We start from the raw sequence: 57671 nt of genomic DNA, 5'->3' as shown, positions 1-57671 counted from the left end.
AGGTTGCCATCGTTAGTCTCACTTTCTTTTAAGAAAATTCTGGATAGTGCAGGGTTGTTTTCATTAACTATTCCATGAGTCGCAAAATGCAGATATCTGTACTCTTTTAGGTTTTTTGATTTAACAATCTCTTCACTGGCATTAGCCTCCAGATATATTTCAGGTTTTATGCCCTTGCCCGATAAAATATTCTGCAGACTGGATATTTCCTGATTGGTGCCAGGAAGGTCCGCCAGCTGGGCAAACGTGACTGGGGCACAGAGAAATGCTGCTAGTTTTTGATTGTCTTTCCTAGGGTTTAAATGTTGTTGATAATATAGGGCGGAAGCATATTGATAGCTGATAGCGTAATCATTGATCAAGTAGTCCAATGATTTGTAATCCAATGGAGACCCTTTAGCTGACTTGGTTAGTAGCGCTTCAAAAGGTACAGTGCCTAGCCTTCCTGATGGAATTATGATGAGATGATCTACAGATTTGTGGATGGATCCGGGAAAAAGAATCTCATATAATTTATCCGCTGTAATTGCATAAACTTCATCTTCTTTGAAGTAGATACTGTTTCTTAACCCACTGAGATAACGGTCGAAGTTATCTGTTTGCTTTATATTGTATGTGTTGAACCTGGTTTTGCTGATTTGGTATACATACAACCTTTCAGTTCGATCTGCAATAAAATAACTTACAATAGCCTGATTCTCATTTAAGGTTTCCTGCAATTGTGCTACCGAGGGTATTGGGATATTGTATTTTAGGTTATAGTACTGTGGGTAGTTTTTCTCTAAGTCAGCAATAAATGCGTTGTAGTGCTGTTTAAGTTCAAAAAGCCTCTCTCTGTATTTCGTAGCAGTAGTTTCTTCAGGTTTCTGAGCAAGTTTTTGCTCATAGTAAGCAATTTCTGATTTCAGTTCATTTTCTTCAGTCAGTTTGCTGTCCGGAATATTTGCAAAAGATTTTGCCGAGGCATCAGAGATAGCCTCAAGGAGTACCGAAGACTTGCTCTTTTCTGAAAAGTAGAAGGATAGCTCATAGTATGGATCTTTCTTTACTGCAACATCTGCCATGTAGTAGCAGAGTCTTACGCCATTTTCATACAGTTGGGATGAAATTTCTCCTAGTTCTAACTTATCGGCTTCGTTGTTACTGATTTGTCTGATCTTGTCTACCAGTGTGTCGGCAACCTGCAAAGTAGTAAGGCTCAACCTTGCATCTTTAAACTTCAGCGTAAGGTTATGGTGTAAGTCCTCCAGGGCCTGAGCCTTATAGTAAAGCGAATTCAGTAGCGTGTTGGCATTGAAATAATCTTCAGTTGAAGGGTTTGTTTCCAGATCTTGATTGTTAAAACCGATTGAATTGGTAATTAGGGCCTGTTGGTAAAAGGAAAGAGCGGTCTCGAACTCGCCTTTGATATTATGGACGTTGCCAATGAGGTTAAATGTTCTGGCTATTTCAGGGTGCTTTGAACCATAGTGTTTTTGATAAACTTCCAGAGCTTCCTCATAATACCCTTTAGCAGCATCCAGATTCCCCATTAGCTGGAATGTCCTACCCAGGTTGGTATGGATGAAGCCTTCATTAGGGTGCCCGTTAGGGTGGAGTTTTTTCCAGATTGCTAAAGCTTCATTGAAGTAGTTTTGAGCATCTCCGAACAGTTCTATATTTCTGTATATGATGCCAATGTTCGCTTTCGCCTGAGCGACCTTCTGGTCATTTTCTCCATAGATTTCCTGATAGATAGTCAATGCCTTTTCGTAAGTTTCCAGAGCTTCATCAGGATCTGTAGAAACTAGTCCAAGATCATTATAAGAAGCCGCAAGCTTTTCATGCCCTGCGTCGTAAAGTTTAGTTCTTATGGCAAGGGCCTGGGCAATGTAATCTTTGGCGCTGGCACTGCTACCGGTATTCCAGTACACCAGGCCAAGGTTGTTCAGGCTGGCAGCCTGATCTTCGGAGTTACTTTTTGATAGCTTTAAGGCTGTCTCGAAATATTTTTGAGCTACATCATTGCGGCCCTTGCGCAGGTATACTTCGCCTAGCAGGTTGTTACATGTGGCATTGTCCGCAGTCTGTATTTGAACAGCTATTGCCGCAGCCTGTTCAAGGTCTCCTTTATCTAATAAAGTCCTTAAATTACTACAGTTATTTTGAGCAAATGCAGTATGCGATAAGGCCAGAGCAAGCGAAATAATAAGAAGTAGCTTAAGCATCTTAGAAACGGATTACGTAAGCAAGAGAAGCTACATCATCACGAGTAAGGCCGTCTGGGTTAACATCACGGTCTGTAAACTTATGACCTAAAAGTATCTTGGCTGTATGGTATACATTGAAATGATAGGCAACACCCAGGATTCCTGATAGCGCCATTCCGGTAGTACCATCGAGCTTCACCCTTTCTCCATTTTCGGTAATTTCATCTTTGGTTACTCTGAAGATAGGCAATACACCCAGCCTGATATCCAGGTTGGAAAAATGGAACGCTCTCTCTGCACGCACCATTACGTCGGTTCCTCTTTTTAGGTCACTGGCCAAGTGATGGCTGCGCAAATAGTTAGGGTCAGGGTACTCGTTCCACTGCTCATACTGAAAATCGTTTTGGTTGTTATGAGCAACAGGTATCTGGATTCCTGTGGCAAACATCCACTTTTTGCTAATGAAAGAAGCGCCCGCTACAATATCCCATGTACCAAGGCTGACCTGATAATACATAGGTAAATCGTGAGGTTGCCCGTCAGAGGTAAACTCTAATTTATCATCACCTTCAAGATCGGATTTGCCTGAAGGTATTTTTCCTCCTAAGGTAGCATTGATGTGATACTTTTCAGTGGATTTGAAGTTATGAGTAAAGCTGTAAGAGATATCTCCCAGACCAGATGTTTTTCCAAGGTTACCTTTAACCCATTGATAAGGGAATTTAACCTGGAATGAAGTGTTTTCGGTAATGCCAAAAGTGAAGTCAAGCGTGGTCACATTGATAATGGGAGAAAGCTTGGTTGTACCTCGGTATTGATTCAGTTCCAGAGCTCTTAACTTAAAGTTGATTTTTTTGGTGTAGACCTGCCCAGGACTCATAGCTCCCATAGTACAGAAACCGGCATCACTGCAGCCTTGGCCGTGTACCTGCATGAACGAACCCAGGCAAATTAAAATCAGTAGCAGCTTTTTCATTTCAAATAAAGTGTAGTTTAAATTAAAAAATTATCAAGAAAAGGACTACAATTTATTTGCAATATATTGCTAGCCCTCAGCTTTCAAACGTTTAAAATACTCGTCAGCAGCCTGTTTAACTTTTGGTGCTAATATCAGTGCCGATATTACTGTAGGTATGGACATCAGAGCAAAAGCTGAGTCTATCAAATTGATAATAGCAGTTAGAGATGAAACAGCGCCGAACAATATGGTTACTACGTAGATATAGTTGTAATAGTGGCTTCTCTCTGCACCAATTAAGAAACTCATGCATTTGGTTCCGTAGTAAGAGAATGAGAATAAGGAAGTTATGGAGAAAATTAAAATACAAATCATTAAAATATAATGTCCAAACCCGGGAAATGCTGACTCAAAAGCGTTAGCCGTTAATGTCACCCCGTTACTATCGGTCGTCTGCCAAACACCTGTGATTAATATCGCCAAGGCGGTGAGTGTACATACGATTATGGTGTCTATGAACGGCCCCAACATGGCTACCAGACCTTCTCGCACGGGCTCTATAGTTTTTGCTGCGCCATGAGCCATCGGTGCGGTTCCTATACCTGCTTCATTAGAAAATGCTGCTCTTCGGGCTCCTAAAACGATCAAGCCTCCCAGTGTTCCTCCGAGCATAGCATCACCATTATAGTTATCTGCTGTAAAGGCATTGGTGATGATCATACCGATATAGTGAGGCACATCGCTAATATTAATCAAAAGGATAACGACGACAGAGATGAAGTATAAAAGTACCATTATGGGTACCATTCTACCAGCTACTTTCCCTATTCGTTTTATTCCGCCGAATATTACAAGAGAAACAAAAATCAGCAATACAAAACCGATATAAAGGTCGGTATCCAAAAAGTGAAGTGGTCCGTATTTTATGGTTTTACCAGCGATACCATTGGGTCTTAATACAATATCCTGAATGGCTTGAGTGAGTTGATTGGCCTGGAAAATAGGCAGACAGCCAATAAGCCCAAAGATAGCAAACATTACGGCTAAAGGCTTCCAGTTCTTGCCAAGACCTTCCATAATCACGTACATTGGACCTCCTTGTATTTCTCCGGCTGAGTCTTTTCCCCTGTATAAGATAGATAGTGTACAGGTGAAAAATTTGGTGGCTATACCCACAAATGCACTTACCCACATCCAGAAAATAGCTCCGGGTCCACCCACAGCTATGGCTACAGCCACCCCGCTAATGTTTCCCATACCAACTGTGGCTGCCAGTGCAGTTGAAAGCGCCTCGTAATGGTTGATCTGGCCTGGGTCATCTGGATCATCATATTTTCCTCTCAGTACGTTTATAGCATGACCAAAGTATTTGAAGGGTATAAATCGGGAGTAGACAAGAAAAAATAAACCACCACCCATCAAAAGTACTAAAAGTGGCATTCCCCATATCCAATTGGCAAAGTTTACAATGATGCTTTCTAAATATTTCAAAGGCTGTCCTGTTTTTCTAAAGATCGCTAAGATATAAATTATTAGCGCTCATCGATGAAATTATTTACATATTTGCTAACTTCTGATTTATAGCTAATTAAAATGCTAACCTAAAATGATAATTATTTTTTCAGCTATTTTTTTACTCTTCATACAAACTCCTGTCTCTGTCACGACAATAGATAGCTTGGAAAAATCGATGGAATCGGCTTCAGGAAAGCAGAAAGTTTTTTTGCTTAACGAGCTATATAAACAGTATGTGAATAACGATGCTGCTAAAGCACTGAGCTATACCCAAAAGGCTTTGGCATTGGCAGAAGAGATTGAGGATGCCAGTGGCATTTCCTCTTCCTATAATAATATTGGGGTTGTATATAAAAATCGAGGTGAACTGGATAAGGCCCTTGAAAACTATATTCTGGCCTTAAGGATACAAGAGGAAAATAAATTTATTGATGCACTAGCCTATACCTATAGTAATATCGGGACGGTATATTCTTTAAAGAGGGAGTATGATAAAGCCCTGCAATATTTTTATAAAGCCAATGATCAGTTTGAAAGCATAGGACATAAGCTCAGAATAGTAGGTTCGTTGAACAATATCGGTAATGTCTTCGAAGCTCAGGGCTATTACGATGAAGCTCTGGAATATTATCTCCGCTCGCTGGCTATCTATGGGGAAATAGAGGATAACTCAAAAGCTTTTGTGCCCTTTAATAACATAGGCAACATTTATTTTAGAAAAGGAAAATATGAGGAAGCCAGAGCTTATTATGAAAGCTCTCTGGACCTGGAGCGCTTAAACAATGATCTCAATGGGCAGGCTAACGCTTTGCACAATATTGGTATGGTTGAAAAGGTTCTAGGTAAATACGATGGCGCATTGGAAATATTTAATGAGACATTGTCCATAGCTCAGGAGACAAACAATAAGCGGCTACTAGTGATCATTTACCAGTCGATTGCAGAAACCTACTTTTCGAAAGGTGATATGTTTCTTGCCTATAGTTTTTTACGATTGCATAACCATGCTAAAGATAGTCTTTATGACGAGGAGAGTAGCCAACGGATAGCGGAATTGGAAAGTGCCTATGAATTGGAAAAGAAGGAAAGCCAGATTCAGTCGTTGAAGATGGAAAGTCAGCTTCAGCAGTTAAGGATCAAGAATGATAAAATTATTATTACTTCGGGTATAGTGATTTTGGCTATTGGCGTGGGGCTGACACTTGTTATTCTGAATAAATACAAACAAATAAGAAGGAACAAAAAGCTTTTGGAGAAGCAGAATAATAAACTGGAGCATCAGAAACACATTATTGAGGAGAAAAATCAGAATATTACCGAGAGTATAGATTATGCCAAAAGTGTTCAGCGATCTCTGATGCAGTTTCAGGTATCGGCGGAAAAACTGGACCGATCATTTATTTTGTACAAGCCCAAAGACATAGTTAGTGGGGACTTCTTTTGGTATGCGGATATGGGAGATGTTGATATCATAGCCGCTGTTGACTGTACAGGGCATGGTGTGGCAGGAGCTTTTATGACTGTAATTGGTATGTCATCGTTGGAACAGATCATAAATAGGGATAAAACTTATGAACCGGGACAGATACTGATTCAACTTAATCAGTTGGTACGGAATGCTCTGAGACAGAGGGAGAAGTCTGATGCTGATCATGGCATGGATGTCGCACTTTGCAAGATAGACCACAAACGCAAAGAGGTGGTATATGCTGGTGCTAATCGGCCATTATATTATTTTCAGGATGGTGAGTTTAAGGAGATCAAGGGGACAAAACGGACGATAGGAGAGAAGACTGGACCTGATGAACAGCTCTTTGTAGACCATACTATTCAGCTATCCGGATATGAAAGCTTCTATCTTACCTCGGATGGGTACGCTGATCAGTTTGGAGGGGAGAAAGGTAAAAAATTTATGGTAGGTCGTTTTAAACAACTATTACGCGACATCCAGAGACTGAACATTGCTGATCAAAGACAGGAATTGAACCAGACCATCAAGGAATGGAAAAATGGCAACGAGCAAACCGATGATATTTTGGTCGTTGGGTTTAAGGTTTGATATACAGTTTCTAGAGTAGAGGGATACGTTTTAGAGTCAAGATATTTCTGTTTTTTTAAAGGCATATAGGGCAAGCTGTAGCTCCATATACAAAGTTTATTATTTTTCTTTGTGAGCATAAATAACCCCCAATGAATTGGGGGCATAGATGATAATTATCAACTTGATAGAGCTTAGACCGTAAGAGCTAGTCTGCCTTGAGAAACAGCCATCAGGTTACTCATTTGGTAAAGTATTCTGGCACCTACATTGGCGTCCCATTCATCTTCACCAGGAGATACTTCATTGAGGTCAAATCCTATAATTTTACGGCCTGATTTCACTACTTGCTTAAATAAATACATTACTTGATAGTATTCGAGGCCTCCAGGCACCGGTGTTCCTGTGTTAGGGCAAAGCTTCGGGTCAAGTCCATCAATATCAAAACTAATGTAGACATACTCTGGCAAGTGAGTGATAATGTTTTTGCAAATATTTTCCCAGGTATAACCTTCCAGTAAAGCAGATTTGAGGTCTTCATCATAAAAGGTTACTACTCGGCCATTGGATGCCTTAATATATTCTGCCTCTTCTTCACAAAAGTCGCGGATGCCAACCTGTATGAGCTTCGATATCTGCTGGATTTCCATAGCATTGTACATAATTGAGGCATGTGAGTATGTAAAGTCCTCGTAGGCCTTTCTCAGGTCTGCGTGTGCATCAATTTGCAGTATCCCGAAGTTGTCGTATTTCTCGCTAAGTGCAGAGATAAGTCCAAGGGGTGTGCTATGGTCACCACCAAGCAATCCCACCATTTTTCCCCGTTCCAGCTGTTTCATGGTCTGCGACTTGACATAAATATTTAGCTTTTCACAAATATTATTTACAGTGGCAGGAATTACTTTTAACTCATCGGATATCCAGTCCTCATTGTTTTCTTCAAGCCATTGTATATACCTTGCCGCGAGGTCGCGGTATTTTTCATTCTCTCTTTTAAATGCAGGTGAAATGGGTAGCATGCTGATACCTAGTTTCCAGGCATCAGGGATATCTTTTACAAAAAGGTCTACTTGGGCAGATGCTTCCAGTATTGCTTCCGGGCCATCAGCCGTCCCTGCGCTGTACGATACTGTTACTTCCCAGGGTACAGGGATGATGATCAGCTCAGCATTATCATTATTAAAAGGTAGTCCGAATAGATTTCCGGAAGTGCCCGGAGCATTGGGGTCGAACTTTGAGATTATCTCTTCTTTCTCAGTCATTTTATGGTTACTATCGAAAATTCAGGTGGCGAAATTAGTCAAAAATTGAGCAAATCCGGATACTCATAACTGACCATTTTTCCAGTTCCTTCAGAGATCATGTTCCATTGATCCAGTTCAAATTCGATACATACCACACCACATGTTGTCATATCTCCTATTTCTGATTTGGTCAGATACTCAGCAAGATAGCTGATGGCAGGGTTATGGCCGACCAATAATACAGTATTCCACTCATCTTTGAGTTGATTGATCACTTGAAGAAGGGTGCGCGTTGAAGCCTCATATATCTCAGGATTTAGGTGTATTTTAGAAGTGTCATACTTAAGTTGTTCAGCAATGAGAGAGGAGGTAGCTTGAGCTCTTGCCGCCGGGCTGCTGACAATAATATCGAATTGTATACCTTTGTTACTGAAATTAATGCCCATGCGGGTGGAGTTCTGAAGCCCGATGGAGTTAAGCTCCCGATCGATATCATTTTGCCCGGGTTGCTTATCAGAGGCCTTTGCATGGCGTGCAAGAAATAATTTTTTAGTCATAACTTTTCTAAAATAAGAGTTGTTAATTTGTCAACCTAACAAAGGTCTCACTAATTATTTAATTAGATCAAAAATTTTATTTTTAAAAATTTTAGTGATCTTTGAAATTCTCAAAACAGTTGAAATTTAACATATGCCAAAGAATTTAGTCATCGTTGAGTCTCCTGCAAAGGCGAAAACAATTGAAGGGTACCTGGGAAAGGATTACAAAGTTACATCGAGCTATGGTCACGTTCGTGACCTGCCAAAAGGAGATAAAGCTATTGACAAGGAGCATGGTTTTAAGCCTACTTACGAAATAACCTCTGATAAAAAGGAGGTGGTGAGAGAACTTAAAAAATTGGTTAAGGATGCAGAGACTATCTATCTTGCGAGTGATGATGACCGTGAAGGAGAAGCCATTTCATGGCATTTGAAAGAAGCTTTAAATCTTAACGATACCAATACAAGAAGGATCGTTTTTAGGGAAATTACCAAAAATGCGATCGAGAATGCTATTAAAAATCCTCGGGGAATTGATATAGATCTGGTTAATGCTCAGCAGGCACGTCGTGTGCTTGACAGGCTTGTAGGTTTTGAGCTTTCGCCAATCCTTTGGAAAAAGATAAAAACGGGACTTTCTGCCGGACGTGTGCAGTCAGTGGCTGTCAGACTCGTAGTTGAAAGAGAAAGAGAAGTTGATAAATTCGATCCTGTTAGCTCTTACAAGATAACAGCCACCTTTGATCTTGGTAATAAGAAGTTGCTAAGTGCAGAGCTCCCCAAGAAATTTGAAACTGAGGAAGATGCTATGCAGTTCCTTGAAGCATGTAAGGATGCAGAGTTTTCAATTGTAGATCTGCAAAAGAAGCCTTCTAAAAAGTCTCCTGCACCTCCTTTTACTACATCTACGCTACAGCAGGAAGCGAGTAGAAAGCTTGGCTTTTCTGTTTCACAAACAATGACCATTGCTCAGAAATTGTATGAAGCTGGTATTATCTCCTATATGAGGACGGATTCGGTTAATCTATCAGATGAAGCCGTTAATGGTGCTGTGGGAGAAATTAAAAAGGCATATGGTGAGAATTTTGTTAAGGTTAGAAAGTATAAAACCAAATCATCCGGAGCGCAAGAAGCTCACGAAGCCATCAGGCCCACTAACTTTGCTGTAACTAGCCCTGGTGTGGATAGAAACGGTGAGCGCTTGTACGAATTGATTTGGAAAAGGGCTATAGCTTCTCAAATGGCAGATGCCCAGATAGAAAAGACCACTGCTACTATAGGGATTTCCACTGTGCCACAACAGTTGATTGCTACTGGGGAGGTGGTGAAATTTGAAGGTTTCCTTTCTGTATATCTTGAATCTACCGATGATGACGATGAGGGAGAAGAACAAAAGGGAATGCTTCCGCCGCTTGAAATAGGACAACAGTTGACTTTGGATCTAATGAAGGCTCGCCAGGGCTTCACCAGACCCCCTGCTAGATACACGGAAGCCAGCTTGGTTAAGAAATTAGAGGAAATGGGCATAGGGCGTCCTTCAACTTATGCTCCTACTATTTCCACTATTCAAAAAAGAAACTATGTAATTAAAGAGAGTAGGGAAGGTACTGAAAGACAGTACGCTGTACTTGAACTTAAGAACAAGGAAATCACGCCTAAAACACTGACCGAGGTTGTAGGTACGGAAAAAAACAAGCTTTTCCCGACGAATATAGCCATGGTGGTGAATGACTTTCTTGTAGAGCATTTCCCGAATGTAACTAATTATAGCTTTACTGCTGAGGTTGAAAAGCTTTTTGATGAAGTTGCCCAAGGACTGAAGGAGTGGGATAAAATGATCAGTGATTTTTATTCAGAATTTCACTCCAAAGTAGAAACCACGGAAAATATTGAGCGGTCATCTGTACCTAAGTCTAAAGAACTGGGCATCGACCCTAAATCGGGTAAAAAAGTAATAGCCAGGCTCGGTAGGTTTGGTCCTATTGCTCAAATTGGTGGGGATGATGAAGAAGAAAAACCACAGTACGCAAGTCTGAGAAAAGGTCAATTCATAGAAAGTATAACACTTGAAGATGCGTTGGACTTGTTCAAGTTACCCAGGGAGATTGGAGAGTTTGAAGATAAGGTCATGCAGGCTGCCATTGGTAGGTTTGGTCCTTATATTAAGCATGATGGAAAATTTGTTTCTATCCCTAAAGGTGATGATCCATATAGCATAGAGGCTGATAGAGCCATAGAACTTATCAAGCAAAAACGAGAGGCTGATGCTAATAAGTTTATAAAATCCTTTGATGAGAATCCTGATGTACAGGTATTGAATGGCAGGTATGGCCCTTATATCAAGTTCGGGAAGAAAAATGTTAAGATTCCTAAGGGTAAAGAACCTAAAGAGCTTACCCTTGAAGAGTGTATAGAGTTGGCCGAAAAGACCCCAGCCAAAAAAGGAGGTCGAAAAAAGAAATAGTATTATGAAGAAGCTAGTTGTCCTGACCGGAGCAGGTATTAGTGCTGAAAGTGGTATAGCTACATTCAGAGATTCAAACGGCCTCTGGGAAGGGCACGATGTGATGGAAGTAGCTTCTCCACAAGGTTGGTCGAGAAACCCTGAACTGGTACTGAACTTCTATAACGAACGAAGAAAGGCCGCTTTAAAAGCAGAACCTAATGCAGGACATCTGACTTTAGCCAAGCTCGAAAAGGATTTTGATGTAACCGTGATCACACAAAATGTTGATAATCTTCATGAGAGAGCTGGCTCGTCGAAAGTGGTTCATCTTCATGGTCAGTTATTTCAAAGCCGCAGTACGGCTGACGAAAACCTGGTTTACGAGATGGATGGCTGGGAGCTTAAGTTGGGAGACCGATGTGAGAGGGGATCTCAGTTAAGGCCTAATATCGTTTGGTTTGGAGAGTTGGTGCCTATGATGGAAATCGCCGCTAAGGAAACCTATGAAGCCGATATATTTATGGTTGTAGGCACCTCTTTAGTTGTTTACCCAGCTGCTGGTTTGCTCAATATGGTGCCTGATCATGTGCCTAAGTTTGTCATAGACCCAAAACTTCCACAGGTTTCAAAAAGGCCGAACATTTACTTGTACGAGGAAAATGCCACTACAGGTGTTGAACAGGTACGTCAACGCTTACTTGCTGACTTTTGATGCCTGCTTGTTAAGGAACTTTCTGAACGATTTGGTGTCATAATTAGCCATGCCCACTTTCTTTGAAACGATTTTGCCGTCCTTTGATATCACATAGGTGGTAGGTATGGAAGGGGACCTAAATACATCAGGTACACGGCTTGCAGGAATATAAACAGGGAATGTGTATTCCTTTTTAGCAATAAACTTTTTTGGCTTTTCAGTATTTTTATCCATGGATAGCATTACAAATACTATATCCTCATGGTCAATTTTATTATATAGGTCTTGAATGCCGGGCATTTCTGCAATACAAGGTGGGCACCAGGTAGCCCAAAGGTTGAGAAAAATTACCTTCCCTTTGAAATCTTCAAGTTTAGCAGTTTGTCCATCCAGAGTTTGTATCATGAAGTCGAAGTCAGCTGTTTCAGGAGCTTCTAGCTCGGTATCCGCAGTTATGAGTCCGGTGCTTAATATAGCCCTTTGAGCCAGGGCAGCAACATCAGTATATAAGCCTGTGAAATATAAAAACAACCCTATTCCTAAAAATATACTCCACTCTCTTAATTGCTTTTTCATACTTGTTAAATTTGCAAAGAAAAATTGACCTCAAAATAAGTTTAAAAACCGAAAAATCAGTTCTTATAACGTAAATGTTTTGTCAGGAGGTTCCCTTTTTCTGTAAATTAAATGTCAGCCAATCGACCCATTCATCACTTTTTAAAATGTGAATAACTTTTACGGTAATGGGTCCGCAGGCTATTTCATAATTTTATATTTTTGTCGGCCTCAAAAAGTAATACGTATAAATAATTAGAATGGATAAGAATATTTCGATAGTAGCCAAAGAGCTGGGAATCAATGAGAAGCAGGCTGTTTCTGTAGTAGAGTTGCTGGATGAAGGTGCCACAGTACCATTTATTTCCAGATATAGGAAAGAGATGACGGGTAGCCTTGATGAAGTTGCCATTACTTCAATCAGAGACAGGATTACTCAGCTTAGAGACATGGATAAAAGGAGGGAGGCTATACTAAAGTCTATTGAAAAACAAGAAAAACTGACTCCTGAATTAGAAGCGTTAATTAATGCAGCTGAAACCCTGGCCGAGTTGGAAGATATTTACCTGCCTTATAAGCCTAAGAGAAAAACACGAGCTTCGGTGGCTAAGGAAAAGGGATTGGAGCCATTGGCAAAAGTGCTTTTTGAACAAGAGTCTGTTGATATAGAGAAACTTGTGACCGAATATATCGATGAAGAGAAGGGCGTGGGCAATGTGGAAGAAGCACTTCAGGGAGCCAGAGATATTATTGCTGAGTGGATGAATGAAGATCAGGATGCCAGAAAGAAGATGAGAGAGCTTTTCGAGAAAGAGGCTATGATCGTATCCAAAGTGATTAAAGGAAAAGAGGAAGACGGTCAGAAATATAAAGATTATTTTGAGTGGGAAGAGCCAATCTCAAAAACGCCATCACACCGTTTGTTGGCTATGAGAAGAGGAGAAAAGGAAATGATATTATCGTTGGATATTGCACCTGATGATATGGTAGCGGTGGACCTTTTGAACAGACAGTTCGTCAAGGCTGCTAATGTAGCATCAGAGCAGGTTAAGGAGGCAGCAGCTGATTGTTACAAAAGGTTGTTAAAACCTTCCATGGAGACAGAGATCAGAATCAATACTAAAAATAAGGCCGATGAAGAAGCTATTAGAGTTTTCGCCGATAACCTAAGGCAATTGCTTTTGGCAGCACCTTTGGGGCAGAAAAATGTATTGGCTCTGGACCCCGGTTTCAGAACAGGCTGTAAGGTAGTAGTACTTGATAAGCAGGGTAAACTGCTTCATAATGATGCTATATTCCCTAATGAACCGCAAAGAAAGGTAGCTGAATCAGGAGCGCTTATTAAATATCTTTGTGAAAAATATGAGGTGGAGGCTATAGCTATTGGAAATGGTACCGCCAGCCGTGAGACAGAGAGCTTTGTAAGAGGACTTGGGTTGCCAAAAAGCATTTTAGTGATTATGGTTAATGAAAGTGGAGCCTCTGTTTATTCTGCATCTGAGGTAGCTCGTAATGAGTTCCCTGACCATGATGTTACTGTTCGTGGAGCAGTCTCTATTGGAAGAAGGTTGATGGATCCGTTGGCTGAGTTGGTGAAAATTGATCCTAAATCTATCGGTGTAGGTCAGTATCAGCATGATGTGGATCAGAATGCATTAAAACACGGTTTGGATGATGTGGTTATGAGTTGTGTAAACTCAGTAGGGGTGGAGCTGAATACAGCGAGTAAGGAGTTACTTAGTTACGTTTCAGGCCTCGGCCCGAGCCTTGCGAAGACCATTGTTGAATATAGAAATGAAAACGGTCCGTTCAAGGACAGAAAATCATTGACCAAAGTTTCAAGGTTGGGTGATAAAGTTTTCGAACAGGCAGCAGGATTCCTTAGAATTCGTGGTGCTGAAAATCCTCTTGATAGTTCTGCAGTGCACCCTGAGAGTTATCACATTGTAGAGAAGATGGCTTCTGATCATGGATGCTCTGTTAAAGATCTGATCAGTGATATATCTCTTAGAAATAAGATTGATCTCAAAAAGTATGTGACGGATACAGTTGGTTTGCCTACGCTAAATGATATTATGCAAGAACTCACCAAGCCGGGCCGTGATCCAAGGGAAAGTTTTGAGGTGTTTAGTTTCCAGGATGGTGTTAATACCATGGGTGACCTGAAGGTGGGAATGAAGCTTCCAGGTATTGTTACTAACATTACCAATTTTGGGGCATTTGTTGATATAGGTGTTCACCAGGATGGACTGGTGCACGTTAGTCATTTATCTGATTCTTTCGTTAAAAATCCTGCAGAGGTAGTAAGTGTGCAGCAGAAGGTAACCGTTACCGTTATGGAAGTGGATACTCATAGGAAAAGGATTGGACTTTCAATGAAAAGTGATCCTTTTGGTAAAAATCCGGTGAAGCAAAAGAGCAAGCGGGAAGAGAAATTACCTCAGGGAGATTTGCAGGAGAAACTCAATAAGTTGAAGGGCCTATTTAATAGCTAATTTCTGCAAATACATTGAAAATTCACTAAATTGCTTTTTCTAAATGGTTGGTAATTTATGAAAAAAGCAATTTTACTTACAATAGCAGTTAGTATTTCCGTATGCTGTGTAAATGCACAGTCTGTCAAGTATAAAGACCTTTTCTTTCTGCTTGATACAAAGAAGTACGATGATGCCGAGCCTTTTCTCAGACAGTTTCTGAAGGAAGATAAGAATACTGAGCATCCCAATGCCAACTTTCAAATGGCGATGGTCTTTCAGGAAAAGGCAAAAAAAAATGATGTGCTTCGTGAAACGGACATGCTAACTGCTCATATAGATTCTGCTATAGTTTTCTATAGGAAAGCCCTCAATTACATCGATGAAAAAGAAGTAAAGCGGAATGATGAATATTATCTGGCCTATAAGCGTAGAGATATAAGAACAGGAAAGTTTGGTGTCAAGCTTTCTGATATTCAGTTTGATATAGAGAAGAAGGTTGAGGCTCTTAACGAGCAGAAAAACAGAGTTGCTGAGGTTGTGGGCTACTATAGTAAAATGGTTGAATCCTATGAGGCTGCTCAGAAGAAGTTTAAGGCTATTTTTGGTATTAACCCTACCCGTAAAGTCCTATACCTGAGAGCTGATGGTAACACTCTCAAAGACATGGATGGCCTGAAAGCTGACTATATACGTGCTGTAGAGAATTTTGATAAATATAAATCCAGTATGGGGAAAATACCCGGAGCTGGTTATGATCAATCACTTATAAAAAAGGAAATACTCGATTATAAAAAAGATGGACAAACCCCATCGGACTATCTGGCCGATATAATTAATTTCTGGGATTATGGAAGCTGGGCTGAGAGATCTGTTAAAATTATGAAAGATGAGATCTTTCCGCTAAGGGAGAAGGTAGTGGCTTATGATCGGAATCTTACAGCTCTTGAAGAAATACTTTTAAAGGATTCTTCCTCAGTCTCTGACGGCCTGTCAGAGTTGTCTCCAAAATTAATTTCTGATCAGCTTGCACAGTATGATCCAGAGCCTTTGCCTGTGGCGGTTTTTGCGCTTAGGAATTCAGATTTGAGGTATAAGTCTCTTTTGATTGATCATAAAGGCTATAAGGACTCTACAGATGTGCTATATCAGCTTGATGTTTTGAATAACAGTCTGAATGCATTAAATGCTATGGATAGCATTGTTAATGTATTAATTGGGAAGAACTTAATAGAAGAAAGTAAAAATTATCAATACTATATTGATACTCAATTTGAAGGTATTGAGTCGTTTCAATCCTTTGTTAAAAGTAGGCTTGATTATGCCATAGAGCAAAAGCGAACCAAAAACACTGAACTTGAAAATGTGATTGAACGCTCCCGTTGGTTAATAAATGGAAATGATTCAATTCCATTGTTCAAATTGGCAACTATTACCGATGGATATGCACCCCTTACTATTGAAGAGGAGACCACTACGGGTTTATACTTTTCTGATAAGACAGGTGTTCAGGGGTATTTTGCTAAGGTAGACAATACCAGGGTGCCTAAGATCAAGGTGAGGTTTGATCTGGATGAGGAACTTTTTAATAAAGGTAACATGGATAACATTAGTAGTAAGAGTATTGTGGACCAGTCCGGGCATATTTACTATGTGATGTTGTATGCTCCGCAACCAGAGCAAGAGATGTATACAGCTGTTATCAGTAAAATCTATAGCTCGGATGGACTTTCCTGGACAAAGACGGTGGACTTGGTTGCCCAGCCAAAGAGTTTGGGTTATGATATAAGCTCAGGAGATTTTATTGTAGAGTATGATTTGAACGGGCAAAGTGAAACTAGTAGTGCCGATGGAGAAACTCTTGCTACATCATTGGTGCTAGATAAAAAGGGGAATGTTAAAGAATAAAAAAAGCCTTGTTAAAACAAGGCTTATACATTTCCTGTAAGTTTTTTCCAATCCTGAAACCGAGTGTCAATTCTGGTTTTTATAGCCTCGTAATTTTCCCAGGTATCTTTTACATGATAAATTGATGGAAGCTTCTTAACTAGAACTTCATCATAATCATTTTTGTAAAGACCACCACCATAGTAATAGTAAGTAAACATATTGCCATGTTTGCTAAATAGTTCATATCCTAGATAGCCATCCCAGATCTCACTTAAAATTGTGCAGGATATTTCCTTACGTTTAAACCTGAAAATCTGCATCTCAGCCTCATCTTCGAAATATTCTGAGTAAAGAGCATTCTCAATTACCCATCCCAGGTACATTCCGATATGTACATATGCCTGCTCTATAGGCAATGAATCAGGAAAGTTTCCAAGGAAATGACTCTTGGCATTATCATAGATGGTTTTTTGTATGTGTGCTTTTTTGTCATTCGTCATGCGCAGAATGTTTATAGGTTTTAATCAGAATTGAAATATACTTAAATGAACTTTAATGAAAAAACATATATCCGAAAAGAATTGCTGCAACAATGCCGGCAAAATCTGCAATTAGGCCTGCGGTAATGGCGTAGCGTGTTTTTCTTATGTTTACAGAGCCGAAATAAACAGCCACTATATAAAAAGTTGTTTCTGTAGCTCCTCGTAAAATACTAGCCATTTTACCGGCAAAGGAGTCAACGCCATGCGTGTTGATGGTTTCTATCATCATACCTCTTGCAGCACCACCACTTAGAGGTTTCATAATAGCGGTAGGCAATGCCCTGACAAAATCTGTATCTGCGCCTGTTAGGGAAACCAAAAATTCTATACTTTCGATGAGATAGTTCATAGCTCCACTGGCTCTGAATACTCCAATGGCTACCAAAATGGCAATTAGGTAGGGGATGATCTTAATGGCTATTTGGAACCCTTCTTTTGCGCCATCAATGAAAGTTTCGTAGAGGTTAATACCTTTCCTTAAACCCAGTATAATAAAGCTGATGATAAGTGTAAAAATTATAAAGTTGCTGGCTACGGTAGAGGCTTCACCGATCTGTTCCTGAGGAAGTGACATAAAGTAATACACAATGCCAGCAATGATAAGTGTAAGGCCACCAAGGTAGGCGAGAATAACTCTGTCAAAAAGGTTGATTTTTTGATAAATAGAAACAGTGATCAGACCTATAATGGTAGAGCAGAATGTAGCTAATAATATAGGTATAAATACATCAGTAGGGTTAGTCGCACCTAATACAGAGCGATCAACCAGAATGGTAAGCGGAATAATGGATAGTCCAGATGTATTTAGTACCAGAAACATAATCTGTGCATTTGAAGCAGTTTCTTTATCTGGGTTTAGATTCTGCATTTCATTCATCGCCTTTAACCCCAGAGGCGTAGCCGCATTATCAAGCCCCAGTATGTTGGCTGAGAAATTCATAATGATAGAGCCGGTAGCAGGGTGGTCCCTTGGAATATCAGGAAAAAGTCGGACAAAGAAGGGACCAACAAGTCTTGAAAGGATATTAACCATTCCCCCTTTTTCTCCAATTTTCATCAACCCCAGCCATAGAGACATCACGCCGGTCAGGTAAAGTGATATTTCAAAGCCCGTTTTGGCCATATCGAATGTGGAATTTACTAATGCAGGAAAGACTTCATAGTCTTGTAGGAAGATCAACTTGCCAAGAGCTACAACAAAAGCAATTAGGAAAAAGCCGACCCATATATAGTTTAATACCATTCCAGAGTTTTCGGTTAAGCAAATGGCTGTAAAATTATTGACTCTGAGATGAAATCAAAGACCATAACGTAATATTTATTATAAAGATAGTTTGATTGAGCAAAGGGGGCAAGGATCATCCATTAAAGTAAATCTTATGGAGATTACATTTAAGTTCTTTCAACAGGATAGAGGAGGGTGAAAAGCCTTGCTGGAAGGAGTATTAATAGATAAGTAGGCAAAAAAGGGGCGTTTCAAAAGTCTCTTTTCCAAGTGCCTTTTGAAGCGGTCCCTTTTCCTATTGGAGGTTGATGAGGTTGAGTATGTGGCAAGCTGCTAATCCTGCCGTTTCAGTTCTTAATCTGCTGTTACCAAGACTTACCTTGGAAAAACCATTTTGAATGGCTAGCTCCAGCTCGTCTTTAGTAAAATCTCCTTCAGGTCCTATAAGTATGCAATAAGTACCTTCCGGGGATGCAGTTTGATAGAGTTTAGCCGGATTGCTAAAGTCTACATAAGCTATATACTTTTGCTCCTCCCTGGTTTTTGATATGAAATCAGGATATGACACCAGCTCATTAATTAGAGGCATGTAGGAACCTTGCGATTGCTTCATGGCACTGACTGCTTTTTTTTCCAGTCTTTCGGTTTTTAGTATACGTCGTTCAGAGTTTTTACATAGCATGAAGCTAACCTCCTGTATGCCTATTTCAACCGCTTTTTCAATGAACCATTCCATCCTGTCCAGGTTCTTGGTAGGGGCAATGGCTATATGAATATGAAAAGGAGGTTTGTCTTGGATAGTTGTGTCAATAATTTCAAAGACACATTCCTTTGGAGAAGCAGTGGTGATTTGTGCTTTGTAGATATTTCCTTTACCGTCGAGTATTTTTATAATATCACCCGTGCCATGTCGGAGTACCTTAACACAGTGACGCGACTCCTCCTGGTCAAGGTAATGTACTCCGGCTGGTATTTCTGGTTGATAAAAAAGTGCCATCAGGCGTATTTTGATTCGAGGTCTTTTACTAATGCTATATATTCATTTTTGGCATCTGTCGATGCTTTGCCTTTTATCTCTGCCCAGGCATCGTGCTTAGCAATAGCCTTAAAGTCAAATCCCCCGGGGCGGGTCTCATTATTATCTCCTTCAGTGGCCTGCTTGTAAAGGGCATATAACTTAAGAAGTTCCTCATTAGAAGGCCTTTTGGTTAACTCTTTAGATCTTTTTACCGCACTTTCAAATTCTTCTGGTGACATATTTTTTTTGTTAAACTGATTGTAAAATAAAAGAGGCTGAAAGTAGTATTCAGCCTCTTTGTATCAAAACTTATTGATGATTTTATCTCTTGTTCGGCTCTATATAAGGTCTTAAGTTTTCTCCTACATAGATCTGACGAGGTCTGCCAATAGGTTCGTGGTTTTCTCTCATCTCTTTCCATTGTGCGATCCATCCTGGGAGTCGGCCAAGAGCAAACATTACGGTGAACATATCTACAGGTATTCCAAGTGCTCTGTAAATAATACCAGAATAAAAGTCTACGTTAGGATATAACTTTCTTTCAATGAAGTATTCATCACTAAGTGCTACTTCTTCAAGTCCTTTGGCGATATCCAATATTGGGTCGTTAACACCTAATTTCTCAAGTACATCGTCAGCGGCTTTTTTGATGATCTTAGCTCTTGGGTCAAAGTTTTTGTAAACTCTGTGTCCGAAACCCATTAATCTGAATGGATCATCTTTATCTTTAGCTTTAGCCATCCATTTTTTTGTGTCTCCACCATCTTTCTTAATGTTTTCCAACATGTTGATTACAGCAGAATTAGCTCCACCATGAAGAGGTCCCCAAAGTGCATTGATACCCGCTGAAATGGAAGCGTAAAGGCTCGCCTGGGAAGAACCCACTACCCTAACTGTTGAGGTGGAACAGTTTTGCTCATGGTCTGCATGAAGGATCAGAAGTTTGTCTAACGCGCTGGAGATTACTGGATCTACCTCATATTTTTCTGCTGGCAACGCAAACATCATTTTAAGGAAGTTGCTGCAATAATCCAATTTATTGTCTGGGTAGTTAACAGGATGTCCAACTTCATTTTTATAAGCCCAAGCTGCAAACGTTGGCATTTTTGCCAAAATTCTTATTATACTTAGATTGACCTTATCGAAAGAACGGTTAGGATCCAGAGACTCAGGATAAAAAGCCGTTAGAGAGGTTACCAAAGAAGACAATACGCCCATTGGGTGGGCATTTGAAGGGAAGCCTTCTAGTATCTTCTTAATATCTTCATGAACTAAAGTATGAACTTTTATATCATTCTGAAAAACAGATAGCTGTTCAGCACTTGGTAGTTCACCATAAATTAATAAGTAAGCTACTTCAATAAAAGTTGATTTTTCTGCAAGCTCTTCAATAGAGTAGCCACGGTATCTTAAGATACCTTTTTCTCCATCTAGAAATGTGATGGCACTTTTGGTAGATCCTGTGTTTTTAAATCCAGGGTCAAGGGTGATCAATCCAGATTCACCTCTTAAGCTTCCAATGTCAATTCCTGTTTCATTTTCTGTTCCTTCAACCAGTGGTAGTTGATACGATGCATCTCCTATTTTAAGTTCTGCCGTTTTAGACATATTTTATTTTTTGGTTTATAGTTCCTGTACATTCAAAATCGACCGTGAAATTACCTAAAAAAAGGATCAAATAAAAGCCCTCTTTTGATCTAATTATTACCCAAAATCAGAGGCATTCCATCTTTTCCGCTTCCTATTATCACTACCTTGGAGTTAGGGGACTTGGATAAGTCCAATGTGGCTTCAATACCACGCATCTTTAACAATTCCGGGGTTAAACTGTTATTGATAATTTTATTGGCTACTGCCTCACCTTCTGCTGCTATACGCTTTCTTTCCGCTTCACTTTTTTCTTTGTCCAGTCTGAACTGGTAGGCAAGTGCCTCTTGTTCCTGTTTGAGTTTGTTTTCAATAGCTAATCTAATTTGCTCAGGAAGATTGATTGAACGTATAAGTAACGCTCTCATTTCACAATTATTTTCCTGCAGACTTTTTTCCGTTTCTGTTTTGATCATAGCCTCTACCTCACTTCTTTTGGTAGAATAGATCTCTTCAGCACTAAACCTTCCCATGACTTGTCTTACAGCTGACCTTACTTCAGGGATAACCAAAGTATTAATATAGCCGACCCCGAAGTTTTCATGAAGATGCCCTATTTGGTTATAGATTGGGTGAAACCTTAAAGTAACATCAACATTTATGCTTAGTCCGTTTTTATCAAGCACATCCATTTTCTCTTCAATGGATTTTTCTCTTACTTCGTATACATGTAGGTTGTTCCATGGGGCTTTCATACCAAAGCCCGGAGTAAGCACATGCTCTTTGTCAAGTCCACCTCCGAATTTGTAGAATATTACAGCCCTTTCGCCTGCATCTATAGTGTAAAAAATACTCGATGACAAGCCTATTAAAACTACGGCTGCAATAACTATTACTATAATAATGGGTAAAAATTTTCTATTGTCCATGCTATAAACTGTTTAAGTTAGCAAGTTGATAATTTAAACAGGTAAATCAAATCTTTACTTGCACACTTTTTTAACTTTATCAAAGTCTTCGTAATATCCGCGACTTCCTGCTTCCTGCCAGTCTTCACAAGCGCCAGTCATGTCACTTTTTTGAAACTTGCAATTACCTCTTTTTGAATAATAGGAACCATCATCAGGGTTAAGCTCTATGGCAGTGTTATAATCTTCCAAGGCTTTTTTTAGGTCGCCCTTTTGCTGATATGCCTGAGCTCGGAAGAAGTATCCATCTGCGTTGTGATAATTTTTTATGATTGATATATTATACATAAATATTGCAGAGTCAAGTTGGTTCAGCTTGGAATATATGTTACCCTTATAAAAGTAGTATCCGTAAAAATCAGGATTGATCTTTGTGAGTCTGTCAACTGCTTTCAGTGCTTTGTTGTAGCTCTCGCTTTCATAGAGTGCTGTGAAGCGGTAATATTGATATTTTTCTTCAAAGGGTTTAAGTTTGAGGGCCATGTCATAATCTTCAACAGCGCCAGAGAAATCACCCAGTTCGTATTTCATTTTTCCCTTTAAAATATAGGAGTAGGCAGTGGTATCTTTAGGGTTATGGATTATGTAGCGGGAAAAGCTATTAAGGGCTTCGTCCATCATCCCCATGTTTCTATAAGTGAACCCCCGGTACATCCATATTATCGGCAGGTCAGGATTAAGTGCAAAGGCCCGGTCAAAATCGTTTAGTGCTGATTCATATAGGCCCTCTTTAAAAAAGCATATTCCGCGATGAAAAAAAGCATCGGTATAAAGAGAATCTATTTCAATACATTTCGTTAAGTACTCAATGGCGGCCAGTCTGTCCATTGATATATTATAATAGCCCTTGGTAAAAAAATGTCTGGCACTATCCTGTGCTGTTGATATATTGAAAGTATACAAAAAAAAGAAAAGAAAAAGAAGTTTGGCAGGGGCAGGTTTGACCATGATTTAATTAACGTTTAACCATCTTTTTGGCGATCAAGCTGCAAAGTTAAAAAGAAAAATCTGAAGACCTGACAAAAGTCATTGATGGAATTATTCTAAATAGTTCTAAGTGGTTTCGATTTTTTTTTGTATCATGCGAAATTTCCTGAAAAGGGGCGTTATTGCGGTATATTTTACCACTTTTTGAAATAGGGTCAGTAAAAAAGCTGAAAAAAGTTATGATAAACAAAAAGTAAGGGGAACGAATTACCGTTTTAATTGTTATAAATGGTTGTATATCAAAAAAATAGCAAAGAAATACATATAGGATTATAGGAGAATGAGACAACTTAAGATCACACAATCTATTACCAATAGGGATAGCAGAACCCTTGAGAAGTACTTTAACGAAATTTCAAAAGATGAGCTTTTGACACCTGAAGAGGAGGTGGACTTGGCTCAGAGGATTAGAGAAGGGGATGAAGCTGCGTTGGAAAAGCTGGTGAAGGCGAATTTGAGATTCGTTGTATCTGTGGCAAAGCAATACCACTACTCAAATAAAATTCCTCTTAATGATTTGATTAATGAAGGAAACCTAGGCTTAGTAAAGGCAGCCAAAAGGTTTGATGAAAAGCGTGGGTTTAAATTTATATCATATGCAGTGTGGTGGATCAGACAGTCTATTATACAGGCCTTAGCTGAACACTCAAGAATAGTAAGGATACCATCTAATAAAATTGGAGCCCTTTCTAAAATAGATCAGGCATCTTCATTGCTGGAACAGCAGTTTGAGCGTGAACCAACCGATGAAGAATTGGCGGAGCTTTTGGATATGACTGTTGATGAAGTTAGAACTACTGTAAGGTCGCAAACTAAGCAGGTCTCAATTGATAAACCGTTTTCAGAAGACGAAGGAAGCTCTCTTCTGGATGTAATGGAAGATGAAGATAGTAATGAGGTTGAAAACATTGTTTACAGCGATTCTTTAAGAAGAGAAGTTAGCAGGTTATTGTCCACACTTACTGAAAGAGAGAGAATTGTGATCAGTCAGTATTTTGGGTTAAGCGAAAATACCAGCTTGTCTCTTGAAGATATTGGTGAGAACCTTGGTTTAACAAGAGAAAGAGTTAGACAGATAAAAGAAAAGGCTCTTAGAAAGTTATCCAAGAACCCTAAAAATGAGCTTCTAAAGCCTTATCTGGCTAGCTGATAATATTAAGTTACATACAATGAATGAGAAAAGGAGCATCTGTTAGGTGCTCCTTATGTCGTCCAGACGGTTTCTAGCCGTTTGAAGATCCCTTCTTAGTTTCATTTGCTTTTCTAGCGCATTCCTTTTATAGTTTTCAAATTCACCGTCTAGTCTTTCGTAGTCGTTAGATTTTTTACGCGCTATTCTATTATTATCTTTAAATTTGTAAAGTAAAATAGCCATGGCTATCAGTAATAAAGAGATAATTACTATGTTGATGAGTATATAGCTGTCTTTCAAAAAATCAATACCCATAACAGTAATATGTGTGCCTGCATGCTCTTTTTCTTGCAGTTGCGTGTCTTTTTCTTGGATTACTTCTTGCAGCTTTGTTAGCTCCTTTTTCTGGACCTCAATGAGTTGTTGAGCTTCGGAAAGGCGTTGTTCTTTGTTGCCAACAGAGTCTTGCACCGTTTTCCAAAATGCGTTTAATTCAGTTTCTTTAATTACCTTGTAAGTTTTGAAAGTCTCCGAATTATCTTTGAGCTGATTGAATTGTTCGTTCAGGCTTTGAGGCTGCTGTACTTCTTCCTGGCTCTCGGTATTTTGAGCTAAGGCCCCTTCTCCAGCCAGGCAAATAAGTAAAAATATTGTGGTTTTTTTCATAAAAGCACCGTTGATATAATTAAAAAAATAGAACACTAAACTAACTAACATTTTCTTTAAAGATCAATCAAATTTTGTTAATCAAAATAATTATCGTTAAATAACTAGTAACAGCGTTAAGTGACGCTAATGATATTTTTATGAAATTCTACTATATAAAACAAAGATGATTCAATAATGTTAATAAAGATTAAATAGTATTAATAAATTCAAATGACAACAAAACAGTATAAGCCTTACTTGTCTCATCCATGGCATGGGATACCGACTGGAGTTGATGCTCCTGAGATTGTTAATGCATTTATAGAAATGACTCCTGCTGATGGTGTTAAGTATGAGATCGACAAAGAATCCGGTTTTTTAAAGGTGGATCGTCCTCAGAAGTTTTCAAATATAGTACCTGCTTTATATGGTTTTGTGCCTCAGACCTATTGTGCGGAAAATGTGGCCCAGGTTTGTGAAATGCATACCGGCAGAAAGAATATTAAAGGAGACGGAGACCCTCTTGATATTTGCGTGCTCACTGAACGAAACATTGTACAGGGCTATATCCTTGTGCCGGCTATTCCTATCGGAGGTTTCAGAATGATTGATGGAGGGGAAGCAGATGATAAAATTATCGCTATTCTCAAAGGTGATGAGGTATATCAGGAGTGGAAGACACTTGAGGATTGTCCTGATTCACTTATCAATAGACTGAAACATTATTTTTTAACATATAAACAGATGCCTGGAGAGGAGCCTCAAAAAACGACGGAAATAGCTGAGATCTATGGTAAGGAAGAAGCTTATGAAGTGATTAGGAGTAGCCAGAAAGACTATGCGCTTCATTATCAGTAAATAAATGTTTTTTCGAACATAAATGAGATTGACTATGCATAACCTTAATGTTCAACATGATATCAATAATAAACTTTTTTTTGCCAAGGTAAAGGGTGGTATGGCTCAACTTACTTATGATCGCATTGGAGAAAAACGCCTTGATTTTAAAGAAACTCGTGTGCCCGAGCCTTCAAGGGGTATGGGGGTAGCTCGGCATTTAATTGAGTCTGCACTGGCTTATGCAAAAGAGAGGGATATTTCTGTGAAACCTAGTTGTCCGGTGGTACAAAATATAATAAGAAACTCTGATGCATATCAGCATTTAGAGGAGGAGTAACGATGCTGACGCTTATTCATATATAATTACAATGCATAAAACTTCAAATGTTTTTAAATTGGTATCAAACAAAAATTAACAAAATATATATTATGAAAAACCTTAAAATGCACTTATTAATTGGCGGCTTTGCGTTGTTAGCTGCATGTGGACCTTCAAATAAAGAAGATGCTGGAAAAGACCAGGAAGTAACAGCAGCTGAGACTGAAGAGCCAGCTGTTGAGGAGGAAGTTTTAAATACAGCTAAAGCGGTGATCTCAAGTGCTAGTGGTAGTTCATTAACAGGTGAAGCTACTTTTACTGATCTTGGTAACGGAGATGTGACCTTAAAACTGACTGTGGAAAATGCTACTCCGGGGGAGCATGCTCTCCATTTGCATGAAATCGGAGATTGCAGTGCGCCTGATGCAAAATCTGCCGGTGGTCATTGGAACCCTGCAAAGGTGAAACATGGAGAGAGAGCGGCTGATCAGCAATATCATGCTGGCGATATAGCCAACCTGGAAGTTGGTGAAGATGGAAAAGGTGAGCTTACTGCAACCGTTTCCGGATGGACAATTGGGGGACCTGATAGCACCAGTATTATCGACAAAGCGGTAGTTATACATGCTCAGGCCGATGACTTTACATCACAACCATCAGGTGCGGCAGGCAAACGTGTAGGCTGCGGTGTTATTCAAAAAGATTAAAGGTTATTTCATGAAATAAATAACTGCTAAACGGGCTGATTCTATTCAGCCGGTTTAGTTTGCAGATAGCTGAATATTATTACATTTCACCAGTTATTTAGATTTACTAAGCACTATTTTACGCGCAGCAATTTCCATTTTCATGTAGGTAAGTACCTTATTTACTCTCTCCTCAATCTCTTTGGTTGAAATATATTTGCTGGATTCTGGAAAACCCTTGAGGTGTTTTCTAATATCTATAATCATAATTTTGATGTTTAATAATTTCAAAAACTACTTACAATTAAGTAACGGAAACCAGCATCATTCGGTGCGCCGAAACAGCTAAAACTTGCGAGAAAATTTAGTAATTAAGATTTTTCTTTTTAAGAGATTCATTGTCAGATATTTTCTTTTCATAGTTTGACCAATATGCTTGAATCCGGCCTATAAATGCCGCCGGTTTTTCGTAATAACAGTTTTGTCCCTGAATGAATGCATGCCTTTGCATTTGATTTCGTTGCGATGTTATAATGGCCATTACCAGAGCTTTGTCTACAGGGTTTTCAAATACAACCAGATTGTCGCTGATTTGTTTTTGAACAATTGACAAATCATGGTCAAACCCCAGAAGATTCGACAAGTCATGCAACTCATCCTCCAATGACCCCATTATCCCTGGCCATATTCTGGATAAAGTATCTATCTGATACCTTAAATATTTTACTCTTTTCCTCCATTCGTGGAGGTCTTCGGTTGCCCGACTGGCTTTAGCAATTTTAAGGCTGATTTGACCTTTTTTGTAAACTCTTTTTAAACTTGGAGCTATCTGGTCAAAAGCCTTTACGCTTAAGTTCCAACGGTGTCCTTCTTTTAGTTTATTGTCTATTTGCGACTTAAGGTAACCAGGTATGTTATTTTTAACATAATTATTCTCCAGTTTCCGGCGTTCCTGTAGCTGATATTTAATAGGAGGACCGAACAAGTCGGTACTGAACTCTTTGGAATATTGTGACTGTAGTTGTTCCATGGTTTCAATAACAGCTGTCTTATCCCTGATCTCCGAAATTTGCCTGCCAAGATCTCTGTAGAAAATATTTTCTTTTTTATACTCACTCTTACCAATTTCGTCCTTAATTAATCTAAATATTGCCCTAAGTATTTTGAATGTCTTCCGCAGTTCGTGTATGATTTCATGTCGGTCAGAAGACTGGGTGCTATTGAGCATATTGTAAGCACGCTGGACTTGCTCTTTTACTAGACGAGTAATACCGGTGGAAAAATCTTCAGATCTTTTTAATTGCAAACTCATTGTTGAAAACAAGAAATACCATAGAACTCTTGATTCACTTAGTGGCAGATTTAAGCAGTTAACTTTACAGAGCCAATAAAACCTGGTCATAAATCACCATTTTGGCAGAGTAAATCAAAACTTCTCTTCCAAAAGTTACTTTTATCAATTCAAAAATGGAATTGATCTTGGTAAAAATAAATGATCAGGAGTGTTAATTCTTTTTTAAAACCTCTGAAAGCTTCTCTCCACCCTTAATGCCAAAATCGAGCGTGCGAATTGGGAATGGAATGGTAATGCCATTTTGGTCGTAGGCTTTTTTGAGGTTTTTAATACCATCGCTTTGCGCTTGCAGGAAATCTGGCTGACGTTTAAAATTCACCCAATATCTTATCACGAAGTTAATGGAGCTGTCCCCAAAGCCCTGGTAGAAAAACTCAACCTTTCTTCCTGACTGCAGGTAGGGTATCTTTTTGATGGCATTAATAGATATTTCCTCTACCTTGTCTAGGTCGTCTCCGTAAGAAATTCCGCATTCCAGATCTATCCTCCTGTTTCCATTTATAGTATAGTGTGTATAAAGGTTTTGAAATATCAGTCTGTTGGGGATAACCACATCCTGACCTTGTGGATCATAAATTATTGTAGCTCTTAAACCTATTTCCTTAACTGTCCCGAAAATGTCGTTTGATTTTATGATATCACCTACGTTGATAGGGCTTTGTACAGCCATGATTACTCCTGAAATTAGGTTTGACGCTGCATCCTGAAAGGCAAACCCCAAGGCTAGGCCTATTACACCGACTCCGGCAAGTACAGATGTTACCGTTTTGTCAAGATTAAGTACACCCAGGGCTATCATAAGTCCCACAATTACTATGATAAAAGAAGTAATGGACCGGATAAGTGTAATGACCGATTCGTTTTGCATAAGTCGGTGCAATACACGACTTAATATATTGCTTACTATTTTGGAAATGATGTATGCTACTATCACAACCAGAATAGCAATTACAAGGTTGGGTAGCATTACAATTAATGCTTCTAGCCAGCCCTTTAGTTTATCAAGTACTATTTCAGATGCGTTTGTAATCTCATTGAACATAAACAATCAAGTGTAGGTTAATACTTGCATTAAACTAGTAAAATTAATGGTGCAATTTGTTATATTCTATACAAAAGAAATGTTATGAGGGATAGAAGACATTATTTTGCCAGGATCAGGACTCAAATGGCTAATGAAAGGACATTGATGTCTTATTATAGAGGAGCATTGGCCTTGGTTGGAATTAGCGCCTTTATTTTTAAGTTTTTAGTTTCGTGGTTGTTTACAGCTCTCTCCTTAGTCTTTTTGACGTTGGGTATTGCTATGGCTGTTTATGGTACAATAAGGTATTTCAGGTTTAAGAAAAAAATATTGAGAAAGTGAGTGTATGACCTTTGAAATTGTCTTATTGCTAGCCATTGTATTAGGGGCTTTGGTGCTTTTTACCTCAGGGATCATATCTGTAGACCTTACAGCCTTGTTGGTTATGGTTTCGTTAATGGCAACGGGCATCCTGACTCCTGAAGAGGGTATTTCTGGTTTTAGCAATACAGCTACTACCACTGTGCTTGCTCTGCTCATTTTGAGTGAAGGGCTTAAAAATACGGGTGCTGTGGAGCTTTTAGGCGATAAAATGGTCAGGCTTACGGGGAAATATGAATGGGTCACTTTGATTGTGATCATGCTCATTTCTGCCTTTGCTTCGGCATTTGTAAATACCACTGCTGTGGTGGCTGTATTTATTCCTGTAATGTTTCGTATAGCTCGGTCATCTGGTATTCAAGTATCGGTTTTACTTGTGCCGCTTTCCTTTGCGGCCATGATAGGTGGAGCTTCTACTATGATAGGAACTTCTACCAACCTTTTAATCAACGCTCTTGGGCAAAGTTACGGGCTGGGTAAGCTTCGCATATTTGACCTTACCTTAATGGGAGGTATTCTTTTTCTTACGCTGATGCTTTATATGATTTTCATCGGACGGCACTGGCTGAAAAAAGAAAGCAGCCAGGAAGAAGTCATTGATGACGGTCATGGCCCGGCTAACTATTTAACTGAAATAATAATTCCCGAAGGTTCCGCACTGATTAATAAAAGCCTGAATGGAGGAGCCTTGGCCACGACGAGAGAGCTGAATGTGCTTAGGGTTATCAGAGGGAATAGTGGAGAGGCGTCGTTTTCACATATACATGTAGGGAAGTTGCAGAAGAATGATATTTTGGTAGTGAAGGCTAATATCAAAGAGTTGATTAAGTTGAGGAATAATCCCAATGTTAGAATAATCACCAACAATCGTTTAAGCTCTGTCTCTAATGATCAAGAGGAAGAAACTAATCTGTTTGAGGTCTTGGTGGTGCCTAACTCTAACCTTATTGATAGAAAAATCAAGGATGTTGATTTTTATCGGTTTTATGATGCATACCCTATGGCGGTGAGAAAAGGTGGTATTATTGGGGACCAGAAGTTAATGGAGCATAAAATAAGCCTGGGTGACATACTTTTAATGGATGGAGATAGTGAGCCTAAGACTTTCTATTCCAAAAACGATTGGATAACTATTCAAAGGATTGCCAAAGACGAAATTGAAAAGCACTTGTATCGAAAGGATAAACTGGCAGTTTCTGTAGCCATTCTCATGGGAGTGATACTACTTGCGGTTAGTAATATACTTCCTATACTCATCAGTGCCTGGATTGGTGTTACTTTAATGTTTCTGACACGGTGTATAACCCTGAAAAGGGCTTATCAAAATGTAGAGTGGAAGGTTGTTTTTCTTTTGGCTGGTATTATACCATTAGGGATAGCTTTGAATAAAACAGGGGCAGATGCTTTGATTGCTAACGGTTTTGTAGAGCTTACATCTGGTACATCCCCTACATTTGTTGTATCGGGGCTTTTTTTACTTACCACATTGCTTACAGGAGTTATATCAAATCAAGCTACTGCTGTGTTGCTGGTACCCATTGCCATAAGAATAGCTTCCGGATTAGAAATGCCGCCGGAACCTTTGGTTATAGCTATTCTTTTTGGTGCTAACACTAGTTTTTTGACACCCGTGGGGTACCAGACAAATGCAATGGTCTATGGACCTGGTAATTATAAGTTTACCGATTTTTTTAAAGTGGGAGGGCTGCTGTGCCTTATATTTTGGGCGTTGGCAACGTTTCTTATCCCACGACTCTATATGTAAAATGCTTTCCCTCTTGCGTAGGCCTTGTCAGGGTTGCAGACTTATAGTCCGAAGCTAAGCCTTACTGTTTTGTGAGTGTTTCACTCATTTGCTTAAACCCCTCTTTTGTTGCCGTAGATATGAATGTGCAACCTGTCTGTATAATTTAAATGATGATTTTTGCATTCATTAATCAGCCATTGCTGTTTTGCCTGAAGCTTTTCCGTCGAAGTGCCTTCTGGCATTAGATATACACGTTCGGGGCTTATGGCATATCTTGCAATAAGGTCCAGAATTTCGTCAAGATCATTGGAGCTACTGACTACAAACTTGAAAACTGCTTTTGCATTGCCTGAGAAGAATTTATAAACCTCTGGTTTTTCTCTCATTTTTAGTGGGTTGTTTGAGTTTTTCAATTTTGGGGAAACATTATATTGATCTATAAGGTTGTCGAATTGTTCTGAGGGCAAAATGGTACCATTTGTTTCTGTCTCAAAGCGATACGTTGGGCCATTTTTTCTTAGCAAGTGCATTAATTCCAAAAGCTCTGATTGTTGGAGAAGAGGCTCACCACCTGTTAGGACTATATTTTTGCAATTAATTTTGCTGAGTTCTTCTGCAATTTCATCTACTGAAAGCTGTACTATATATTCTGATTTAGAATACTTCTTATAACCTGGTTCAGCATCTTTTTCATGTTTGAACGGGGTGCCTATCCAGTTCCAGGTATAGTCAGTGTCACACCATGAGCAATGTAGGTTGCAAAGAGAAGTGCGAATAAAAATACTAGGACGTCCAATATTCTTTCCTTCTCCCTGAATTGTATAAAAAATTTCTGCCTTCTTGTTGAATTTTGCCAGCTTCATTAATTAAAATTTTGCTGCAAAAATAGTTAGATTATAATGAAGTTTCTTGTTGATTATTAAAAGATACGTAAATTTCGGTCCCATCATTAAATACATTAAGATAAACAGAAGCAGATGAATAGCCTTTACCCACTGAAATTTGAAACCATTTTTAAGGAAAAATTATGGGGCGGAGATAAGATTAAGACCATCCTGAAAAAAGACTTTAGTCCTCATGAAAATTGCGGAGAAACCTGGGAGTTATCAACCGTTAATGGGAATATCTCCAGAATAGCAAATGGAGAATTTAAAGGAGGTGCTTTAGATGAGTTGCTCGAAAAATTCCCTAATGAAATTATGGGGAAGCAGGTTGTTGCCCATTTTGGGAGTGAGTTTCCTTTACTCATAAAGTTTATTGATGCTCAGCAGGACCTTTCAGTTCAGGTGCATCCTAATGATGAACTGGCGAAGAGCAGGCATAACGGAATGGGTAAAACAGAAATGTGGTATATCATGCAGGCGGATGAAGGAGCTTCACTTATTGCAGGTTTTAACCGTCCGCTTAATAAAGAGTTATACAGTGAACACTTTAACAAGGGGACATTAAATGAAATTCTGAATAGAGTGGAGGTTGAGAAAGGCGATGTTTTTTATATTCCAGCAGGTCGTATCCATACAATTGGGAAAGGCATTTTGCTGGCAGAAATACAACAAACATCGGATCTTACTTACCGAATATACGACTTTGATAGGGTAGATGCCCAAGGTAACAAGAGAGAGTTGCATGTAGAGGAGGCACTGGATGCCTTAGATTATGACTTCCATGAAAACTATAAAACACTTTATAAACCCAGTCTTAACAAACGTACTGAATTGGTTAGGTCACCATACTTTACAACCAACAAGTATATGCTGACTGAGGGAAAGAACCTAGACTATTCAAATCTAGACTCTTTTGTGATATATATATGCACTGAAGGGAGTGGTATAATGAAATATGATGGAGGAGAGCAACAAGTAGTTCAAGGTGATGTGTTTTTAATTCCTGCAGTACTTAAAAAGATCAGTATGCAGCCTGAGCAAAGCTTGGAGTTGTTGGAGGTATATATTGATCAATAGGGTATGTGTTGTTCCAATATTTTTAAAAATTAAATGACATTGTTATTGAGTTATAGATATCAATTGATTAAATTTATACTACACGACTGAGATCATTATCTCTTAGTGTAAGGAGGCTGTACAGCGATTTATGACAATGTATGTTGTTGTAAATGCTAGCCAACCCAAAGGCGAGTTTAACTCGCCTTTGGGTTTTTAGAGCCCTTCCATTTATTGAGATGCTGTCCCAAATCAAAATGTAAATTTCACATCGAAGAGTACACTTCTTTTAGCTCGGTTCATAAAGCCCTCGGCTGGACAGTGTTCGCCTGTCATAGTCTTTGGGCAGTGAAAAACCAGGCATATTCCCCATAATACCATGGATGCTTACCCATCCGTACTTTTGAATTTGAGTTTGATTCACAAGAGAAACTACACTGGGAGCGTCAGATATTTTCTGAAAGGTCTTTGATGCGCTGCTTATTTCAATGTTTAGCAGTTCTTCGAGTGTCAGGTCAAAAAGGTCTGTTGTAGTTGTGTCTACCTGAGTGTAAGCGGCTGTTGAGTTTAGTAATAGGAAAATCAACACGCCATACTTTAGTAGTTTGTAAGTACATTTCATAGCCAACGATTTCAGATCATGAGTATAAGTATTCTTATAATTGAAAACTATTCCGATGGAGACAGGTAACATTTGTGGACTTACTGCGAATCTATTATCATATTATGGTTAAGCTTGGGATATTTATCAAAGTCAGGAAAGAAACCTCTAAAGTGTTTGATGAATTTCTATTTATCTCATTATCAATATAATAAATTACTGTTGATAATGAAGGGATTGATTTTAGGACAAAAGGAGAGGGAAATAGGGGTAGGGACACCGTGCTCAAAGGTTAGTGAAGGTATCAGCACGGTGTCCGGTAAGTTTGGTTATCTACAATTTAACTGATCTGATCCGTTGCTACCTTGTAGGTAGGATCTTCATAATAGTTAACCTCTATTATGGCAGACGCATTGTTCATAAGTGTTCTGCAGTCTTCACTTAAATGTCGGAGGTGTACCTTTTTGCCATTTCTGGCATATCTTTCAGTTACCTTATTGAGAGCTTCAATAGCGCTGTGATCGACAACCTTTGATTCCTTGAAGTCAATTACTACATGTTCGGGATCGTTAGCAACATCAAACTTTTCGTTAAAGGCTGTTACGGAACCGAAAAATAATGGACCGTAAATCTCATAGTGCTTATACCCGTGTTCATCTATGCTTTTTCTAGCTCTGATGCGTTTGGCATTTTCCCATGCAAAAGCTAAGGCAGAAATTACCACTCCCAATATTACTGCAACAGCAAGATTGTGAAATACAACGGTTACTCCTGCAACCAAAACCATAACAATTACATCGGTTAATGGTACTTTTCTAAATATTCTTAAGCTGGCCCATTCAAATGTGCCGATTGACACCATTACCATAAGCCCTACTAATGCAGCCATGGGTATTTGTTCTATTAGTGGAGCTCCGAACAGTATAAATAGCAATAAAAAGATAGCGGCTACAATTCCTGAAAGCCTGAAACGACCTCCAGAGCTGACGTTGATAATACTCTGCCCAATCATTGCACAGCCACCCATACCTCCAAAAAAACCTGTTGTTATATTGGCGATACCCTGAGCTATAGCCTCTTTATTACCACGACCTCTGGTTTCTGTCATTTCATCTACAACTGCAAGTGTTAAAAGACTCTCAATTAACCCTACAAGAGCCATTATTAAAGAGTAAGGGAATATTATCTTGATAGTTTCCCAATTGATAGATACTAATGGTAGGTGAAACTTTGGTAGTCCACCAGCTATTGATGCTATATCTCCAACAGTTTTGGTAGGAATGCCTGCAAATATTACAATAGCCGAAATACTCAGTATGGCTGCCAGGGATGAGGGGAAAGCTTTGGTGATTTTGGGTAAGAAGTGAATTATTGCCATGGTCACTAAAACCAACCCTAACATGATGTAAAGAGGTTCACCTTGTAGCCAATGTTCAACACCACTTGCATCCTTAATTTTAAATTGTGCCAATTGTGATAGAAATATTACAAGGGCAAGACCATTGAGAAAGCCGTAAATTACGGGTTGAGGGACAAGTCTGATAAACTTACCCATACGCAAAATGCCGATAACGATCTGGATGATCCCCATCAATACAACCGCAGCAAATAAATATTCTACTCCATGTCTAGCCACAAGGCTGACCACAACCACGGCAATTGCTCCTGTAGCTCCGGAAATCATTCCCGGACGGCCGCCTAGAAGCGAAGTGATTAAACCAATTATAAATGCAGTGTAAAGTCCTATTAATGGGCTTACATTGGCTATAATGGAAAATGCTACCGCTTCAGGAACAAGGGCGAGTGAAACTGTGAGGCCTGATAAAATTTCGTTCTTAGGATTAAAACCTTTGTTTTTTAATTGCTGAATAAACGTCATTATAGTAGTTGAAATAAATGCTTTTCAAATCATTGTTTGATGATGAACTAGTACTTGTATAAACAGAGTAAAATATTAAACCTGAGAGGATTGAATTTAAAAATCAAGGTGGAGTGAGGCTGGAATATAAAACGCTTGTCATAAAGAAGGCGCGAATTTAATGAAAAGTGTATTATTTACAAGGGTTTAAGGCTGTATTTTTTTTGGAATAATTTTTCGCATTGTGAACTGGGATAAAGAAATAAGTTCTGTGAAAACAAATTTGATTTCCTGATGTTTTCTTTTTTTTTCATCTTTTTTACAAAAAAAAGCACATTGCCTTTGTAAATCATTTTTGAGCTTTTATATTTTCGTCCGATTTAAATTAATAAGAGGATTGATAATGAAATATAAGAAGACTGAAAATTGATGAATTGTTTGAATAATCCTTCTGTAATAATCTGATTTATAGGGTATTTATGATCTTTCAATTCTTTAAATCTTTTTTTAGTTATGTTTTATAATTGAGATTATTTCTCAAATAAATTATATTATGTTTTTAAATTATAAATTTCCAATATATACTTGCAACAGACTTGAAAATGTTATTTCGTTTGCTTTTACTGGTGTTTTGAATGTTGAACTGCGAACGATAAGCGTTGGGTTGCTTACTGGAAAGAATGAATATACTTATTTAGATTGTTGGCATGCGTGTTATAATTAGGAAAATGGATCTCTTTATGTCAGGTTTAATTCAGTCGATAAGGCTGATATTGCTCATGGCAGGAGTAATGTTTTTATTTTCGGTAAGTGCAGTAGCTCAAGAAGGCTTAAAAGGAAAGTTAAATGATTTTGCAGACCAGTCTATTACCAATAAAGTTAGTGAAAAGGAACAAGAGGAAGTTGAAAAGTTAAGTACTGAGCTGAAAACAGTGCAGGCGCAAATGGATAGTGCAATAACCGAGAAGCAGATCAGGGATTCTGTATTCAGGGCCGAGCAGGAAATAGGTGGAGTGGCAGCTGATGGAGAGGCTAAAGTGATTGATACATTAGCCTTTGAGGAGAGGTTCTTCTCTGTTAAAAAGAAAACACCTTCTAACACCAGAAAAGAAGATGATTGGAGAAAAAAATACCTGTTTACTCATACCAATGTATATAAAAAAGTTCATGAGCTGGATAGTTCAAAACAGGTGTTTGGATGGCACCCTTTCTGGATGGGTACTGCCTACAAGAGCTACAATTTCTCATTATTGTCCACAATAGCATATTTTTCTTACGAACTTGACCCTGCTACTGGTGCATATAGAACTATTCATGACTGGAAAACTACTGCACTTGTAGACTCAGCAAAAAAATATAATTGTGATGTCTTGTTGAGTGTGACCAACTTTGGTAGAGCGAATAATGCAGCTTTCCTATCTAATCAAAAAGCGCAGGCAAATTTTATTAACACTCTGATATCATTACTAAAAGAGAGAGATGCTGATGGAGTAAATATTGACTTCGAGCAAATTCCCGGTAGTTCCAGGGCTGCATTTAATAACTTCATTATTGATCTTTCTTCCAGTTTGAAAACGGCAAGAAAGGACTATAGAATTACATTAGCTATTCCGGCTCTTGATTTTGATAATGTGTACGATATACCCCAGTTGAACCAGTATATTGATACTTATGTGGTGATGGGATATGAGTTTTACGGGGCAAATAGTAAGGTGGCGGGGCCAGTGGCTCCATTAGGTAGCGGTAACATATGGTGGCAATACAACCTTGAAAGTGCAGTCAATGAGTACTTGACTTTAGGTATCCCTAAATCCAAATTGCTATTAGGCTTGCCCTACTACGGCGCAGAGTGGGAAACTTATGATTTGAGGTTTCCATCAAAGGTTAAAAGGTTTGTTCGTTATCCCATGTTCCGAGATATAAGAAAGAATCATTATAACAGTGGTTGCTGTGAAGATGATGTCAGTAAAAGTAAGTTTTACGTTTATCGGGATAGCAATAATGATTACAGGCAAATATGGTATGAAGATAGTACTTCCCTTAGTAAGAAATATGACTGGGTTATTGAAAATGACCTTGGTGGTATCGGTATATGGGCTCTTGGTTATGACAATGGCTATACTGAGCTATGGGAGTTATTAGCAACAAAATTTGCATTAAGCGATAAAGAAGCTATCGCCGTAGCGAAAAGTAGGAGTCGCTATAGTTTCAGAAGATATTTAAGTCTCGCATTTAGAGTATTAAACAACCCATATATGCTCGTGAGAAACCCCAGACCATTGTTTAGCATTTTTGGAGCTATTTTCGGATTGAGTATGGGAGGATTTTTCCTGCTGTACAGGTATGGACACAGGCTAAAGAGAGTTTTTAAACTATTAATTAAATCCGGTATTACACTTTTAATAATTTTAGGGATAGCACTGATTTTTATCGCTTTGCAGTATATGGGGCTCAAAGAGGTTTCATATCTACTTGGAGGCTTTGTAATTGGGGTTATAATATTCCTGCTATTTAGCCATAGGTTCATTTCTGAAAAGAACCTACCGTAATTAACCTGAACCTAAAAACATAAGTTTATGATAGAATCTGTTTTCATGGCCATGTCCGAAAGACTTAACAGTTATTTCGCTAATAAGTTTTCGACTGGAGATGATTTTGTGATAGTGTCCAATCTGGTTAACCAGGATGGTAGTGCTGCATTAACAGAATCGGATAAGCTTATAATTACATTGGCTAATGTTCAGCAGGAAGCAGTCAATACAAGGCCCAATTCGGTGTCTTTATTGGAGGCCCCTATTAATATTAATATTCATACGTTGATCTCAGCATACTTTGTTGAAGACAACTATCAGGATTCATTTAAGTACTTGTCTGGTATAATAAGTTTCTTTCAGGCAAACAAGGTTTTTAATCACCAAAATACACCCGGATTGGATCCAGGTATTGATAAAATAACCTTTGAAATATCTAATCTGGATATACAGTCACTTAGTCAGTTGTGGGGTATTATAGGAGGTAAGTATTTACCATCAATTTTATATAAAGTACGTATGGTGCCTATTAAGGATGATAACTTCCTTGGTGATACCGCAGTTTTCTCAGGTCTTAGCAGCAATATTTTATAATTGAATGATAGAGATACAGTTCCAATATCGTCCGTTTGCTGAGTTAAAAGTTAAGCATAATTACTATGTGAAAAACTTAAATCGTGATGTGCGTTTTGTTCCAACAACACAAAGTGCAAGGCTTGCCGAGGCAATGGGGGTTTTAATAAAGAACTCCGAAAATGGCATATCTCTTTCATATGATGTTGTCAATTCGGATGGTTTGCTACATTATTTATTAAATAACGAGGATATAGAGTTCTCTTTTATACTCACAACAACTAATAGTTCTTTTGTCAATTTTACTGATATGGCAACAGAGAGTGTGGGGACTATATTCTACTTTAACACTCTCAACGCCCGAAAAATAAAGGATGATAACTACCTGCTTCATAAAGCTGAACATGTTTCAAAAGATGATAGGTTGCCTATTAAAAAAGGGGATTTTTATTATAATATAGAATCATCTAAAGAAGCACACCTTGAACTAAAGGATGAAGAGGGTAGAACCGTTATAGACCAGAAGGTGACAGGATTATCAAAATACCTTTTCCAGATGGGCAGACTGAAACAAGGCTGTTACACCGTTTGTGAAAATGGAAAAGAGAAAATGCGTTTTGCTTATGTTACACAGAAGTTAATGAGGCAAACAGGTATAGCTATGGTTACGGTTAGTCTGAAGGGCAAGGAGAAAAAGGAACTTATAGCGACACTAGAGAAAGGAGAGGTACTTCCTTCGAAGGAATTCACATTGCATTTTGATTCGAGGTCAACCTATTGGAAGTATTTTATTGTGTCAAAATACAAGTTGCCCCTAGAGAAATCGTCCATACATTCAGAGGGGCAGGATATTCCGTTTAAAGGGCCTGATAAAGTAAAATTGCCAAACGGGGATACAGCATACCTTTTTGAAGCGAGTACGCCACTGCCGCTTATAGAGGTTCCAAAATATAATTTAAAACTAAGCAAGAGTAAAAGAGCAGGGGGGAATGGTGAGGCTTATTTAAACAGGCTACCTACGCCGACTCCAGATTCCATAAAGCCGGAATCTAGGAGTGAGTCTTCAAAAGTATATTCTGAATTAATTGTGTATATATAAAAATTGAATAATCAACTAATTTAAATTAACAACTATGGCCCAAACACTTGCAACCCCTGGGGTTTACATTGACGAGAAGAGTTCTTTTCCCAATTCGACAGCCAGCATACCAACTGCTGTCCCTGCCTTTATTGGATATACGGAGAGAACTGTAAGGGATGGTCAGTCTCTAATTAACAAACCAGTAAGGATATCTTCGCTTGCAGAATTTCATAATATATTCGGCGGTGGTTTTCAGGCTCCTTTTACTATTCAGGCAGCATCTGGTGAGGAAGCTGATTTTGAAGTTGAAGGTAAAGGCTACCAGGTAGTACCTGAAAACAATTCACGCTTCATCTTTTATGATAGCATCAGATTGTTTTTTGCCAACGGTGGTAGCACTTGCTACATTATTTCTGTAGGATCTTATTATTCTAGCGTGGCTGGTGCCCCTTCTTCAGCACCGTCTGCTGCAGATAAAAACAAAAAAGGTGATGCAACACCAGCAACACCAGCAAAAGCTGCAGAAAGAAAGGTGAATGCAATTACTAAAAAGGCCCTTCAAGGCGGTATGGATGCTTTGATCAGCCAGGAAGAGCCAACTATACTTGTAATTCCTGAGGCTGTAATGCTTGAAGAAGCTGATTGCTACGGATTGCAGCAGCAAATGCTGATGCACTGCGGACTTAAAATCAAGAACAGATTTGCAGTTATTGATGTGTACAACGGATTCCAGTCAAGAACTTATGACAAGAACGACGTTGTCACCAGATTTAGAGAAGGTGTAGGAAGCAACTTCCTTGCTTATGGTGCAGCTTATTATCCATATGTTTACACTTCTATCGTTCAAAATGATGAGTTAAGCTTCAGAAATATTTCTAACCTTGATGTTTTGGAAGATGTACTTTCAAAAGAAGCTGATAGTGGAGATAGGAAGAAAGCTGAAGAGTTAAAAGCTGAGATCAAAAGATTATCACAGTCAGGAGTTGATGCTGAGAGCCTGAACCAGACTTTATCTGCCATTAGTCCTGCATACAAAAAGATCATGCAGAAAGTTAAGAGAATACTAAACATTCTTCCTCCAAGTGCTGGTATGGCTGGTCTTTACAGTGCTGTTGATGCAACAAGAGGTGTTTGGAAAGCTCCTGCTAACGTAAGCTATGGTTCTGCTATTTCACCTGCAGTAAACCTTACGCACGACGACCAGGAAGATCTTAATGTTACTCCTTCTGGAAAATCAGTGAATGCTATCAGATCATTTATTGGTGAAGGTACTTTAGTTTGGGGTGCCAGAACATTGGATGGAAACAGTGGAGATTGGAAATTTATAAACGTTAGAAGAACAGTAAGCTTTATTGAGCAATCAATTAAGTATGCTGCTAAGCCATATGTTTATGAGTCTAACTCGGCTAATACCTGGATTCTGATCAGAAGTATGATCAATTCATTCCTGAATAATTTATGGAAACAAGGAGGTTTGGTAGGTACTACTCCTGATGCTGCTTATGAAGTACAGATCGGTTTAGGCACTACTATGACCCCTGCAGATATTCTGGATGGAATCATGAGAATAACAGTTAAAGTTGCTGTATCTCGTCCTGCAGAATTCATCGTGATTACTTTCGAGCAGAAAATGCAAGATGCTTAATTGAATCTTTAGCAGAGTAATCATCTATAAATTAACTTTTTAAAACAGTATTAACTTAAAAATATTAGAATAATGGCAGAGAATTTATGGCCAATAACCAAATTTCATTTTACAGTTGAAGGAGCAAACTTCACTACTGGTTTTCAGGAGGTTTCAGGTTTGGAAATTTCATACGATCCGATCGATTACAGATCTGGAGATGATCCTACTTACTCAATGCAGAAAATTCCTGGATTGAAGAAATTTACTTCTATCACCTTGAAAAAAGGTGTGTTTCAGGATGATGATGCATTCTATGAGTGGATAAAGGATACATTAGCAAATCCTGATAGAAGAGAGACCCTTACTATCAACCTTTTGGATGAAGAAGGTACTCCTGTGAAAACATGGACAGTAGTCAATGCATTCCCAGTGAAATACCAAGGTCCGGATCTTAACGCTACAGATAACAACGTAGCTGTAGAGACTCTTGAGCTTGCTCACGAAGGAATAGAGATGTAATACACTAAATTAAGTCCGGAGCCAAGTCACAAAATGCTTGGCTCTGGATTTTTTATTGTTGAAGTTTGAAGGGAATGAAATGTTGGTTAAATCAACATTAAAAATAAAAATTTAAATGGCTGATAATCCATTAAGTAATCTTTTAGACCAACGACCTGTTACAGGGTTGCATTTTAGGGTTAGTCTTGCTGATATGGCAGGAGCGGCCAGCATGTTGGCGGGAGGAGTAGCAGGAACCAAGTTTAGTAAAGTTTCTGGGCTGAAAGTATATGCATCAATCAATGAAGAGAGCATCTCTAAATCAGATGGTCCGGAAACGTTTATTGAAGATATTCGGTATGATGATATCATTCTGGAAAGGGGGCTGACTTCTGATCCTACTCCCTTTATGCTATGGTGTATGCAGGTTTTTTCAGAGTTTGCCAGATCCAAAGGCGCTACAAGTGGTGCGGCAGCTACTGGGTCTTTAGCAGGCAATATGAAAGGATGGAGCGGGATGACTTCAGTAGTTAAAAATCTGGTAATTACACTTATGAATGAGAAAAGTATTCCTTTGATAGCATGGGGAATAAAAGATGCGGTGCCTATATCCTGGGATGTATCTCCTCTTGATGCTATGACAAATTCATATGTTACGGAAACTATTAAGCTTAGACATAAGGGCTTCGAAATACTCCCAATACCTGGGGCAGATATGATTTGATGAAGTATGGCAATTGAAATTAAGGAGCTGATTATAAAAATTAAAGTGAATGAAGCCGCCTCTCAGAAAAGAGAGATAATTAAAGAGCGGGAGATTCAACACTTAAGTAAAAAAATTATAGATGAATGCGTTGACCGCGTTCTGGATAAACTGAACAGAATAGAGACCAGTATAGAAAGGTAGCATGGCAAAACTAGAGATAAAATCATACAAGGACGAAAAACTTGGTACTGAACTTGGTTCAATGAAATTGATGTTCAATCCATCTACATTGTCATTATCCCATAGCATAGACTATCACGACGAGCCAGCACCGAACAGATCATCTCCTGAGGCCCGCTACAAAAAGACCGAGCCTGAAATTCTGAGTTTCGAAGTATTATTTGACGGAAGTGGAATTAGTCAGGAGTCAAAAGAAACTGTTAGCGAGAAAGTTGAGACTTTCAAGGAGTTAACATATTACTATATTGGAGATACTCACCAAACTCCTTTTGTAAACATTGTTTGGGGAGATATCAATTTTAAGGGCAGGTTAAAAAGCCTCGATATAAAACATACATTATTTGACACAGAAGGTAAAGTTTTAAGATCCTCTCTTTCTGTTTCATTTACCAATACTATGGACCTTGAAACAGAGGCCAAAGAAAGCGACAGGCAATCGCCAGACCTAACCCATGTCCGTTCTGTAAAGGCAGGAGACACATTACCACTTTTGTGCAATGAGATTTATGGCGATGCCAGCATGTATTTAAAAGTAGCAAGGATTAATGGCCTGACAGATTTCAGAAATTTACAACCAGGTACAGAAGTTACTTTTCCACCAATTAAATAGTATTTATTAAATGGCCCAATCTCTATCAAAGTTAACTTCAGGGTTAGTCACCTATTCCGTTTCAATAGACGGAAAAGAGATAAAAGCATCATACGCTGTGCTCTCTATACAGGTGTTTAAGGGAGTCAACCGCATATCGGTTGCTAAACTAGAGATACTTGATGGCGGGACGACATCTGAAGATGACTTCTCGGTAAGTAATTCCAAAAGCTTTGATCCGGGAAAGGAAATAGAAATAAAAGCCGGATATGATTCCAAGGAAGAGACCTTATTCAAGGGGATAATAATTAAACATAGTCTTAGGGTCTATAAAGGAAAATCATCATTACAGGTAGAGTGTCGTGATCTTGCCGTAAGTATGACCATAGGGCGCAAGAATGCTGTCTTTTTAGACAAAAAGGATAGTGACATTATATCCGAGATTATAGGAAACTATAAGGTTGGAAAAAAGATAGAAGCGACTAAATTTCAGCATGTCGAGGTCGTACAGCATTATGTAACGGACTGGGATTTTATGCTTATCCGTGCAGATATCAATGGCTTGATCGTCATTCCGGATGATGGAACACTGAACATTCAGGTACCTGATCTGGGAGGTTCACCTGTGGTAGAGGTGAAATATGGTTCGGATATGATCAGCTTTAGTGGAGACATTGATGCGAGATCTCAGGTATCCAGTATCAATGGTGTGTCATGGGATATGGCCAATCAAAAAGTTGCAACCTCTTCATCCAACTCAGCGAAAGATGTTCAACAAAGCAATCTCAAATCTTCTGACCTGGCCAAGGTAATTGGTTTGGATAAATATACACTGCAGTCTGCCGCAAATATTCCACTTGGGGTTTTGGATGCCTGGACAGCAGCAAAACATTTGAAAAGTAGCCTTTCTAAAATAAAAGCTACAGTGAAATTTCGTGGTGTGGCTACGGTTAAGCCGGGCACCATAATTGAAATAAGTGGGCTAAGTGAGCAATTCAATGGGAAGGCGTTTGTTGGAGCGGTTGAGCATAAAATAGAGGATAGCGATTGGATAACAGAGGTTCAACTTGGATTATCTTCCGAGTGGTATGCGGAGGAAACACCGAATATAGAAGCGCCGTCTGCTGCTGGGTTATTCCCACCCGTAAAAGGGCTTCAAACAGCCATTGTTAAGCAGATACATGAAGATAAGGATGGGCAGTACAGAGTGAAGGTAGCTTTACCTACATTGGAAAAAGATAACCTTACCATATGGGCCAGGTTAACAAACTTTTACTCTACCAAAGATGCAGGGTTGTTTTTCTATCCCGAAATAGAGGATGAGGTGATTGTAGGATTTTTAAATGAGGATCCTCAGAGTGCCATTATATTAGGGTCTGTTTATAGTTCACAGAACAAACCGGTTTATACTCCGGAGGAAAACAATTTTATTAAAGGACTTGTCACAAAAGGTCAGTTGAAAATAGAGTTTGACGATGAAAACAAAATAATGACCATCATTACTCCTGCCGAGAATAAGATTGTGCTGGATGACAAAGAGGAGATGATAACGGTCATGGATAAAAACTCCAATAAGTTAGAGATGTCACCTGATGGAATTACTATAGATAGCCCTAAGGATATTGTAGTTAAAGCAGGTGGTAACATTACGATGGAGGCAAAAAGTAATATTGAAATGAAGGCTACAGGTGATGTAAAGACTGAGGGGATGAACGTAACCAGCAAAGGAAAGACAAAATTTGCCGCTGAAGGTGCCATGGCTGAGGTGAAAGGCTCAGGCCAAACGGTAATCAAAGGCGGTGTGGTAATGATAAACTAAATAAAATAAGTAATGCCACCAGCAGCGAGATTAACAGACATGCATACTTGCCCTATGGTAACAGGAACTGTACCTCATGTAGGAGGACCGATATCAGGGCCAGGAGCCCCAACTGTATTGATTGGAGGTATGCCGGCAGCAGTTGTGGGAGATATGGCTACATGTACGGGACCTCCAGATACTATTGCCAAAGGATCAGGTACCGTATTGATCGGAGGAAAGCCGGCCGCCAGGATGGGAGATACCACTGCCCATGGAGGTTCAATTGTTTTAGGGTGTATGACAGTAATCATTGGAGGTTAGGTCAACGCCTAACTTTGAAAACCAACAATATTGAATGAAACATAAAAAGACATTTTTAGGAATAGGCTGGAAATTTCCCCCAACTTTTGATAAAAAGGCGGGAAGTGTAATACTTGTTTCTGAAGAAGAGGATATCCGGGAGAGCCTAAGAATACTTTTATCAACCAAAAAAGGAGAGCGTGTAATGCTTCCTGAGTTTGGTTGCGATATGAACCATATGGTTTTTGAGTCGATTGATAATAACCTGATCAGTGAAATGAAAAGGATTATATCACAAGCGATTCTCTACTTCGAACCTCGAATAATACTTGAGGATATTATTATTGATACGAGGAGTCAGCTGGATGGAATATTGGAAATCAATCTGGTCTATACCATTCGAAAAGTGAATAAACGAAGTAATATGGTCTATCCATTCTACATTCTCGAGGGTACCGATGTGCGATATGAGGCTAAGCGTTAACGCTTCTTAATAATTAGGCAGGTAAGGAATGGTCTTAATCCATAAGAACTGTTCCGTAAGCCATTGAAAAACTAACTTACATAAATGAAAAAGGTTGATACTAAGAGCATAAGGAGCGGGACTTCACAAGAAAACAGGTTTCTCAAAGCCTTAGATTTTGACTATGTTAAAATAGATGAGCGATCTTTTGAAGATCTGTTGGTTTTTGCCTATGGATTTTCAAAGCTTATCAATTTCTATAATCCACAAGGACAAGTTGATGGAGACTGGTCAGATTTTTTAAACGATGAGACTGTCATACTAGCCACTATCATTGACTCTAGCCCTACAGAAGTAGAGATCAGGTTCAAGAATAATTTGCAGAAAGCCAACTTATTCTTGAATAAGAAGAAAAAGCTGGTTTACCTCAAAAAATGTTTTGATGAAATTTATGGTATTGCGGCTCGTTTTGAAGCTTGGCTTGAAAAACTAAAGGCTGTTGAAAACTTTACAAATGAGGAAGTGGGCATTAGAAACGAAGTTATTAATGCTATTTCATCAAAGCTAAGTGGTGCCCTACGAAAACTTAAAGGCTATGATCAACTGGCTGAAGATAAAAGTGCTCTTGGGGTGGGAATGGAGCTGGATTACGGTATATTTTCAAATGTGTGGAACCTTGAAGGGCCGATTGAAGATGAACTTGCTGTAACAGGTAAAACTACTGTTGAGAAGGTTAAGAGCATAACGGAAGTTCTTGATCAGGTGTTTCAGGAGTTTTATGAGACACTTCTTTACCTTAAGATAAAGGCTCCGGAGTATCTGTCGCAATCTTTAAAGAGTGATAAGCACTACCCGGAAGTAGCCCTGTTTCTGGCGTTTTTAAAACTTTTTAAAATCGCACAGGGTGATATTAACAACCTAAACAAGAGACACTTGGAGTTTTATTATTCTCAGGTGTTAAAGCAACAGCCGAAGCCTGCTGTATATGATAAGGCTTACTTAAAATTCAGTTTATATGACACGGCCCTTTCGGCTGAAGTAAAGAAGGGGACGGAGTTTTTGGCTGGTATGGACGAGGAAGGTAATGACATTGTGTACAAAGCCGATCATAACCTTATCGTTAACAAAACGAAAATTGAAAAACTTAATACGGTCTATATCAACAATAATCCTTTAAATATTAAAGGTGTTAGGAAAGATCTATATAGCAATATCCTGTCATCCAGGATACCGTTGGAAAAGGAGGTAAGTGAGGATGAAAGTCAGCCAAGGTTAAAGACCTATGCTACTTTCGGAGAAAATCAGGAAACTAAAGGTGAAGATGAAAAAACCATGTCTACTGCCAACATAGGTTTTGCAGTGTCATCACCTAACCTTTTACTAAGTGAAGGTGACAGAGAAATTAGTCTTACATATTATTTTACTAATGACTCTTTTGCCAGGCTTCAGCAATACATTAAAGATATTGCATATGTAAATGAGGCTGATGAAAACGAAACTTTCATAAAGATATTTATGGAAGCCTTTTGTATTGATATTTCTACGGACAAAGGATGGCACAGAGTTGAGAATTACGTGGTTAAACGGAATCAGAGCAAGGGTACATTAACTCTCAGCTTTGACATAAAGAGTTCAGGACCTGCCATTGTAAATTTTAATAAGGACTTACATGAAGGCAAGTTTGATGGTAAAGCGCCGGTTATCAGGTTTGTACTCAACAGTGATGGCTATATATACCCATTTAGCCTTTTAAAGAGCCTCGTACTTGACCGGTTGGTTATTGATACCAATGTCAAAGGGATGAAGAACTTGATGCTTCACAACAACGTTGGTGAAATTAATGCAGACAACCCCTTTTATCCTTTCGGGCCTATTCCGAGTGTTGGCTCTTACTTGTTAATCGGTAGTAATGAGGTCTTTCAAAAATCTATCAACCATTTGAAAGTAAATATAGAATGGTATGACCTTCCAAGGGGTAACACTGGATTTAAAGAGTATTATGATCATTATGGGCTTGATTTGGACAACGCTTCATTTGAGGTAGATCTTTCGGTTTTAGATGGAGGAAGATGGTTCCCTATGGAAGCTTCTGAGCGCCAGAATTTCAAGTTATTCAGAACAGTGGATAATCCTGATGGAGAGGAACCAAAGCCAGAAGGACAACTTTCTGATAAAACATTTATTGATAATGTCGATATAGACATTGTAAGTCGTACGCCGAACTATTCCAAGATCAATGAGGGCCTCACCTATAATAATATGGTGCAGAGAGGATTCATTAAACTTGAGTTGACAGGGCCGCAGTTTGCCTTTGCGCATAGTGTTTACCCGACGGTACTGTCAAAAATGGCGACGAAGAATATTAAACGCTCGTTTCTGAAGAAAAAGGATCCGGATGAGGACGAGGTGCCAAATCCAGCTTATACGCCCTTAATCAAATCATTATCTTTGGATTATGGTTCATCGTCAGTTATTTCATTCGATCGTTCCAAGAAAAATGATGAAACGAACTCGGTAGGGTGTCTTTTCCATATTCATCCTTTCGGAGAGTGTCTGACATTCCCCGATAATTCCAAACAAAGTACAGCGTTGTTGCCGGTATACGACTTTGAAGGTTCACTTATTATTGGATTCTCAGGTTTGAAACCACCACAGACAGTAACCATGCTGTTTGAAATGCATGATGAGTACACAGTATCATCAGAGGAAGATCCGCCATTAATAGAGTGGAGTTATCTCATTAACAATGAGTGGGTTATGCTTAGGCCTTCAAGAATACTCAATGACCATACGCAAGGGTTCTTAAAAACCGGCATAATCAGTATTGAGTTGCCATCCGATCTTACAAATGGCAATACGATTTTAGACCCTAAACTTTTCTGGATAAGGGCGGTTGTGTATAAAAATATTGAGGTAGCTTCCAAGTTGGTGAGTGTAACAACTCAGGTACTTACAGCTACTTTCGAAGATGTAAATAATACGGCTGTAAAAGGGAAGCACCTGGATAAACCTTTACCCGCAGGTTCGATCATCAGGTCGATGAATAATATCGTTGGTATCCAGTCTGTAGAGCAACCGTTAAAATCTTTCAACGGACTTCCCCAAGAAAAACCACAAAAGTTTTACACCAGAATATCTGAGAGACTTCGCCATAAGAAAAGGGCTATTACAGCATGGGACTATGAAAGGCTGATCTTACAGAAATTCCATGACATATATAAAGTTACCTGCCTTCCAAATATGACCAGTAACAACCTGGATTCACCGGGAAGTGTGTTGATTGTCGTAACTCCATACAATACTGATATGGCTAATCCTAATGAGCCCATGGCGAGTAGTGAATTGCTGTATAAGATCAAGTCTTATTTGCATAGTTTTGTTTCACCGTTCGTGAAGCTCGAAGTGCGTAACCCCAATTTTGAAAGGCTCAAGATTATTTGCTCAGTCAAGTTTAAAGAGGGATATAATTTTGGTTTTTATATTCAGAGATTAAATGACGAAATTAAGCGATACATTTCCAGAAGTATATTAGATGGAGATAGAAGTGTTGATCTTGGAGGTAAGATAAATACATCGGATATCCTGAGTTTCATGAGAACGCTTCCATATGTTGATTTTATCACTAAATTCTCAATGATTCAAACCGCCCGTGACTTTAGCGGAAGACATATGTTGCTGGATACAGCCAAAGAAGGAGACCCAAAGCCGTACTTGAATGCGACCAAACCGTGGTCAGTGCTGGTATCTGCAAATGTACACCAGATAACGGTATTGAATGAGAAGATGGAACAACAGTCACGTCAGGCAGGTATTAATTACCTAGAACTGGGTCAGGATTTTATTGTGGAGTAAATTATATAGTGCTTTTATAAATTAAATTATGTCTTTACAAAACAGGGATACATTAAAAGGTTTTTTCAGAAAAGGTAGAATGCCGGCTGAAAATCATTTCAATGATTTAATAGACTCCATGATCAATAAAGTTGATGATGGAATGGCTAAGTCTTCTGAGGAAGGGCTCATGTTGTCACCCATCGGGGCATCTAAAAAACTTTTAAGCTTTTATAAAAGTATAGAAGACAAAAGTCCTGCATGGAGTATGGATATAGGAGAGGGAGATGGCAATCTTAATATCAATAACCATCTTGGGGATCCCATAGTATCTATCAAAAGTGAAGGAAAGGTGGGGGTTAATAATAATGACCCTGCCTATGAGTTAGATGTGGAAGGCACTATTGGTATAAAATCTCGAATAGGTACGAGGTATCAGGGTAAGGTCCCTGCTGATGGAGAGTGGCACCCTGTACTGACCGGTATGAATGGCTGTCATGCACTTGAAATAGTTGCAGGTGTAGGTAAAAAGAAGTCTGGTAGATATGCATTAATACATGGTCAGGCATTGAGTACTTATGGTAAGTCTAAGAATAAGATCAATATAACCCAAGCATATTATGGAGTCCGTAGTAACCGTATAGAACTGAAGTGGACGGGTACTACTTATGACTTCAACTTGGAGATGAGAACCAGATCAAATTATGAAGGTAACTTTTTTGTGCGCTATTACATCTCAGACTTGTGGCTTGACCACTTTATGGATGAAGGTGTGGAGCTTGAATAGAGAGGTTGACCTGAGGAGTAAAACTTAAGCAAGCATGGAAAAGGTAAAGTTTGAAGTTACGCTTGACGAAGCAAAGAAGATATTTGAAGCACTTGGCAAACTGCCTTTTGCGGAAGTCTACGAACTGATAGGCAAGCTTAATGATCAGGCTAATGCTACTTTTAGTAGCAATGCCACTGGCAATAGAGAAAATGGGTATAATACAAAAGATCAAAATGATTTTTTGAAATAAGCAATTAACAGCCATATGGAGGAACCATTATTTATAGGTAAAGAAGAAGAGTTAAAACAAGGTGAAGACTTTGATTTTTTAAGGGCCGAAGGTATAAAGTACATTCAGGAACTTACTGGTTCATATTGGACTGACTACAATGAACATGACCCAGGTGTCACCATATTGGAACAGTTGTGCTATGCACTCACTGACTTGTCCTTTAGAACTGACTTTAAAATTGAAGACCACTTGTTTGATGATAAGAACAGGGATCATTCTTTTCTCAATCCTAATGAAATTCTGCCTTGTAACCCGCTTACTATCAATGACTACAGAAAGCTTGTTTTTGATTCTGTATTCGAAATAAGCAACGTTTGGATACAACCTATTGGACCTGTCGAAAACTCCATAAATGGCCTTTACAAGATACTTCTCGACCTTGATGAAGGAGTTAAAGATAAAAACATACGAAACAATGTGGTTGCTAAGACTAAGGAGGTTTTCTGTGATAACCGCAACATATGTGAGGATATTGAAGAGGTAAAGATACTTGAGCCTGTTTATGTGACCATTCACGCCGACGTGGAGGTCGACGGTATGCATGATATTGAGTCGATATTGGCACAGATTTTCTTCAAGGCCGATGAATATTTAAGTCCGGAAATACGATTTTATTCTTTAAAGGAATTACTTGACGAAGGACTGCAACTTGACGAAATATTCAATGGACCCCTTTTGAAGCATGGTTTCATTAAATCAGAAGAACTGTATCCAAAACCAGATAAGATACTTATCTCTGAGATTACAAAAATCATCATGCAGGTAAGTGGTGTGGTGAGTGTTAAGAACTTATATCTCAAGATAGGAGATGAGATATTCGAAAATCAGCTGAACATTGAGGAGCACCAGATTGCCAGATTAGTAACAGATTTTGAAGATAAACCTCCTAAACACCCCATTCAGTTTATGAGGGGTGTAGTTAATTACAGTTCCATGGATGGAAAAGTAGTTAAGCGAAAGCTTAACGAAATGAAATCCGCCACCAAGCGTGTCTATCGTCTTAGTGAGGGGGACATACACCTGGATAAAGGAAAGGAACTGCATATTGAAGACTACTATTCTTTGCAAAATCAGTTCCCCGTTAACTATGGAATAGGAGAGTATGGGATACCTAACTCACCTTCAACATTACGGAGAGCTCAGGCTAAGCAGTTAAAAGGCTTTTTACTAATTTTTGAACAGATAATTGCTAATTACCTGTCGCAGTTAGCTCATGCTAAGGATTTGTTTTCGGTAAGGAAGAATGTAGAACATACCTATTTTTACCAACCTCTTGATAATGTGCCTGATGTTGAGCCTTTATACAAAGATGAGACGGGAGTGGTGGATGACCCATTACTTAAAGAATACAATCTACCTGCTAATTACAAAAAAGGGTTAGGCGAACTGGTTCAGTTAAATGATAACTTTATTGACCGCAGAAACAGGTTTCTGGATTATCTGTTAGCGGTACATGGAGAGTCTTTCTCACAGTATTCCTACTCCCAGTTTAATCATTATTTTGATGATAAGGAATTTGAGTTGCACTTGATCCAAAGTAAGGTAAGGCTACTTAAATCTTTGGATACCTTGAATAAGAACAGGGCAAGAGCATTTAATTATAGAAAAAAGAGTATTGACACTGCTAACATTACGGGGATGGAAGCCAGGATAGCCATCCTTATGGGACTGGGGGTTAGTGGGGCTAATGATGTGAATGAGTATCATGCCCATTCACTGCTAAATCACTATTCAGAAAGAGGTTTACAATTAAAGTCGGAAAATAGTAATAAATCGGAAATCAAGTCATGGACTTCTAAGGGAAGTCTTAAATCAGCGAAAATTGAAACTGACTATGTGACTAGATATTTTGATTATGTAGATGAAGAGGAGATTAACCTTAGTGATTATGAGGAGGGGTATAAGCAGGGGCTTATTAAAGAAACGCTTCCTTTCAAAAGTAAAACCATGCTTACTGATTTCCTTAGGGAAGGAATGGATCTGATCAATTTTAGAATTGGAAAAGGTAAGGACTCCGGTGAATATCATGTGGTATTCAACAAGCCATCTACAGAGGAGTGGTTAGTTATAGCATCATCAAAAACCTATGAGGATGCCCTAGTAAGTGTGCTTGAGCTGGTTAACACACTGAAAAAGTTAAATATGCAAAGTGAAGGGTTACATATGGTAGAGCATACCTTGTTGCGCCCTGAAGTCATAGATAAGAGGTTTGGCATCTACCTGCTGGATGCTGAACGTAAAAGCTTCTTCAGAAGTACCGGTTTATATACCTTTAAAGATCGTGAAAAGGCAATTGAGGCACTGCGACCTGAAATCAAAAAATATGAAAACTACTCCGTTGAACGGAGGGAGGATGGTGATTTTGAGGTGCATTTTAAGACTAGCGATGGCAAGATACATCTCGTCAGTCTAGCATTCCGCGCTTCTGTTGAAAAGACGCATGAGAAGATGGAGATGTTGTACAGACATCTTTCAGATACTGATGATATCGTACCCTTTGAGCACAAAATTGGCCTCTATGTACAATATGCTGAAGGAAGCATCCGTATACCTGAAGAGTTCTATTCTTTTAGGGTTAGTGTTGTGTTCCCTTCCTGGACAAATAGATTTAGCGATGACGAGTTTCGGTCCATTATAGAGGATACGGTAAACATGCACTCTCCGGCAAATGTGGCTTCATCAATTTTCTGGTTTGATCCCGAAGATATGGAGACCTTTGAAAAGCTTTATTATAGCTGGATGGAAGAAAAAATGAATGAGAATGGTACTAAGGGAGATGGTAAATTTAGAGCCGGACTTTCTGAATATCTATTCAAGCTTTATGGAATAGAAAGCTAAACAGTAATGGGCAGAGGTTATAGTTGGGATAACCTTCTGGTTTTTTAGCTATGGCCGATAATCTTCATACCATACAAAAACAGTCTTTTGAAGTTGATTTTCCATCGGAAAAAAAGGCCTATGAATTTCAGGAGAGGTTTAGCACACTGGTCAAAGAGCAGGTTTCTAGAACAATTGAAGCCGTTTTTGATAAGGTAAACCCAAAAAATGCTGTTTTAAGAATATCAAGGCTCGAGATAGACTTGGGAACAGTTGATCTCGATAACCTTGAAAAAGATATTGTCTTTCGACTGGAGAGAGAACTTTTAAAAGCTCTTGAGAAAAAATCCTCAATTATCAGGGAATACCCTGTTAAGGGAGAGGACGAATTGATATCAACTCAGAGATCACTACTTGAGGTCTTTATTTTCTATTTGCAAAGTGGAACGCTTCCATGGTGGGGAAGATACATCAGGGAACATGGTGTTCGAATAGAACAGGTATTTGAACTTTTGATTCAAACTGACCCTTTGAATTCTGTCAGAGAGATTATACAAGAGCTGCAGATAAAGTCAGTTAGAAATCGATTTATCAAACAATTTAAAGATGAACTTTTACTTGGTTTTTTGGAAATAGTATATCCCTCTAAAAAATCCTTGCTGAAAGATTCATTTGATACCGTATCATCTGTTTTCAACAGTATAAAGGAGCGGTCTACTCAGGTTAGTCGTGTCCCCTTCCGAGAAATCTTTTGGCAATTTATCATAGAGACTTATGTTGCGATACCTCCGGGTATGACTGTTGACATGAGTGAAAGGTCTTTTAATGAAAAGCTTGTTGCTTTTTTTATTGACCATAATCAGATTAATCAAAGTGAGTTACGCACTGCTATTTTTGCTATTTCACTAAGTACTCAGGTCAAGGATACTGTTTTGGTAAAAGTACTAAAGCAATCTTTGAGAAGAGTAGAACCCGCCAGACCAGAGAGAGAAAAGGTGGAGGAGTTAGATGGTCAGGATGTAAAGGAGTGGATAAGTAAATGGTATGAAAAGGTTTCAAAGGAGCAATTTATTGCATTTTTACAGAGAGCTCTTATGTCGGAGGGCAAGTTTGTAGCCAAGTTCATCGATGATGCGATTAAGCTCTTTAAAAAGCAGCAATTGGTCCAGTCTGATACTAGATTGTTGAAGGCTCTTTATGGTTTCGTGGTGGATTTCATTTATGTTGAAAAAAGGGGAAGAACAGAATCATTTGAAAGAGGCGAATTTTTATCATTTACAGCTGGTAAGATTGCTGATTACTTGAAGGTAGAACCTATACAAGCTGTTAAGGTACTTAGCGAAGAATACGAAGATGTAGAAGAAAAGCCAGTAAAAAGAACTTATACTCAGCATGAGGTTGTCCGATTCTTTTTACTGTTTGGAGCCTTACCCTCATCTACCACAATCAGAACACTTGAAGAGCTAACAGGCATTATTACACAGATGGAAGCATCGGCTCTAAGGGATATAGTTATCCATTTAGACCCAATGATTTTGCCTCTGATAGTCAGGCGTATCCGATATCAGTTTGAAGATAGTGTAGCACAAAAGGTATTTGATGCAGTGCCTGAGCTTAGGATAGCCGAAATAGTTGATGAAAGTTTTAAATTACCTCTGGAGGCAACCTTGGCCAGGCTTAGTGAAGAGCCTGGGCTATATAAGCAGCTATTACAGTTAATCGAAGGTGAGGGGGGACGCACTTTCCCGGAGGAGATACAACAGGTGTTAACAGAGGCGGTTGATGAAGCAGCGGTTCTTGATTTTATCATTAAAGGAAAATCGCCAGTTTCAGTTAGCAAGAAGGATTCAACACCTGCTGCTATTGGGCTAGATGTGCAAACGAGAAACAAGCTGATAGCTGGCATATATAAGTTATTAGAGGAGAAACCCAATGAATTGTTCGATGTTCTTAAAGAAGCTGTAGAGAAGGAAGAAATTCTTTCGTTATGGGTCAAACATTTACCGGATGACCTGTTGCTTAGAATCGCTCAAGTAATTGTACCAGTTGATATTGAAGAGCGTGTAAAGTGGGTAGATCTATATATAGCCAGAGAAATTAAAGATAAATCATATAGGGTTACGCAGCCAGAACTTCGCCAATTGGAGTGGAAGCATATTCTAACTTCTTCAACTGACGAAGTAAGGCGTTTGGTTTTTCAGCAGGGTGATGAGACTGAAAAAGGGGACGCTATGAGAATCGAAGCAGATGAGGATAGCATAAAAGGAACTGAGAAATCGTCCGGTAAGGAACTTTTCTCTGAGAGCGACGGAGTGGAGTCAGAGCAGATGGGGCAAAAAGTAAAAGATGAGAAAAAGGAAGTTGCGGAAGAGGCAGAGAGGAAAAGGAAGGAAAGAGAGCGTACAGAAAGTGAAAGGAAGAAAAACGAGCAAGTAGAAAGGGAAAAGAAGGAAAAGGAGCATGTAGAAAATGATAGGATGGAAAAGGAGCGTGTAGAAAGGGAGAAGGAGGAAGAAAGAAGAATGGAGAGGGAAAAGAAGGAAAAGGAGAGGATAGAGAAGGAAAAGCAAGAGCGGCTGGAAAGGAGGTTAGGAAGGGAACCTATTTATATTAATAATGCCGGACTTGTGTTGCTACATCCTTTTCTGTCCAGGCTGTTTGGTATGCTTGAACTTTTGGAAAATAAGAAATTTAAGGATGACGCTGCAGCTAAGAAAGCTGTTCATATATTGCAGTATATTGCTTATAAAGATGATAAGAGCCAAGAGTTTGAACTTGCATTGAACAAGGTGCTTTGTGGACTTGACATCTTTGAGCCATTGGATAATACATATGAGCTAGATGATAAAGAAAAGGAACTATGTGAAAGTCTTGTTAATGGAGTGATCCAAAACTGGTCAACCTTGGGCAAAACTTCTTCTGATAACTTTCGTGTGTCTTTTCTGCATCGAGAAGGGAGACTGGAGAAGGATATGAATGGTAGTTGGCAATTGCATGTTGAGCAAAAAGCCTGGGATGTATTAATGGATACATTGCCATGGTCAATTAGTATGGTTATACTGCCTTGGATGGAAAAGACGCTTTCCGTTGAATGGAGGTGATCTTTTTCGTTAAAACTATGGTGGAATTACTGTATGTTCTGTTTAAATTTACCTATTAATTAATAAAAATGGATTTTAATCTGATTAAATTGATTCCTATGTCTACTAAGAAGGTGTTATTTCTCATTGCTTTTTCGGTAAGCGTATTTTCGGCATATGGGAGTTATGCTCAAACTGTTGAGGAAGCAGTTAAGAAAACAGTTAATGATACCGCAAAAACTGCCATTGAAGAGGTTGAAAGTGAGGTTAAAGATGAGGTAAAAAACAAAAAGGAGAAAAGGAAAGAGGGAAGGAAAAAGAAGGACAAGAATGGAGCGGTTGAGTCAGAAAAGGATATTGTAAAGTCTCCGGAGAGTTCTGCTAAATCAGAGCCTGTTGTGGAGCAGAGTAATAGTGAAACTCTGGCTGAAGAAAAAAACAATAATGAGACACCTGTTAATGTAGACAGAACTCAAGCCTATCTTGAAGAGTTTAAAAAGCTTGATGTAAGTTACATAGGAAGTACGCAGAACTGTGTAGGCTACAATGTTTATGCAATTAAATACAGGAGAACCTGGTTTTTGGCCACTAATGTTAATGAATCCCCCGCTTTATCTGTATTTGTAGAGAGGCCACCAAGAACAGAGGAGGTGTTTCCTGCAGCTTCACCCTTCTTAGTAGAAGGTTTGAAGGGAATCTTAGTTAACCAATATGCTAAAAAGAAACATAGACGGAAAAAAGTAAAGGATTTACAGTTATATGGTTTTTATAAACTTAAAAGGCCAGGAAAGCAAGCAGCAAAAGGCTTATTACTGATTGAATACCCAAAAGAACTAAATAAGGAACCTGAGTTCTTCCTCTTTAAAATGTTTTATGACATGTTTAATAAGAAAAAGGAAGAATTAAAACCAGACCCTAATATTCAAAAGCAGTTCGAGGATAAGTTAAAGGTACCGATGGATAAAGCGAAGGAAGAGATCAGTACGGTAGCGAAATAGCCTGAAAACAAAAGAGGCCGTCTCAAAAGTCATTTTGGGACGGTTTTCTTTTTCAACAGATTTAGATGTTTTTAGA

General features: G+C 38.9%; 49 protein-coding genes (1 of these 49 running past the window's edge). 29 read left to right on the top strand and 20 right to left on the bottom strand.

Annotation, left to right across the window (positions count from 1 at the left end):
- The 3 genes from JMN32_RS06070 to JMN32_RS06060 form a co-directional block, all read right to left on the bottom strand.
- Nucleotides 1–2207 carry the 5' portion of a CHAT domain-containing protein gene (locus tag JMN32_RS06070; protein ID WP_202855412.1) on the bottom strand. It extends 325 nt beyond the left edge of the window, so only the first 2207 of its 2532 coding nucleotides appear in the window; the start codon lies at nt 2205–2207; the stop codon falls past the left edge of the window.
- 1 nt (nt 2208) lies between these two features.
- Nucleotides 2209–3165, bottom strand: coding sequence for a hypothetical protein (locus tag JMN32_RS06065; RefSeq protein WP_202855411.1), 957 nt, complete (start codon nt 3163–3165; stop codon nt 2209–2211).
- 69 nt (nt 3166–3234) lie between these two features.
- The gene (locus tag JMN32_RS06060; RefSeq protein ID WP_238354366.1) at nt 3235–4638 is read right to left on the bottom strand and encodes an alanine/glycine:cation symporter family protein; all 1404 of its coding nucleotides are present in this window, start codon (nt 4636–4638) and stop codon (nt 3235–3237) included.
- 115 nt (nt 4639–4753) lie between these two features.
- Here JMN32_RS06060 and JMN32_RS06055 point away from each other — a divergent pair, with 115 nt between their 5' ends.
- Nucleotides 4754–6721 carry a tetratricopeptide repeat protein gene (locus JMN32_RS06055; RefSeq protein ID WP_202855410.1) on the top strand — a complete coding sequence of 656 codons (1968 nt, stop codon included), beginning with the start codon at nt 4754–4756 and terminating at the stop codon, nt 6719–6721.
- 173 nt (nt 6722–6894) lie between these two features.
- Here JMN32_RS06055 and JMN32_RS06050 read toward each other — a convergent pair whose 3' ends face one another.
- Nucleotides 6895–7962 (bottom strand): agmatinase family protein, encoded by a 1068-nt coding sequence (locus JMN32_RS06050; RefSeq protein ID WP_202855409.1) that lies wholly within the window; start codon nt 7960–7962, stop codon nt 6895–6897.
- A gap of 38 nt (nt 7963–8000) precedes the next feature.
- On the bottom strand, nt 8001–8501 hold the full coding sequence (locus JMN32_RS06045; protein ID WP_202855408.1) for a SixA phosphatase family protein: 501 nt from the start codon (nt 8499–8501) through the stop codon (nt 8001–8003).
- Nucleotides 8502–8634: 133 nt separating this feature from the next.
- On the opposite strand from JMN32_RS06045, the gene topA reads away from it, so the two are divergent.
- Together topA and JMN32_RS06035 are read left to right on the top strand one after the other, a co-directional pair.
- Nucleotides 8635–10947 carry a type I DNA topoisomerase gene (topA, locus tag JMN32_RS06040; protein ID WP_202855407.1) on the top strand — a complete coding sequence of 771 codons (2313 nt, stop codon included), beginning with the start codon at nt 8635–8637 and terminating at the stop codon, nt 10945–10947.
- A gap of 4 nt (nt 10948–10951) precedes the next feature.
- Nucleotides 10952–11641, top strand: coding sequence for an SIR2 family NAD-dependent protein deacylase (locus tag JMN32_RS06035; RefSeq protein ID WP_202855406.1), 690 nt, complete (start codon nt 10952–10954; stop codon nt 11639–11641).
- On the opposite strand, the gene JMN32_RS06030 is transcribed toward JMN32_RS06035, so the two are convergent.
- Nucleotides 11624–12199 (bottom strand): TlpA family protein disulfide reductase, encoded by a 576-nt coding sequence (locus tag JMN32_RS06030; protein WP_202855405.1) that lies wholly within the window; start codon nt 12197–12199, stop codon nt 11624–11626. The two genes, JMN32_RS06035 and JMN32_RS06030, sit on opposite strands and share 18 nt — an antisense overlap.
- A gap of 239 nt (nt 12200–12438) precedes the next feature.
- Here JMN32_RS06030 and JMN32_RS06025 point away from each other — a divergent pair, with 239 nt between their 5' ends.
- Together JMN32_RS06025 and JMN32_RS06020 are read left to right on the top strand one after the other, a co-directional pair.
- A complete protein-coding gene (locus JMN32_RS06025) occupies nt 12439–14673 on the top strand; it encodes a Tex family protein (protein WP_202855404.1) in 2235 nt (744 codons plus the stop codon).
- Between the two features lie 57 nt (nt 14674–14730).
- Entirely contained in the window at nt 14731–16560 is a 1830-nt protein-coding gene (locus JMN32_RS06020) for a hypothetical protein (RefSeq protein ID WP_202855403.1), read from the top strand.
- Between the two features lie 23 nt (nt 16561–16583).
- Here JMN32_RS06020 and JMN32_RS06015 read toward each other — a convergent pair whose 3' ends face one another.
- The 7 genes from JMN32_RS06015 to JMN32_RS05985 all read right to left on the bottom strand — a co-directional run bounded on the left by JMN32_RS06015 (nt 16584) and on the right by JMN32_RS05985 (nt 22830).
- Nucleotides 16584–17042 carry a DUF7832 domain-containing protein gene (locus tag JMN32_RS06015; protein ID WP_202855402.1) on the bottom strand — a complete coding sequence of 153 codons (459 nt, stop codon included), beginning with the start codon at nt 17040–17042 and terminating at the stop codon, nt 16584–16586.
- A 52-nt stretch (nt 17043–17094) separates the two neighbouring features.
- On the bottom strand, nt 17095–18327 hold the full coding sequence (locus JMN32_RS06010) for a nucleoside recognition domain-containing protein (protein WP_202855401.1): 1233 nt from the start codon (nt 18325–18327) through the stop codon (nt 17095–17097).
- 277 nt (nt 18328–18604) lie between these two features.
- The gene (locus JMN32_RS06005) at nt 18605–19306 is read right to left on the bottom strand and encodes a 16S rRNA (uracil(1498)-N(3))-methyltransferase (RefSeq protein WP_202855400.1); all 702 of its coding nucleotides are present in this window, start codon (nt 19304–19306) and stop codon (nt 18605–18607) included.
- Entirely contained in the window at nt 19306–19566 is a 261-nt protein-coding gene (locus tag JMN32_RS06000; RefSeq protein WP_202855399.1) for an acyl-CoA-binding protein, read from the bottom strand. The genes JMN32_RS06005 and JMN32_RS06000 overlap by 1 nt, the downstream gene beginning before the upstream one ends.
- Before the next feature lie 82 nt (nt 19567–19648).
- A complete protein-coding gene (locus tag JMN32_RS05995) occupies nt 19649–20935 on the bottom strand; it encodes a citrate synthase (RefSeq protein ID WP_202855398.1) in 1287 nt (428 codons plus the stop codon).
- Between the two features lie 89 nt (nt 20936–21024).
- Nucleotides 21025–21843, bottom strand: coding sequence for a prohibitin family protein (locus JMN32_RS05990; protein WP_202855397.1), 819 nt, complete (start codon nt 21841–21843; stop codon nt 21025–21027).
- Between the two features lie 54 nt (nt 21844–21897).
- A complete protein-coding gene (locus tag JMN32_RS05985; protein WP_202855396.1) occupies nt 21898–22830 on the bottom strand; it encodes a tetratricopeptide repeat protein in 933 nt (310 codons plus the stop codon).
- A 319-nt stretch (nt 22831–23149) separates the two neighbouring features.
- Between JMN32_RS05985 and JMN32_RS05980 the strand changes: the two genes are divergently transcribed.
- A complete protein-coding gene (locus tag JMN32_RS05980) occupies nt 23150–24019 on the top strand; it encodes a sigma-70 family RNA polymerase sigma factor (protein ID WP_202855395.1) in 870 nt (289 codons plus the stop codon).
- Between the two features lie 42 nt (nt 24020–24061).
- Here JMN32_RS05980 and JMN32_RS05975 read toward each other — a convergent pair whose 3' ends face one another.
- On the bottom strand, nt 24062–24667 hold the full coding sequence (locus JMN32_RS05975) for a hypothetical protein (protein WP_202855394.1): 606 nt from the start codon (nt 24665–24667) through the stop codon (nt 24062–24064).
- A 213-nt stretch (nt 24668–24880) separates the two neighbouring features.
- Here JMN32_RS05975 and JMN32_RS05970 point away from each other — a divergent pair, with 213 nt between their 5' ends.
- The 3 genes from JMN32_RS05970 (at nt 24881) to JMN32_RS05960 (ending at nt 26515) form a co-directional block, all read left to right on the top strand.
- Nucleotides 24881–25507, top strand: a complete 627-nt coding sequence (locus JMN32_RS05970; RefSeq protein WP_202855393.1) for an inorganic pyrophosphatase — start codon at nt 24881–24883, stop codon at nt 25505–25507.
- Nucleotides 25508–25541: 34 nt separating this feature from the next.
- Nucleotides 25542–25826: a GNAT family N-acetyltransferase gene (locus JMN32_RS05965; RefSeq protein ID WP_202855392.1), complete on the top strand. Its 285-nt coding sequence runs from the start codon at nt 25542–25544 to the stop codon at nt 25824–25826.
- Nucleotides 25827–25918: 92 nt separating this feature from the next.
- Nucleotides 25919–26515, top strand: coding sequence for a superoxide dismutase family protein (locus tag JMN32_RS05960; RefSeq protein WP_202855391.1), 597 nt, complete (start codon nt 25919–25921; stop codon nt 26513–26515).
- 93 nt (nt 26516–26608) lie between these two features.
- Here the strand turns inward: JMN32_RS05960 and JMN32_RS05955 are convergent, their stop codons facing one another.
- From JMN32_RS05955 to JMN32_RS05945, 3 genes are all read right to left on the bottom strand, one after another.
- Nucleotides 26609–26761: a hypothetical protein gene (locus JMN32_RS05955; protein WP_202855390.1), complete on the bottom strand. Its 153-nt coding sequence runs from the start codon at nt 26759–26761 to the stop codon at nt 26609–26611.
- Between the two features lie 97 nt (nt 26762–26858).
- Nucleotides 26859–27806: a CHAD domain-containing protein gene (locus JMN32_RS05950; RefSeq protein ID WP_202855389.1), complete on the bottom strand. Its 948-nt coding sequence runs from the start codon at nt 27804–27806 to the stop codon at nt 26859–26861.
- A gap of 193 nt (nt 27807–27999) precedes the next feature.
- Nucleotides 28000–28890: a mechanosensitive ion channel family protein gene (locus JMN32_RS05945; RefSeq protein ID WP_202855388.1), complete on the bottom strand. Its 891-nt coding sequence runs from the start codon at nt 28888–28890 to the stop codon at nt 28000–28002.
- 84 nt (nt 28891–28974) lie between these two features.
- Here JMN32_RS05945 and JMN32_RS05940 point away from each other — a divergent pair, with 84 nt between their 5' ends.
- The gene (locus JMN32_RS05940; RefSeq protein WP_202855387.1) at nt 28975–29214 is read left to right on the top strand and encodes a DUF202 domain-containing protein; all 240 of its coding nucleotides are present in this window, start codon (nt 28975–28977) and stop codon (nt 29212–29214) included.
- 4 nt (nt 29215–29218) lie between these two features.
- Nucleotides 29219–31018: an SLC13 family permease gene (locus JMN32_RS05935; RefSeq protein ID WP_202855386.1), complete on the top strand. Its 1800-nt coding sequence runs from the start codon at nt 29219–29221 to the stop codon at nt 31016–31018.
- Between the two features lie 92 nt (nt 31019–31110).
- Here JMN32_RS05935 and JMN32_RS05930 read toward each other — a convergent pair whose 3' ends face one another.
- Nucleotides 31111–31863: a 7-carboxy-7-deazaguanine synthase QueE gene (locus JMN32_RS05930; protein ID WP_202855385.1), complete on the bottom strand. Its 753-nt coding sequence runs from the start codon at nt 31861–31863 to the stop codon at nt 31111–31113.
- 114 nt (nt 31864–31977) lie between these two features.
- On the opposite strand from JMN32_RS05930, the gene JMN32_RS05925 reads away from it, so the two are divergent.
- Nucleotides 31978–32961 carry a type I phosphomannose isomerase catalytic subunit gene (locus JMN32_RS05925; protein ID WP_202855384.1) on the top strand — a complete coding sequence of 328 codons (984 nt, stop codon included), beginning with the start codon at nt 31978–31980 and terminating at the stop codon, nt 32959–32961.
- 268 nt (nt 32962–33229) lie between these two features.
- Here JMN32_RS05925 and JMN32_RS05920 read toward each other — a convergent pair whose 3' ends face one another.
- Both JMN32_RS05920 and JMN32_RS05915 read right to left on the bottom strand, forming a co-directional pair.
- The gene (locus JMN32_RS05920) at nt 33230–33562 is read right to left on the bottom strand and encodes a hypothetical protein (RefSeq protein ID WP_202855383.1); all 333 of its coding nucleotides are present in this window, start codon (nt 33560–33562) and stop codon (nt 33230–33232) included.
- A gap of 319 nt (nt 33563–33881) precedes the next feature.
- Complete coding sequence (locus JMN32_RS05915; RefSeq protein ID WP_202855382.1) at nt 33882–35420, bottom strand: SulP family inorganic anion transporter; 1539 nt, start codon at nt 35418–35420, stop codon at nt 33882–33884.
- A gap of 719 nt (nt 35421–36139) precedes the next feature.
- Here JMN32_RS05915 and JMN32_RS05910 point away from each other — a divergent pair.
- From JMN32_RS05910 to JMN32_RS05830, 17 genes are all read left to right on the top strand, one after another.
- A complete protein-coding gene (locus JMN32_RS05910) occupies nt 36140–37948 on the top strand; it encodes a glycosyl hydrolase family 18 protein (protein ID WP_202855381.1) in 1809 nt (602 codons plus the stop codon).
- Between the two features lie 27 nt (nt 37949–37975).
- Nucleotides 37976–38524 (top strand): DUF4255 domain-containing protein, encoded by a 549-nt coding sequence (locus JMN32_RS05905; protein WP_202855380.1) that lies wholly within the window; start codon nt 37976–37978, stop codon nt 38522–38524.
- A 4-nt stretch (nt 38525–38528) separates the two neighbouring features.
- Nucleotides 38529–39602: a hypothetical protein gene (locus JMN32_RS05900; protein WP_202855379.1), complete on the top strand. Its 1074-nt coding sequence runs from the start codon at nt 38529–38531 to the stop codon at nt 39600–39602.
- Between the two features lie 34 nt (nt 39603–39636).
- On the top strand, nt 39637–41229 hold the full coding sequence (locus tag JMN32_RS05895) for a phage tail sheath family protein (protein ID WP_202855378.1): 1593 nt from the start codon (nt 39637–39639) through the stop codon (nt 41227–41229).
- Between the two features lie 72 nt (nt 41230–41301).
- Entirely contained in the window at nt 41302–41730 is a 429-nt protein-coding gene (locus JMN32_RS05890; RefSeq protein ID WP_155174698.1) for a phage tail protein, read from the top strand.
- 115 nt (nt 41731–41845) lie between these two features.
- Nucleotides 41846–42433 (top strand): phage tail protein, encoded by a 588-nt coding sequence (locus tag JMN32_RS05885; RefSeq protein ID WP_202855377.1) that lies wholly within the window; start codon nt 41846–41848, stop codon nt 42431–42433.
- A gap of 6 nt (nt 42434–42439) precedes the next feature.
- A complete protein-coding gene (locus JMN32_RS05880; protein ID WP_202855376.1) occupies nt 42440–42616 on the top strand; it encodes a DUF5908 family protein in 177 nt (58 codons plus the stop codon).
- Nucleotide 42617: 1 nt separating this feature from the next.
- The gene (locus JMN32_RS05875) at nt 42618–43265 is read left to right on the top strand and encodes a CIS tube protein (protein ID WP_202855375.1); all 648 of its coding nucleotides are present in this window, start codon (nt 42618–42620) and stop codon (nt 43263–43265) included.
- Between the two features lie 10 nt (nt 43266–43275).
- The gene (vgrG, locus tag JMN32_RS05870; RefSeq protein ID WP_202855374.1) at nt 43276–45063 is read left to right on the top strand and encodes a type VI secretion system tip protein VgrG; all 1788 of its coding nucleotides are present in this window, start codon (nt 43276–43278) and stop codon (nt 45061–45063) included.
- 12 nt (nt 45064–45075) lie between these two features.
- On the top strand, nt 45076–45366 hold the full coding sequence (locus JMN32_RS05865; RefSeq protein WP_202855373.1) for a PAAR domain-containing protein: 291 nt from the start codon (nt 45076–45078) through the stop codon (nt 45364–45366).
- 34 nt (nt 45367–45400) lie between these two features.
- Nucleotides 45401–45829 (top strand): GPW/gp25 family protein, encoded by a 429-nt coding sequence (locus JMN32_RS05860; protein ID WP_202855372.1) that lies wholly within the window; start codon nt 45401–45403, stop codon nt 45827–45829.
- Between the two features lie 84 nt (nt 45830–45913).
- Nucleotides 45914–49660 carry a baseplate J/gp47 family protein gene (locus tag JMN32_RS05855; RefSeq protein WP_202855371.1) on the top strand — a complete coding sequence of 1249 codons (3747 nt, stop codon included), beginning with the start codon at nt 45914–45916 and terminating at the stop codon, nt 49658–49660.
- A gap of 28 nt (nt 49661–49688) precedes the next feature.
- A complete protein-coding gene (locus JMN32_RS05850) occupies nt 49689–50426 on the top strand; it encodes a hypothetical protein (protein WP_202855370.1) in 738 nt (245 codons plus the stop codon).
- A 34-nt stretch (nt 50427–50460) separates the two neighbouring features.
- Entirely contained in the window at nt 50461–50658 is a 198-nt protein-coding gene (locus JMN32_RS05845; RefSeq protein WP_202855369.1) for a hypothetical protein, read from the top strand.
- 15 nt (nt 50659–50673) lie between these two features.
- The gene (locus JMN32_RS05840; RefSeq protein WP_202855368.1) at nt 50674–53538 is read left to right on the top strand and encodes a hypothetical protein; all 2865 of its coding nucleotides are present in this window, start codon (nt 50674–50676) and stop codon (nt 53536–53538) included.
- 50 nt (nt 53539–53588) lie between these two features.
- A complete protein-coding gene (locus JMN32_RS05835) occupies nt 53589–56618 on the top strand; it encodes a contractile injection system tape measure protein (RefSeq protein WP_202855367.1) in 3030 nt (1009 codons plus the stop codon).
- Nucleotides 56619–56716: 98 nt separating this feature from the next.
- Nucleotides 56717–57595, top strand: coding sequence for a hypothetical protein (locus JMN32_RS05830; protein ID WP_202855366.1), 879 nt, complete (start codon nt 56717–56719; stop codon nt 57593–57595).
- Nucleotides 57596–57671: the final 76 nt, after the last annotated feature.

It is taken from the genome of Fulvivirga marina (assembly GCF_016775155.1).
GTDB classification, from domain to species: Bacteria; Bacteroidota; Bacteroidia; order Cytophagales; family Cyclobacteriaceae; genus Fulvivirga; species Fulvivirga marina.
This window is presented reverse-complemented; position numbering and strand designations above follow the sequence as displayed.

What these genes read in the sequence shown, in the direction of transcription:
- JMN32_RS05915 (WP_202855382.1), bottom strand. Translation starts at nt 35,420, where the DNA reads ATGACGTTTATTCAGCAATTAAAAAACAAAGGTTTTAATCCTAAGAAC.
- JMN32_RS05840 (WP_202855368.1), top strand. Translation starts at nt 50,674, where the DNA reads ATGGAGGAACCATTATTTATAGGTAAAGAAGAAGAGTTAAAACAAGGT.
- JMN32_RS05920 (WP_202855383.1), bottom strand. Translation starts at nt 33,562, where the DNA reads ATGAAATGTACTTACAAACTACTAAAGTATGGCGTGTTGATTTTCCTA.
- JMN32_RS05860 (WP_202855372.1), top strand. Translation starts at nt 45,401, where the DNA reads ATGAAACATAAAAAGACATTTTTAGGAATAGGCTGGAAATTTCCCCCA.
- JMN32_RS05980 (WP_202855395.1), top strand. Translation starts at nt 23,150, where the DNA reads ATGAGACAACTTAAGATCACACAATCTATTACCAATAGGGATAGCAGA.
- JMN32_RS05835 (WP_202855367.1), top strand. Translation starts at nt 53,589, where the DNA reads ATGGCCGATAATCTTCATACCATACAAAAACAGTCTTTTGAAGTTGAT.
- JMN32_RS06015 (WP_202855402.1), bottom strand. Translation starts at nt 17,042, where the DNA reads ATGACGAATGACAAAAAAGCACACATACAAAAAACCATCTATGATAAT.
- JMN32_RS05930 (WP_202855385.1), bottom strand. Translation starts at nt 31,863, where the DNA reads ATGAAGCTGGCAAAATTCAACAAGAAGGCAGAAATTTTTTATACAATT.
- vgrG (WP_202855374.1), top strand. Translation starts at nt 43,276, where the DNA reads ATGGCCCAATCTCTATCAAAGTTAACTTCAGGGTTAGTCACCTATTCC.
- JMN32_RS06055 (WP_202855410.1), top strand. Translation starts at nt 4,754, where the DNA reads ATGATAATTATTTTTTCAGCTATTTTTTTACTCTTCATACAAACTCCT.
- JMN32_RS05955 (WP_202855390.1), bottom strand. Translation starts at nt 26,761, where the DNA reads ATGATTATAGATATTAGAAAACACCTCAAGGGTTTTCCAGAATCCAGC.
- JMN32_RS05995 (WP_202855398.1), bottom strand. Translation starts at nt 20,935, where the DNA reads ATGTCTAAAACGGCAGAACTTAAAATAGGAGATGCATCGTATCAACTA.
- JMN32_RS06005 (WP_202855400.1), bottom strand. Translation starts at nt 19,306, where the DNA reads ATGGCACTTTTTTATCAACCAGAAATACCAGCCGGAGTACATTACCTT.
- JMN32_RS06000 (WP_202855399.1), bottom strand. Translation starts at nt 19,566, where the DNA reads ATGTCACCAGAAGAATTTGAAAGTGCGGTAAAAAGATCTAAAGAGTTA.
- JMN32_RS05985 (WP_202855396.1), bottom strand. Translation starts at nt 22,830, where the DNA reads ATGGTCAAACCTGCCCCTGCCAAACTTCTTTTTCTTTTCTTTTTTTTG.
- JMN32_RS05975 (WP_202855394.1), bottom strand. Translation starts at nt 24,667, where the DNA reads ATGAAAAAAACCACAATATTTTTACTTATTTGCCTGGCTGGAGAAGGG.
- JMN32_RS06035 (WP_202855406.1), top strand. Translation starts at nt 10,952, where the DNA reads ATGAAGAAGCTAGTTGTCCTGACCGGAGCAGGTATTAGTGCTGAAAGT.
- JMN32_RS06050 (WP_202855409.1), bottom strand. Translation starts at nt 7,962, where the DNA reads ATGACTGAGAAAGAAGAGATAATCTCAAAGTTCGACCCCAATGCTCCG.
- JMN32_RS06030 (WP_202855405.1), bottom strand. Translation starts at nt 12,199, where the DNA reads ATGAAAAAGCAATTAAGAGAGTGGAGTATATTTTTAGGAATAGGGTTG.
- JMN32_RS05970 (WP_202855393.1), top strand. Translation starts at nt 24,881, where the DNA reads ATGACAACAAAACAGTATAAGCCTTACTTGTCTCATCCATGGCATGGG.
- JMN32_RS05910 (WP_202855381.1), top strand. Translation starts at nt 36,140, where the DNA reads ATGTCAGGTTTAATTCAGTCGATAAGGCTGATATTGCTCATGGCAGGA.
- topA (WP_202855407.1), top strand. Translation starts at nt 8,635, where the DNA reads ATGCCAAAGAATTTAGTCATCGTTGAGTCTCCTGCAAAGGCGAAAACA.
- JMN32_RS05850 (WP_202855370.1), top strand. Translation starts at nt 49,689, where the DNA reads ATGTCTTTACAAAACAGGGATACATTAAAAGGTTTTTTCAGAAAAGGT.
- JMN32_RS05845 (WP_202855369.1), top strand. Translation starts at nt 50,461, where the DNA reads ATGGAAAAGGTAAAGTTTGAAGTTACGCTTGACGAAGCAAAGAAGATA.
- JMN32_RS05960 (WP_202855391.1), top strand. Translation starts at nt 25,919, where the DNA reads ATGAAAAACCTTAAAATGCACTTATTAATTGGCGGCTTTGCGTTGTTA.
- JMN32_RS05830 (WP_202855366.1), top strand. Translation starts at nt 56,717, where the DNA reads ATGTCTACTAAGAAGGTGTTATTTCTCATTGCTTTTTCGGTAAGCGTA.
- JMN32_RS05855 (WP_202855371.1), top strand. Translation starts at nt 45,914, where the DNA reads ATGAAAAAGGTTGATACTAAGAGCATAAGGAGCGGGACTTCACAAGAA.
- JMN32_RS06010 (WP_202855401.1), bottom strand. Translation starts at nt 18,327, where the DNA reads ATGGTATTAAACTATATATGGGTCGGCTTTTTCCTAATTGCTTTTGTT.
- JMN32_RS06045 (WP_202855408.1), bottom strand. Translation starts at nt 8,501, where the DNA reads ATGACTAAAAAATTATTTCTTGCACGCCATGCAAAGGCCTCTGATAAG.
- JMN32_RS05990 (WP_202855397.1), bottom strand. Translation starts at nt 21,843, where the DNA reads ATGGACAATAGAAAATTTTTACCCATTATTATAGTAATAGTTATTGCA.
- JMN32_RS05885 (WP_202855377.1), top strand. Translation starts at nt 41,846, where the DNA reads ATGGCTGATAATCCATTAAGTAATCTTTTAGACCAACGACCTGTTACA.
- JMN32_RS05895 (WP_202855378.1), top strand. Translation starts at nt 39,637, where the DNA reads ATGGCCCAAACACTTGCAACCCCTGGGGTTTACATTGACGAGAAGAGT.
- JMN32_RS06065 (WP_202855411.1), bottom strand. Translation starts at nt 3,165, where the DNA reads ATGAAAAAGCTGCTACTGATTTTAATTTGCCTGGGTTCGTTCATGCAG.
- JMN32_RS05905 (WP_202855380.1), top strand. Translation starts at nt 37,976, where the DNA reads ATGATAGAATCTGTTTTCATGGCCATGTCCGAAAGACTTAACAGTTAT.
- JMN32_RS05925 (WP_202855384.1), top strand. Translation starts at nt 31,978, where the DNA reads ATGAATAGCCTTTACCCACTGAAATTTGAAACCATTTTTAAGGAAAAA.
- JMN32_RS05935 (WP_202855386.1), top strand. Translation starts at nt 29,219, where the DNA reads ATGACCTTTGAAATTGTCTTATTGCTAGCCATTGTATTAGGGGCTTTG.
- JMN32_RS05940 (WP_202855387.1), top strand. Translation starts at nt 28,975, where the DNA reads ATGAGGGATAGAAGACATTATTTTGCCAGGATCAGGACTCAAATGGCT.
- JMN32_RS05890 (WP_155174698.1), top strand. Translation starts at nt 41,302, where the DNA reads ATGGCAGAGAATTTATGGCCAATAACCAAATTTCATTTTACAGTTGAA.
- JMN32_RS06020 (WP_202855403.1), top strand. Translation starts at nt 14,731, where the DNA reads ATGAAAAAAGCAATTTTACTTACAATAGCAGTTAGTATTTCCGTATGC.
- JMN32_RS05865 (WP_202855373.1), top strand. Translation starts at nt 45,076, where the DNA reads ATGCCACCAGCAGCGAGATTAACAGACATGCATACTTGCCCTATGGTA.
- JMN32_RS05875 (WP_202855375.1), top strand. Translation starts at nt 42,618, where the DNA reads ATGGCAAAACTAGAGATAAAATCATACAAGGACGAAAAACTTGGTACT.
- JMN32_RS05880 (WP_202855376.1), top strand. Translation starts at nt 42,440, where the DNA reads ATGGCAATTGAAATTAAGGAGCTGATTATAAAAATTAAAGTGAATGAA.
- JMN32_RS05900 (WP_202855379.1), top strand. Translation starts at nt 38,529, where the DNA reads ATGATAGAGATACAGTTCCAATATCGTCCGTTTGCTGAGTTAAAAGTT.
- JMN32_RS05945 (WP_202855388.1), bottom strand. Translation starts at nt 28,890, where the DNA reads ATGTTCAATGAGATTACAAACGCATCTGAAATAGTACTTGATAAACTA.
- JMN32_RS05950 (WP_202855389.1), bottom strand. Translation starts at nt 27,806, where the DNA reads ATGAGTTTGCAATTAAAAAGATCTGAAGATTTTTCCACCGGTATTACT.
- JMN32_RS05965 (WP_202855392.1), top strand. Translation starts at nt 25,542, where the DNA reads ATGCATAACCTTAATGTTCAACATGATATCAATAATAAACTTTTTTTT.
- JMN32_RS06025 (WP_202855404.1), top strand. Translation starts at nt 12,439, where the DNA reads ATGGATAAGAATATTTCGATAGTAGCCAAAGAGCTGGGAATCAATGAG.